This window comes from Pararhodospirillum oryzae (genome assembly GCF_007992075.1).
In the GTDB taxonomy this organism is placed as follows: Bacteria; Pseudomonadota; Alphaproteobacteria; order Rhodospirillales; family Rhodospirillaceae; genus Pararhodospirillum; species Pararhodospirillum oryzae.
Genome location: NZ_BJZO01000023.1, coordinates 1 through 51,293 on the forward strand (window position 1 = coordinate 1; position 51,293 = coordinate 51,293).

The following is a 51,293-nucleotide window of genomic DNA, read 5'->3' on the forward strand; positions in this document are numbered from 1 at the left end:
CGCCCGGCGCTTGAGGGCATCGAAAAAACGCCCGGCCAACAAGCGGCCGCCCCCGGAGCCCGGGCCTACGGGTTTCGTGGGTCGGCGGGGGGCGGATCCCAGCGGCCTTGCTCGGGCTCGGCCCGCAGCGCGCCGGAGAGGAAAGCGGGTGCCCGTCGCCCGGCCCCCGAGGGCACCGCCGGGCCGGGTTCGCGCACCCACGCCGCCACGTCGTCCAGAACCACCGCCGCCTGCCGGTCGCGCAGCAGCATGTGCCAGCCCTCGGGATACACCGCGAGACAAAAGCCAGGGTGGTCCGCCAGCCGCCCGGCCACGGCGCGCACCGGAGGCGCGGGGATGATCTGGTCGTGCAGGCCGTACAGCATCAAAACCGGGCCCTTCAACCGGTCGGCGCGGGCATGGGCGCTGTCCATCAGGTCGGTAATCCCCGCCATGGCATCCACGCGGGTGGCGCGGATCCAAAGGGGATCCTGGGCCAGGCGCGCCATCATCGCCCAGTTGTCGCTGGGATAGCGCTTGAGGCCGCGCCCGGTCAGCGTCAGCCCCGGGGCCACGCGCACCGCCACCCACAAGGCCGCTTGCTGATACCAGGGCATGGTCGGGCGCGCCCACACCGCCGGCGCCGACAAAATCACGCCGTCGGCCAGGGAGGACGCGCTTTCGCCCGTCTCCCACCCGGCCAGGGCCACCACGGCCACGGCGCCGCCCATGCTTTCGCCCAGCAGGTACACCGGCACCCCGGGATAGGCGTGACGCGCCGCCTTCAGGGCCTCGCGGGCGTCGGCGGCCAGGGTTTCCCCCCCCGGCCAGCGCCCGCGCCCCGGTGCCCCCCCAAAGCCGCGCTGGTCATAGGCCACCACCGCGATGCGACGCGCGGCCAGGGCCGGCCCCACGGTTTCGAATGCCCCGGCGTGATCGTTGAAGCCGTGCAGGGCCACCACCACCGCCACGGGCCCGTCCTCGCCGGCCGGCACCCATCGGCGCAAGGGCAGGCGCGTGCCATCGCCACTGACAAAAACGCCCCCATCCAGGACGGCCCCGGGCCCCATGACCGGTGGCGGAAGAACCGGGGGCGCGCACGCCGCCGCGAGCATGCCCCAGACCAGGGCCAGGCCACGCGCGCGTCGCCCCGTCACGCCGCCGGGCTTTCGCTGGTCGCGGTCAGGCGCAGGAAAATATCCTCAAGGTCGGCTTCGTGGGTGGCCATGTCGGCGACCGCCAGGCCCGCGTCTTGCACCGCCGCCAGGATCCGCCCCATGGGCGTGGTGCTGGGCTGGTAGGTGACAACCAGGGTCGTGGGCCCGCGCAGCTCGGCCCCCAGCGCGGCCAGCGGTCCCGGAACCGCCGCCACGGGCGCCGCCAGGGTCAGCGTCACCGCCTTGCTGTCCACCCGGCGCAGCAAGGTGGCGGTGGGTTCGCAGGTGACCAGACGCCCCTGGTTGATGATGGCGATCCGGTCGCACAGATCCTCGGCTTCCTCCAGGTAGTGGGTGGTCAGGAGGATGGTCGTGCCCCGGGCGTTCAACGCGCGGATCATCGTCCACAGTTGTTGACGCAAGGCCACGTCCACGCCGGCGGTGGGTTCGTCCAAGATCAGGACCGGCGGCTGGTGCACCATCGCCTTGGCCACCAGCAACCGCCGGCGCATGCCCCCCGACAGCGAGCGCGCGTAGCTGTCGGCCTTGTCGGCCAATCCCACCGCTTCCAGGATTTCCTCGGTCTTCCGCTCGGCGCGGGGCACGCCATACAGGCCCGCCTGCACCGACAGCAGTTCGCGCGGCGTGAAGAACGGATCCAGGTTCAGTTCCTGGGGCACCACGCCAATGGCGCAGCGGGCATTGCGTTCGTCCTTGTCCAGGTCGTTGCCCCAGATCACCACCCGGCCCCTGGTCTTGCGCACCAGGCCCGCCATGATATTGATCAGCGTGGACTTGCCGGCGCCGTTGGGCCCCAGAAGCCCCACCATCGCCCCTTGGGGGATGGTCAGCGACACGTCGGACAAGGCGACCTTGCCGCCTTTGTACACCTTGGTCAGGCCCTCGATGACAAGGGCGTTTTCGGGCACGGGACGGGGAGAAGCTGCGGTCATGGGACGCTCGACGCTGGCGGAAAAACGCGAAACGAGGCCCCGGCTCCCGGAGCCCCACGCAATGAAACAGGGGGCCGACGGCCTTCGCCGTTGAACCCCCCTTCGGGATTGGTATCATCGGCCCGGCAAACGGGTCAATGCGGGCCACGAAGGAGAACCCAGATGACGCAGTCGCAAACCGCCCCGGTCACGGAAACCGTGACCACGGCCACCCTTCACGTGACGTGCGAAGGCTCGGGCGGGGCGCTGGGACATCCGCGCGTGGCCCTGACCATCCGCCCCGAGGTGGGCGAGGTTGTGTGCCCCTACTGCAGCCGCCGCTTCGTTGCCTCCCCGGCCGCCCTGGCCCAGCACGGCGCCCACTAGATGGTTGAGTTTGCCAGGGAAAAGCGGTTCCCCCTTTTCCCTGGCAAACGCCAAGCCCCCCAAAAGGACGCATCCGGCGCCCGCCACGACCGGGCGGCGCCCGATCCCCCGGTTCAGCGCACGTGAACCGGGCGGGGCAGCGCGGCACCGTGGTGGGCGTCGGTTTCGCTTTCGGCATCGCAAAACATCTCGACTTGCCAGAGCATTTCCTCTTCCGACAGGGGGAAACGTCCGTCGTCCGTGGGCGCCAGGATTTCGTCGGGGGGAACATGAGCCAGCTGGCGCTGCAAGATCATGGCGAACTCGGGGCTCAGGCCGGCTTTCCAGGCCACCGACACCACGCCCTTGGCACTGGCCGCGTTCACCGCCGCCGCGACGGCGAACGGTGACACGTTGGCCAGGGTCGCCAGCACCGCGACGGCATCGGCGCGGCCCCGATCCTCGTCGGACAAGGCGATGGCCACGTCGGCCTGGCCCAGGGCATGGGCGGTGCGCCGGCTGAGGCACGAGGCATGGGCATCGCGCAAGGTCCGGCGCCAGTCGGGACCGAAATCGGCCAGGCGGCCGGTTTCACGGGTGGAACCGGACCCGCGCAGGCGACGGTGGACCACCTCGCTGACCGCCGCCGCCGACGACGGATCCAGGTCCTTGCGCAGCATCAGGGCTTCCACCAGGGTATCGGCCACGAACATGGCCAGGCGCTGCGCCGCGCCCGCGTGCAAACGGGGCCGGTGGACCAGGGGCTCGTGCCACAAGGTCACGGTAGGCGCGCGCTCGATCAGGGCATCCAGGGTTTCCTCGCGGATCTGGGCGCCGTGATTGGAAAGCATGGCGGCGATCGCTTCCACGTCGTCGCACGCGGCCAGGGCGTCGGCCACCGGGAACGCAAGGCCCGCGCGCCCGGCGATGGCCGACAGGCGCGCGGTTCCCGGCTGGGTCCGGATGACTTCCAGCAGGTCCTCGTCGGTCAGGACGGGGCTGAAGGCCAGCACCGGCGCGGCCACGGCGATTTCCGCATCGCGGGCGAGGCGGCCGATCACCGAAGGCGGCGCGTCGGCCACGTCCTTCAGGGTTTCGGCCACCACCTGGCGGACCACCGGAATCTGGTCACGCGCGAGGCGGGCCAGGGCCTCGTAGGTCTGGCAGCGCACCCGGTCGCGTTCGTTCTCGCTCAGGCAGGGGGCCAGGGTGGCGATTTTCTGGGCCAGGAGCAACCGGACCTCGGGATCCTCGTCATCGCTCAAAAGAAGGTTGGCCTGGCAGGGGGTGGCCCGGTTATCGGCGATGGCGCGGCGCACCGCCGGATCGGGATCCTCGGCCAGGAAATACAGGACCTCGGGCATGGTGTCGGCCCGCCGCGCCAGGGCGGCGCGCACGTCGGCGTCGTCGTGACGGGCCAGGGACCGGGCTTCCTCGTAGGTCAGGGGTGTTTCCCCCGTGTCCGCCATCAAACGCTGCAACAACGGCGTCATCATGTCCGATCCTGCCCCGGAGGCGGTGCCACGCGATAGTGGTCCTTGCCGCCATGCTTGGCCGCATACATGGCGGCGTCGGCCCGGGCCGTAAAGGCCTCCAGGTCCTCGGGCCGGGCGGGATCGTAGACCGCGACGCCGATGGACATGGTGAGCGGATGGGCCTCGTCGCCGTTGAACCCCCGCAGGGCCTCGGCCGCGCCCAGGAATTCCCGCGCCTTGCCGCAGGCGGCATCCTCGTCCGCCCCTTCCAGCCACACGGCGAATTCGTCGCCCCCCAGGCGGGCGATCATGTCGACCGAGCGGGTATGACGCACCAGGATGTCCTTGGTCGTGAGCAGGGCCTCGTCGCCGCGCAGATGACCATGGGCATCGTTGACCCGCTTGAAGTTATCGAGATCGACATACAGCAGCGAAGCGGGCTGCGGACTTCGTTCCAGCCGGCGGTGCCGGCGTTCGATATCCTCGAAAAAGGCGCGGCGGTTCAAAAGGCCGGTCAGACTGTCGGTCCGCGACATGGTCATGATGCGTTCGTGCTGGCCGATCTGCTCGTTCGCGATCCCGATCTGGCTTGCGATGTCCATGATCAGCAGGCGGTCGTCGTCGGTCCACGGCCCCTTGCGCCGCCATAGGACAACCGCGCCATTGACCTGGCGGCGGTAGCGCGCCGCCGCGACCAGAATGGTCCAGTCGGTGCCGTCGATTTCCTGGGGCAGGCCGCTCGCGTCGGCGTTTTCCACCACCGAGCGCGCCAAGTCGGCCCCTCCGCCGGTTCCGAAACTGCCTCGCAGCACGAAAGGCGTGGAGGGCGTGCCGTTGTCGCTGCCCGCCCGGAAGATGTGGCAGGCCTCGGTGCCCAGGCCCCGCACCAGGGCCTCGGCCGCGACGTTCAGCATGTTGGCCGGATCCATCTCGTCGCGGAAGGTCCGCACGACGTAGGTCAGGATCCTTTCCCGGTTGCGCGCCCGGCTCAGGGCTTTTTCACGCTCGCGTTGCTCGGTCACATCCTGGCAGACGCCCCGGGCGCCGGCCCAGTCGCCCTCGGGCCCCAGCACCGGCGTGGCCGAAACCATCAAGCAGGCCTGGGCGCCATCCTTGCGCCGGGCCCAGACCTCGACGCCGCGCACCCGCGCCGTGGTGCGGAAAACCCGCACCATGCCCTCGGGCTCGCGCAGGTCCAGAAGGGCCGCCGGATCCGATCCCACCAGCTCGCGCGCCTCGTAGCCCAGCGCCCCCACCGGCGACACGAACACGAACTGGTGGTCGCGGCCGGTTTCCCAGGCAAAATCGCTGGAAAGATCCACGAACTCCTTGTAGCGCTGCCGGCTGTCGGCCAGGGCGGTGCGCAGGTTCAGTTCCAAGGTGGTGTCGCGGCCCAGCACCGCCACGCGGGACCCGTCGGCGGTGGGCAGCAAGGTCAGGTCGATGCAGCGCGTCGGCCCGCGCCCACGCACCTCCGCCGACTTCACCGCCGGCGCGCCGTTGTGCAACACCGCCCGGACGACGGCTTGCAAACCCGATTCCGCCTCGGGAGAAAACAGCAGCCGCAACACCTCGCCGCGCCGGTTGCAGGCCACGATCTTGCCGTGCTCGTCAAGAAGCGCCGCCGGCCCGGGATAGGCCAGCACGGTGGCCTGCTGGATGGTGGATCCCTCGCCTCGGGCCGCGTCGATCGCACTGGCGTCGTTGGGACCGATCCCCGCATTCGTTGACATCTCACCACCGGGAGTTTTCATGCCTCGCCCTCACCAGATCCTGGGGCGTTCCGGCCAGAGGCAGGCCACGACGTTGACCGCGTTCCACTCATCGGGTGGCGCATGCCTCAAACACTCAAGAAAGAGTAAAGCCGCGCCCCCCCCTCGTCAACGAGGCAGGCCCGCCCGCCGCCTCCGACCTTTGAGTGAAGCCGTTCATCGCGCCCCGTGGCAAGGCCTTGCACCTTGACCCGGGGCCGGCCGCGCGCCACCTTGACCCCATTCCCGTCCCCGCTTTTCAGGCATGCCGGCCATGTCCTTACTGTCGCTCCTGCTTGGCCCGCCCAAGCGCCCCGCCCCCATTGATCCCTTCTGGCGGCGCAACGGGTCGCTCAAGTACCCCACGCTCGTCTCGCTCGCCACCCGCCCGCAGGAGCTGCGGGGATACGGGGGGGTGTTCGTCGTTTGGCACATCGGCGTGCAGGGGCGCTGGGTTTATTGCGGTCACAGCCCGGCCCTCGACGAAGCCGCGCTCGCCTTGTTCGAGGCCCCCACCATCCGGGAGTGGGAACAGCGCGGCGCCCTGGTTTTCACCTGGGCGCCGGTTCGCGAGGACCGGCGCGACGGGGTGGTGGCCTACCTGCGCGACACCTTGCCCTTCGAGATCAAGAACGAGGGCCTGGACGAACGCCTGGGCATGGCGGCAGGCCGCCTTGCCACCGCCCAGCGCGTGCCCGTTCTGCCGCCCGGCTGATCGGGCCGGCGCAAGGGGGGAGGAGAACCCCTTTCCCCCTACCGCAGGGCGCCCCGGGGGCCCCAGTGGCGATGCCACGCCTCGACCATCAGCACCGGCCACAGCCGGGACGCGAGGCCCGGCGCCCCCGCCTGGTGGGCCCGCCACCAGCCGGCGACAAGATCCGGATCGACCAGCCCCGAGGCCTTGAGCGCCTGGGGATCGAGCAACTCCCCGGCCCACGCCCGCAAGGGACCGCGCAGCCAGGCGTCCAGCGGCACGCCAAAGCCGGTCTTGGGGCGATCGGTCAGGGCCGGGGGAACGTAGCGCGCCAGCACCCGGCGCAGCACCGCCTTGCCCCGCCCGCCGTGCACCAGCCGCGCCGGGTCCAGGCTCCAGGCAAAAGCCACCACGCGCGGATCAAGCAACGGCACCCGGGCTTCCAGCCCCACCGCCATCGAGGCCCGATCGACCTTGGTCAGGATATCGTCGGGCAGGTAGCCTTGCGCGTCCCACGCCCGCACGCGATCAACAGCAAGCGCAAGCCCGCGCCCGCGCCCGTCGATCCAGCGCCCGAGCCCTCCGGGATCGGGCCCGCCCGCCACGGCCCCGCCCGCGACCGGAAGAGCCCGGGCCGGATCGGCGCCCACCAGGGCCAGATAAAAGTCTTCCACGCTGGCCGCGCGCAAAAGCCGCGTCATCTTGTCCACCTTGTCGCCGGCCTGCGGCACCCGCCAGCGGGCCGGCAGGGCGCGGGCCAGGGCGTCCCACCCGCGCGCGGGCACGGCGCCCAGCCCCGCCGCCGCCGCCCGGCGCATCCAGGCCGGCCAGGGTTCCAGGCGGGGCCACACGCTGGCGGCCACCACATGGCGGTTATACCCCGCGAACAGTTCGTCGCCCCCATCCCCCGACAGGGACACCGTCACCTGGGCGCGGGCCAGGCGCGACACCAGCACGGTGGGAATTTGCGAGGAATCGGCAAAGGGTTCGTCGAAAAACGCGGGCAGGGTTTCCACCACCCGGGCCGCTTCGTGCCCATCCACGGCCAGGGTTTCGTGCCGGGTGCCCAGGTGGGCGGCCACGGCGGCGGCGTGGGCCGACTCATCATAGCCCCCGGCCCGGCCGGCGGCCTCGGGAAAGCCGATGGTGAAGGTGCGCACCGGGCTCGACGCGTGGCGGGTCATCAGGGCGACCACGGTGGAACTGTCGATGCCTCCCGACAGGAAGGCGCCCAGGGGCACGTCGGACACCAGGCGCCGGCGCACCGCGTCGCCCAGCAGGGCATCCAGGGCTTCCTCGGCCTCGGCGTCGCTTCGGGGCGTCGCGCGGGCACGCACCCCCGCCTCGGCCACCCGATCCAACGACCAGTACACGGTTTCCCGGCGCCGGCCCGAGGCGTCGATTTCAACAAACGTGCCGGGCGCGACCTGGGTTGTTCCCTCGAACACCGATCCGGGGCCGGGCACGCAGCCCAGGGCCAGCATGGCGGCCAGCGCCCGCCGGTCCACCGTGCCCCGCCACGCCGGATGGGGAAAGAAGCTGCTGGGCTGCGAACCAAACAACAGCGTCTGGCCGCGCTCGGCCACGTAGAGCGGCTTTTCGCCCAGGGGATCGCGGGCCAGGGTCAGGCGTCGGTCGCCCCCGTCCCACAGGGCAAAGGCAAACATGCCGTTGAGCCGGGCCAGGGTGGGCCCCACCCCCCACCGCACGCAGGCTTCCAGCAGGACCTCGGTATCGGCATGACCGCGAAAACGCACGCCGGCGGCTTCCAGGTCGGCGCGGATCTCGGCGGCATTGTACAGCTCGCCATTATAAACGATCACATGGCGCCCGCTGGCCGACACCATCGGCTGATGGCCGGCCGGCGACAGGTCGATAATGGAAAGGCGCCGGTGTCCCAGGGCCAGCCCGGCCCCGGGATCCACCCAGGTGCCGGCGTCGTCGGGGCCGCGATGGGTCAGCTGGTCGGCCATGCGCCGCGCCATGTCGGCTAAGCGCGCCGGGTCATCCGCTTGATTGCGTTGCCAGAAGCCGGTCAGGCCGCACATGCCTCCCCCTTCGCCTTGTATGAAGGACAAAAAGAAAAAGCGGGGCGCTGCCCCGCTCCCCGCCGGGGCCGGGGGCCCCGGTCCCCCTTTGCTTGCGTTCGGGGGAAGAGCCGGAGGGGGCCGCCGGGGGCCCCTCCGGCCGGAACGGCTTACGGCTTCAGGACCTTGGGCACGTAGTTGTTGCGCAGGCGGTAGGCATCGGGCATGCCCCGGCCCAGCAGCGGACGCAGGTACATCAAGAAGGCGTCGGTCACGTCGTTGCCGCCTTCGGTGATGAAGTTATCGGGCATGACCCGGGTCTTGCCGGCCACTTCCTTGAGTTCGGTGAAGTGGTAATCCACCGAATAGAAGCCGGTGCGGTGAATGGTGACGGAGCCATCGCGCTCGCCCCACATGGCGAACTGCACCGCCTTTTCACCGACCTCGCGGGCCTCGCGCTGATCAACGTCGGACACGCAGCCCACGAAGCTGCGCTGGAGATAGCCCAGGGTATCGCCGCGCACGCGCTTGATGCCCGTCTTCTGCTTGACCAGATCCACCAGCAGGTCGGCCAGCGCGCCGGTGCCCGAAAGCTGGATGTTGCCGTGGGCGTCGCGCTCCACATGCTCGGTCAGGCGGGTGATGATCGGCGCGCCCGAGGCATCGTGAATGCCCTCGCTGACCGCGACCACGCAGCGGCCGTAGGTGTCGTAGACCCGGCGCACGTCGGACACGAACTGCTCGGGATCAAAAGTCCGTTCGGGCAGATAGATCAGGTGCGGGCCGTCGTCGGGGAATTTCTTGCCCAGCGCGGACGCGGCGGTCAGGAACCCGGCATGGCGGCCCATGACCACCCCGATATACACCCCGGGCAGCGCCCAGTTATCGAGGTTGATCCCCATGAACGCCTGGGCCACGAAACGCGCCGCCGACGGGAAGCCGGGGGTGTGGTCGTTGACCATCAGGTCGTTATCAATCGTCTTGGGGATATGCACGCAACGCAGGTCATAGCCGGCCTGCGAGGCCTCCTCCGACACGATGCGCACGGTATCCGACGAATCGTTGCCGCCGATATAGAAGAAATAGCCGATCTCGTGCGCCTTCAGGACTTTGAAGATTTCCTGGCAGTACTTCAGATCGGGCTTGTCGCGCGTCGAGCCCAGGGCCGACGACGGGGTTTCGGCCACCATTTCCAGGTTGTGGGTGGTTTCCTGGGTCAGGTCGAGGAAGTTTTCATCGACAATGCCGCGCACGCCATGGGTGGCCCCATAGACCAACTCGACGTTGCGGAACTTGCGCGATTCCAGAACCGCGCCAACCATCGACTGGTTGATGACGGCGGTCGGTCCGCCGCCCTGCGCGACGAGCACCTTGCCCTTGAACATGCTGAACGCCCTCGTGAATGTCTGGGAAATGGAGAACCAGAAGGCCCGCACCCTACCCCAATTCCCTGGCGGAAGGGAGGGGGGAAAGCCTTGGATTCGCGCCTTCGGAAAGGGCGCGAACGGGGGCGGGCGCGAAAGGGGGCCGATTTTTCCGCGCGCCTCGGGTAGGATGCCCGCCTTCGTGTCTTGTCCAGCGCGGGAGCACCCCCACCATGACCGTTCTTGTCACCGGCGCCAGTGGCTTTGTCGGCGCCGCCGTCACCCGTGCCCTGCTGGCCCGGGGGGAGCGCGTGCGGGTTCTGGTCCGCCCGACCTCGCCCCGGCGCAACCTGGAAGGGCTGGCGGTCGAGGTGGTGGAAGGCGACCTGACCGACCCGGACTCGCTCGCGCGCGCGGTGAACGGAGTGGCGGGGCTCTATCACGTGGCCGCCGACTATCGCCTCTGGACCCTCGACCCGGCGGCAATGATCCGCACCAACGTGGAAGGCTCGGTGGGCATCTTGCGCGCCGCGCACAAGGCCGGGGTCGGGCGCATGGTCTACACCAGCTCGGTCGCCGTCTTGAAGCCGCGCCGCGATGGCCAGCCCGCCGACGAAACCACGCCCAGCCGGGTCGAGGACATGATCGGGCCCTACAAGCGCTCGAAGTTCCTGGCCGAGGAAGCGGTCAAGGCCCTGGTCCGCGACGAAGGGGCGCCGGTGGTGATCGTCAATCCCTCCACCCCGATCGGCCCCCACGACATCCGCCCCACCCCCACCGGCCGCCTGATCGTGGAAGCGGCATCGGGACGGGTGCCGGCCACGGTCGACACCGGCCTGAACGTCGTTCACGTGGACGATGTCGCCGCCGGCCATCTGCTGGCCTTCGACAAGGGGGAGGTGGGCGAGCGCTATATTCTGGGGGGCGAGGACTGGACCTTGCGCGCCCTGCTCACCGAGGTCGCGCGTCTGAGCAACCAGCGCCCGCCCCTGCTCTCGCTGCCCCACGGCCTGATCATGCCCCTGGCCTGGGCCGTGGAAACCTGGGCCCGCCTGACCAAACAGGAACGCGAACCCTTCGTGACCCTGGACGGGGTGCGCATGGCGCGCGCGCACATGTTCTTTTCCAGCGCCAAGGCCCGCGCCGCCCTGGGCTACGCCCCCCGCCCCGCCGCCCAGGCCCTGGCCGACGCCGTGGCCTGGTTCCGGGACAACGGCTATCTGGAAAAAGGCCGGGGGTAACCCTCTTCGTCAAGGGAGGGGCTCGGGGGGGCCCGCCTCCCCGGCCTTGTCTTCTTCCTTCCCGTTGCCTGCCTACTCGGCCGGCACCGCCGCCGTCTCCATCCCCGCCAGCAAGCGGGGATGGTTGGCCCAGCGAAGGGTGAGCAGCACGGCCACCAGGATCAGGCCAAGGGCCAGGCCCCACCACACGCCTTGCGGCCCCAGGCCGGCGGCGAAGGCCAGGGTGGCGCCCAGGGGAACGGCAAGGGCCCAGTAGCCGAAACCGACCACCAGCATGGGCACGCGGGTATCCTTGAGCCCGCGCAAGGCGCCGCCGGCCACCACCTGGGCGCCGTCGGCGATCTGGAAAACCCCGGCGATCATCAACAGCGAGGCGGCCAGGGGAAGAACGGCCACGCTGGCGGGGTCGGCACGGTCCAGGAACACGGTGGCGACCAGGGGGGCCTGGGTCAGCAAGACCACGGCCATGGCGCTCATGAAGCCCACGCCAAGGACAAAGGCCACCCATCCGGCCCGGCGCACCCCGTCAAGGTTGCCGGCCCCCGCCGCCAGGCCCACGCGCACGGTCGCGGCCTGGGCAAAGCCCATGGGCACCATGAAGGTGAGCGCGGAAACCTGCAAGGCGATGGCATGGGCGGCCAGCGCGGGGGCGCCCAGCAGGCCGCACAGAAAGGCGGCGGCGTTGAGCCCCACCATTTCGAAGCCCATGGACAGCGACAGGGGAATCCCGACACGCAGCAGTTCGCGCAGGTTCCCCGAATCCAGGCGCCAGAAACGGCCCATCAGGTGATAGCGACGCAAGCGACGCTCGACCAGAACAAAAACCAGGAGCGCCAGGGCCATGGCGGTGTTGGACAAGGTCGAGGCCAGCCCGGCCCCGACCAGGCCCAGGGCCGGCATGCCGGCATGGCCGAAGATCAGCGACCAGCCCAGAAAGGCGTTGAGCCCGATGGCGGCGGCGGTAACGACCAGGGCCGCGCGCGGGCGTTCCAGCGCGGCAATGAACCCGCGCAGGGTCTGGAAGACCAGCGCCGGCAGCAGGCCGGGCATCAGGGCGTAAATGTATAGTTGCGCCTGATCGCTCAGCTCCGGGTCCTGGCCGAGGGCACGCAAAAGGGAATCGGCATGCCACAAAACCAGCCATGCCAGCCCGGTATAGCCGAGCGCCAGCCATAACCCCTGCCGGGTGATGCGGCGCACGACGCGCACCGACGACCGGCGCCGGCCCAGGGTCTGGGCCAGCAGGGGCTGAATGGCGGTGACAAGGCCCACGCCGATCACGAACAGGCCCCAGTACAGGTTGATGCCCAGGGCCCCGGCGGCCAGCGCCTGGGGGCCCAGCCAGCCCAGCAGCAAGGTATCGGTGGTTCCAATGGCGACTTGCGCCAGATTGGTGAGAACAAGGGGTCCGCCCAGCGCCAGCGTGGCGCGGGTTTCGGCCGCCCAGGGGGAGCGGAACATGGGAATAATCCTTGGATGAAATTACACCCGATCCTACCCCCGAGGTAAACCACACTCCACACGGCGGAAAGGCATAGAACGCCGGTACAGTCCGCGCGCGGTATCCCCTTCCCCCTGCCCTACAGGCTGCCCCCGCTCCAGCGCCGCCCCATGGGGATCAGGCGGCGGGCCTCGGCGATTTCGCCTCGCAGACGGTCGCGGTCGCGCGGCAGGGTGCCGGCCAGGGCAAGCGCGTTCGACACGTGGTTGGAACGGAAAATCACCGGGCTGGGCGGGTTCATGTACTCCAGCATCACGTCCAGCTCGGCCAGCAGGCCCTCGTCGTCCTGGGGTTCGAACTGGTTGTCGAAGCGGGCGCGAAAGCCGGCCTCGCGGCCTGGGTCCAGCATCAGGCACAGGGAAGACAGATAGGTGGGCGGATCCTTGTTGATCATCACCGCCGTGGCCCAGGCGTGTTCGCGCCAGCGCGCCCGGCCCGCCAGGCCCAGAATGATGGTGGCCGACACCTTGAACCCGGCCTGGCGGGCGCGGGTGACGGCCCGCCCCGCCGCCTCGGGCGAGGCGCCCTTGGCCGCGCGGCGCACGGTGTCGGGATCGCCGCTTTCCAGGCCCACGTAGAGCATGACAAGGCGCGCCGCGCGCAAGGCGGCCAGCTCGGCGTCGGTCTTGCGCAGGATGTCGCCGGGCGTGGCATAGGCGGAAACCCGGGTCAGATCGGGGAAATGCCGGTTGAGGGCCTCAAGCACCGCGAGCAGGTGGGGGGCCGGCAGGCGCAGCGCGTCGCCATCGGCCAGGAACACCCGCGTGACCCCCGGAGCCCGGGCCGCGACCGCCTCGATCTCGGCCAGAACCGCGTCCAGGGGGCGCACGGTGTAAACCTTGCTCTGATACATCGAGCAAAAGGCACACTGATTATGGCCGCACCCCAAGGTAACCTGAAGAATCAGGCTGTTGGCTTCCGAGGGCGGGCGGTAGACCGGGGGATCGTACAAAAGCATGGCAGGCATCCAAGGCGCGAACGGAAAGAAAAAAGGGGGAAGAAGCCCCTGATCCGGCCTCTTCCCCCCCCCGTTGTCGTGATGCCGGGCCGATCCGAAGGGATCAGCGCGTGGGCATCGGCTTCGGACCACTGTAGTCGTAGAAGCCCTTGTTGGTCTTGCGCCCCAGCCAGCCCGCTTCCACGTACTTCACCAGCAGGGGGCACGGCCGGTACTTGGTGTCGGCCAGGCCTTCGTGCAGCACCTGCATGACCGACAAGCACACATCCAGCCCGATGAAATCGGCCAGTTCCAGCGGCCCCATGGGATGGTTGGCCCCCAGGCGCATGGCGGTGTCGATGGCATCGACCGAGCCCACGCCTTCGTACAAGGTGTAAACGGCCTCGTTGATCATCGGCAGCAAGATGCGGTTGACGATGAAGGCCGGGAAGTCCTCGGCCGACACCGGCACCTTGCCCAGCGCGAGCGCCAGTTCCCGCACCACCCCATAGGTTTCCTCGGCGGTGGCGATGCCCCGGATCAATTCCACCAGGGACATCACCGGCACCGGGTTCATGAAGTGCATGCCGATGAACTTTTCCGGCCGGTCGGTCGCGGCTCCCAGACGGGTGATCGAAATCGACGACGTGTTCGACGCCAGCAGGCACGAGGGCTTCAGCAGCGGGCACAGCTCGGTCAGGATGCGCCGCTTGACGCCCTCGTTTTCCGAGGCGGCCTCGATCACCAGATCGCACTCGGCAAAAACCTTCATGGTCGTTGCCGTGTGGATGCGCGCCACCGTGGCCTCGGCGTCGGCCTGCGAGATCTTGCCCTTGGTGACCTGACGGTTGAGGTTCTTGGCAACCGTGGCCAGGGCCTTTTCCAACGCCGGCTCGTTGACGTCCATCAAATAGACTTGATGACCCGCCAGCGCGCAGACGTGCGCGATCCCGTTGCCCATTTGTCCGGCGCCAATGACGCCAATGTGTTCGACCATGCTGCGACCTTTCAAGGTTGGGGGCAGGCCGGCCGCGGGGTCAGCCCTTCAGGGCTTGTGATAGTTCGGGGACCACCTGGAACAGGTCGGCCACCAACCCGTAGTCGGCCACTTGGAAGATGGGCGCTTCCTCGTCTTTGTTGATTGCCACGATCACCTTGCTGTCCTTCATGCCGGCAAGGTGCTGGATCGCGCCGGAAATCCCGACCGCGACATACAGGTCGGGGGCGACGATCTTGCCCGTCTGGCCAACCTGATAATCGTTGGGAACATAGCCCGCGTCGACCGCCGCGCGCGAGGCGCCAACGGCGGCGCCCAAGGTGTCGGCCAGGGTTTCCAGAAGGGCGAAGTTTTCCTTCGACCCCAAGCCGCGCCCGCCCGACACGATGACCCGGGCACTGGTCAGCTCGGGGCGCTCGGAGACCGAAAGCTCCTGGCCCACGTAGGTGACAAGGCCGGCGGGCAGCTCGGGCACGCTCACGGCCTCGATCACGGCGGCACCGCCAGAGGCGGCGGCGGGATCGAAGGCGGTGGCACGCACCGTCATCACCTTCAAGGCGTCGGCGCTTTGCACGGTGGCCAGCGCGTTGCCGGCGTAGATCGGGCGCACGAAGGTGTCGGGCCCGACCACGGCGACGACCTCGGAAATCTGGGCGACGTCGAGCAGGGCGGCGACGCGGGGCATCACGTTCTTGCCAAACGTGGTGGCCGGGGCCAGCACGTGGGTATAGCCGGGGGCCTGGGCCACGATCAGCGGCGCCACGACCTCGGCCACGGGATGGGCGAGCGCGGGCGCGTCGGCCAGAAGGACCTTGGTCACGCCGGCGATGGCGGCGGCGGCCTGGGCCACGGCGGTTGCCTCGGAGCCGGCGACCAGCACATGCACCTCGCCCCCGAGGGCGGCGGCGGCGGTCACGGTGTTCAAGGTGGCCGGGCGCAGGTGCCCGTCGTGGTGGTCCGCGATAACCAGTTGAGCCATGGTCAGATCACCTTCGCCTCGTTGCGGAGCTTCTCGATCAGGGTTGCCACGTCGGGCACGCGCACGCCGGCCTTGCGCACCGGCGGCTCCTCGACCTTCAACACGGTCAGGCGCGGCGTGGGATCAACCCCCAGATCGGCCGGGGTCAGGGTTTCGATCGGCTTCTTCTTGGCCTTCATGATGTTGGGAAGGCTGGCGTAGCGCGGCGTGTTCAAGCGCAGGTCGGCGGTGACCACGGCCGGCAGGGCGATGTCCAGGGTTTCCAGGCCGCCGTCGATTTCGCGCGTCACCTGGGCGCGGCCGTCGGCAAGGGTCAGCTTGGACAGGAAGGTGCCCTGGGCCCAGCCCAGCAGCCCGGCCAGCATCTGGCCGGTCTGGTTGGCGTCGTCGTCGATCGCCTGCTTGCCCAGGAACACCAGATCGGGGGCCTCGCGCTCGACCAGCACCTTGAGCATCTTGGCCACGGCCAGCGGCTGCAAGTCGGCGTCACTGGTCACCAGGATGCCGCGATCGGCCCCCATGGCCAAGGCGGTGCGCAAGGTTTCCTGGCACTGGGCAACGCCCAGCGAAACGGCGACCACCTCGGTGACGGTGCCGGCCTCCTTGAGACGCACGGCTTCCTCGACGGCGATTTCGTCGAAGGGATTCATGGACATCTTCACGTTGGCCAGTTCGACCCCCGTGTTGTCCGTCTTGACCCGGATCTTGACGTTGTAGTCAACGACCCGCTTCACCGCGACCAGTACTTTCATGGAGTTCCTGTCTTTTGAGTGTGGGCGTTGACCGCGACGGCCAGCCCCTTCACGGAAGGGAACGGACCGCCCCGGCGTGCTTTTTTGGATCCCCTGCCGACCGTCCCGGGCGGGATCATCGCCCTTGGGCAGGACGGCGCCGACCAAACGGTCGAGTGCAGCGCAAAATACGGAAGCAGCGCCATGAAGTCAACGACACGCCCCCCGACCGTCGGTCGGTTCACGGCTTGGGATCCTTGTCGTCGGGCGGCTTGTCCTCGTGCAGCAGGGCCCGCATCGCGGTGAGCATCAGCTTGCGGCGCTGATCGTCGGAAAGATCGGCCAGAATCTGTTGCTTGGCCTTGTGCACGGCCATGGCCTGGCGGATGAGTTCCTCGCGCTCGGGGGTCATGACGTGCTGACGGGCCCCCTTGATCTGGGCCATGGCCTGGGCGCGGGGGTCGGTGGCATCCGCCACCGGCCCGTCGGGCGCGGCGGGCGCCGCCGGGGTCCGGGGGGCCCGGGCGGAGGGTGTCGTCCGGCCGCTCTTCTTGCGAAACAGATCGAACAGTCCCACGGGCTCAATCCTTGCGACGGGAGGGACGAGCGGCCGGACGCGACGAACGCCCCGGCTCGGGCGCCGGGGGTGGCTCCTCGTCGTCGGCCTCAAGGGCGGCGAAGGGGTCGGGCTCCTCGGGCGGCGGCGTGGACACCGAAAGACGCGAGTCCGCGTAGCCGCCGCGCCGGCGCAGCGAGGGGGGGCCGCTCACGCCCCCGGCGGCGCCCCGAACAGCCGCCGGGTCGTCGGGTTCCTCGATGGCGGCGGGACGTGCCGCGCGGCCACGCCCAACGGTGGACGCCACCCGCTCTTGAATGCTGCGCATTTCGTCGCGCGAGATCGGCGGGTAGGGCAGCGTGCGCGGCCCCTCGGCCGGCGGCGGGGCTCCGTCGTCCGCTCCCTTCGCGCCGGGCGGGACGACGCGGCCGCCGCCCTGGTCCAGACGCTCGGCCAGGCTTCCCCGGGGCGCGACCGGCTCGCGCGCGCGGCCCTCGGGCCCGGACGCCATCGCCCCGGCACCGCCTGCCGGCCCGTCATCGGACGCCCCGAACACGGACGCCTCGGAAGCCCCCCCCGCGTTTCCCCGCGACAGGAACGCCGGGGGCGGCTCGGGGTCCTCGTCCTCCGGTTCCAGGGCCGCCGCGCCGTCGTCGCCGTCCTCCGGCTCGGCGGGGAACGGGTACGACGGGTTGAAAGCGACCGGCTCGTCGGACAATTCGAGAGAATCGTCGGGAGACTCGAAGGAGTCTTCCCCCGGCGCGGCGTCGGAAGCGGGCGCCTCCCCGGGCTCCGCGCGCGCGGGAAACGAAACCGCCGGAGCAACAGCCAAGGGCGCCGGGGTCACGGCCGGAGAAGGGTCTTCCCTGAGAAAGGCGGGGGCCTGGACAGCGTCGGGGGCGGGTTCCCCGGCAGCGACGCCGGCCGCCGGGGACGGCGCCGGCCGGGGGCCGGAAGCCTCCCCGCCCGAGGGGGGATCGCCGCCGATCAGGGTGTTGAGATGCCCGTTGACGCTCGTCAGCAGGGCCGCCACGCGATCAAGCGGCCCATCGGCGATCATTTCGCCCAGCAGGCGGCTTTCCTCGTCCTCGCGGATCAGGCGCGACACATGGGCATAGCGGCGCAGGAAACGCTGGACGGCTCCGCCGCCGCTTGAGGTGTGCATCAGGCGCTCGGCCATGAGCGCGGGGAAGTCCGGCCCGGTCAGATCGGCGCAGGCCAGGAAGGTGTTGGCCACGGCCCAGGGATGGCCGGCCGCGCTCAGGGCCCACAGGGTTTCGATTTCCTCGGGACGGGCCAGGCCCACCTGTTCCAGGATTTCGGCCAGGTGGCTGGCCATGTCGCGAAACGCGATGTCCACCGACTCCAGCCGGACGCGCCGGCGGGCCTGCTCTTGCATCATGATGACCGTGCGCCCCAGGGCGTCGATGTCCTCGGTGGCGCGACGCCCGGCCGCCGCCAGGGGACGCAGGCCGCGCGGCAGATCGCGCAGCAAAAGCGCCAGCACGGCCACGCCGGCCACCAGGGCCAGCAAGACCACGGGCACCGCGCCCCCGGCCAGGACCAGGGCCACGTCTCCCGCCGCCAGATCGGCGAGACCGGGCCACGTGCTGCCACCGGTGAGGACAAGACCATACGTGGCAAGCCAGGCCACCGACACGGCGAGGGCGACGGCGATGGGAACAAGGGGTCCGGTCACGCGGGCATTCTCTTGGCTGTGGCGGGACGAGAGCGACGCCCGAGACGCAAAAACCGTTGTTCGGGATCGCCGCACGGAGAAACAAAACGCAAGAACGCCGCCCTGGCACGGGGGCGGATTTCCGGCCGGATCACGCCCAAGCGCCCTTGTCCAGGCGCCCACCCCCGGCCGGCGGGAGTATGACACGTCCCGGCCCCTCGTGCCACACGCCGCAACGCGCCGTTTCGTCCCCCCCTTCCAGGCGCGCGCGCACCTCGGCGGGGGAAACGCCGGCCTCGCGCAGGGCCCGCAAGGTCACGGAGCGGTCGCGCTTGGCATAGCGCCGGCCATCGGGACCACACACCAGCGGGTGATGGTGGTAGGCGGGGGTCGGCAGATCAAGAAGGGCCTGCAGCAGACGGTGAATGTGGGTGGCCTGGAACAGATCCTGGCCCCGGGTCACCAGGGAAACCTCCTGAAGGGCGTCGTCCACGCTCACCGCCAGGTGGTAGCTGGCCGGCACGTCCTTGCGCGCCAGCACCACGTCGCCAAAGCAGGACGGATCGGCGCTCACCGTTCCGGCCAGGGCATCGTGCCACGTCAGCGGCCCCACCCGGGCCACGGCGGCCGTCATGTCCAGGCGCAGGGCAAAAGGCTCGCCGGCCGCCCGACGCCGGGCGCGCTCGGCCGGGGACAAGACGCGGCAGGTGCCGGGATAGAGCGGCCCGTCGGGCCCATGGGGCGCCTGGGCAATCGCCGCGCCCTCGGCCGCGATCGCGGCACGGGTGCAAAAGCACGGATACAGCAACCCAAGACCGTCAAGGCGGTTCAAGGCGGCCCGGTAGGTATCCAGGTGGGCGGACTGCACCCGCACCGGCCCGTCCCAGTCCAGGCCCAGCCAGGCCAGATCCTCCAAGATGGCCGGGCCAAACGCGGGCTTGCAGCGCACCGGGTCGATGTCTTCCAGCCGGAGCAGGAACCGCCCGCCCGCGCGCCGCGCCAGACGATGGGCCAGGACGGCCGAATAGGCATGCCCCAGGTGCAAAAAGCCCGTCGGACTGGGGGCGAAACGCGACACGACAAGAGTGGACAAGGCAGCGAATCCAAAGGCGCGAACCGGGAGGCGTGCAAAAATCGCAACACGTTCTTGACAAAACTGTCATCTCCGCTTTGCGACGGAGCGAGTACAAGCTACCATAAGTCTAGGGTAGTCGGCCATGCCTGGTGAAGGGTGGTGATCGTGCGGATGACAGCGGACGCATGCCCGGCCTTGGTGCTGAACGCGGATTTCCAGCCGCTCAGCTACCTTCCCCTGTCGCTGTGGCCTTGGCAGGAAGCCGTCAAGGCCGTGTTCATGGACAGGGTCAACGTGGTGAGCGAATACGATCAGGTGATCCGCTCGCCTCGCGTCGAGATCCGCTTGCCCAGCGTGGTCTCGCTCAAGGAATACGTGCCCACCGCGCCCCGCGCGGCGTTCACGCGCTTTAACGTGTTCCTGCGCGACGGGTTTACCTGCCAGTATTGCGGCGCCCGCTTGCCAGCCCACGACCTGACCTTCGATCACGTCGTGCCGCGCTCCAAGGGCGGACGCACGACGTGGCTCAACGTGGTGGCCGCGTGCGGGCCTTGCAACATGCGCAAGGCCAACCGAACGCCGCGCGAGGCCGGCATGCCCTTGCGAAAACCCGCCGTCGAGCCGACGGCTCACTGGCTGCGCAACATCGGCCGTTCGTTCCCGCCAGGCTATCTTCATGAAAGCTGGCGGGATTTTCTTTATTGGGATGTCGAGCTGGAATCGTCTTGAGCCTCGTCGCCCGGCGCGCCGCCCTCGACCTCGGCGGCATCGCGCACCGGCACGCCGGGGAGCAGCTTGGCCGTTCGAATGGCCAGCGCCGATTTCACATGGGCCACGTTGGGGGCGGGGGTCAGGCGCGAGGTCAGGAAGCGCTGGTACTCGTCCCAGTCCTGGGCCACGATCTTCAGCAGAAAATCGGTTTCCCCCGCCAGCATGTGGCACTCGCGCACCTCGGGCCAGGCGCCGACCAGCGCCTCGAAGGCGCGCAGATCCGATTCCGCCTGGCTGTTGAGACCGACGTGGGCAAACACCGTGACGTGAAAGCCCATGGCCGCGCCATCCAGCTCGGCATGATAGCCGCGAATGAACCCGGCTTCCTCCAGGGCGCGCACCCGGCGCAGGCACGGCGGCGCGGAAATCCCGGCCCGGCGCGCCAGCTCGACGTTGGTCATGCGCCCGTCGTCTTGAAGGTCGGCCAGGATCCTGCGGTCAATGCGATCAAGCTTTACCCGCTGCGTGGCCATCACCCCTCCCGATGGTATCCCCGGCCCGCCGAATGGGACCCGGGGCCTTTGACGAAAGGAAATTACACGGAGTTGCCGCCCTTGCGCAACAAAGCCGTGGCCCCGGCCGGGTAACGCGCCTCAAGATCATCCAATCTCCGAAACACAACGAAAGGGGGCCGCTCCTCAGCCGGAGCGGCCCCCCCTTTGGTTCTAGAAAGAACCGGGCACGCCATCCCTCAAAGGATGGCCGACGGGCTTAGAAGCCCATGTCGCCCATGCCCCCCATGCCGGGCGCAGCCGCGGCGGCGTCCTTCTTCTCGGGGATGTCGGCGATCATGGCCTCGGTGGTGATCAGGAGGCCGGCCACCGAAGCGGCGTCTTGCAGGGCAGCGCGGACAACCTTGGTCGGGTCGATGACGCCGGCCTTCACCAGATCCTCGTAGACACCGGTCTGGGCGTTGAAGCCGAAGTTGCTGTCGGAGCTCTCCAGCAGCTTGCCAGCGACCACGGCACCATCGACGCCGGCGTTCTCGGCGATCTGACGCACCGGAGCCTGCAGGGCGCGGCGCACGATCTCGATGCCCACGTTCTGGTCGGCGTCGGCGCCCTTGAGGTTGGCCAGCGCGCGGGTGGCGTACAGCAGGGCCACGCCACCACCGGCGACCACGCCCTCTTCCACCGCGGCGCGGGTGGCGTGCATGGCGTCGTCCACGCGGTCCTTCTTCTCCTTCACCTCGACCTCGGTGGCGCCGCCAACCTTGATCACCGCCACGCCGCCGGCCAGCTTGGCCAGACGCTCTTGCAGCTTCTCGCGGTCGTAGTCGCTGGAGGTCTCGTCGATCTGGGCGCGGATCTGGGTGCAGCGCGCCTCGATCCCGGCCTTGTCGCCAGCCCCGTCAACGATGGTGGTGTCGTCCTTGGTCAGGGTCACGCGCTTGGCGGTGCCCAGCATGGCGATGGACACGTTCTCAAGCTTGATGCCCAGGTCTTCGCTGATCACCTGGCCACCGGTCAGGATGGCGATGTCTTCCAGCATGGCCTTGCGACGGTCGCCGAAGCCGGGGGCCTTGACGGCCGCGACCTTCAGGCCGCCGCGCAGCTTGTTGACCACCAGGGTGGCCAGGGCTTCGCCCTCGATGTCCTCGGCGATGATCAGCAGGGGACGGCCCGACTGAACGACGCTTTCCAGAACCGGCAGCAGCGGCTGCAGGCCCGAGAGCTTCTTCTCGTGGAGCAGGATGTAGGGGTTATCCAGCTCGGCGATCATCTTCTCGGCGTTGGTGATGAAGTAGGGCGACAGGTAGCCGCGGTCGAACTGCATGCCTTCGACCACTTCCAGCTCGGTCTCCAGGCCCTTGGCCTCTTCAACCGTGATCACGCCCTCGTTGCCCACCTTTTCCATGGCGGTGGCGATGATCTTGCCCACCTCGGTGTCGCCGTTGGCGGAGATGGTGCCAACCTGGGCCACTTCGTCCGAGGTCTTGATCTTCTTGGAACGCGACTGGACGTCGGCGACCACGGCCGCGACGGCCATGTCGATGCCGCGCTTCAGGTCCATCGGGTTCATGCCGGCGGCCACCGACTTCACGCCTTCGCGCACGATCGCCTGGGCCAGCACGGTCGCCGTGGTGGTGCCATCGCCGGCGATGTCAGCGGTCTTGGAAGCAACTTCCTTGACCATCTGGGCGCCCATGTTCTCGAACTTGTCTTGAAGGGTGATTTCCTTCGCGACGGTCACGCCATCCTTGGTGATGCGCGGGGCGCCGAAGCTCTTCTCGATGACGACGTTGCGGCCCTTGGGGCCCAGGGTCACCTTCACGGCATGGGCCAGGATGTCCACGCCGCGCAGCAGGCGGTCACGGGCGTCGGTGGAGAACTTGACGTCTTTGGCGGACATGTATTGCTATCCCTTATCTTCGTCAGGCGTGCGGACAATGAAACTTCGATCGACGGGAAAAGCCGGATCAGCCGACAATCCCCATGATGTCCGTTTCCTTCATGATGAGGTATTCGACACCATCCAGCTTCACTTCGGTGCCCGACCACTTGCCGAACAGAATGCGGTCGCCGGGCTTCACGTCCAGGGCGACGAGCTTGCCATCATCCCCACGCACGCCAGACCCCACGGCGACCACTTCGCCTTCCATGGGCTTTTCCTTGGCGGTGTCGGGAATGATGATACCACCAGCCGTCTTCTCCTCGCTTTCAAGGCGCTTGACGAGAACACGGTCGTGCAGCGGGCGGAAGTTCATGAAAGGGCCTCCAGCGATGCCCCCGACAAGGGGCGGATGAACATTCGATGCGGCCCGGAGAAGCGATTGTTAGCACTCCTGGCCGGTGAGTGCCACGGAGATATCCCGACGCGAGGCCGCTGTCAAGAGGCCGCGCAACGCGACCTATCCTTTGCCTCTCCGCCGGCCTCCAGCGCAAACCGGGGGCGGCACCCGCCCGACCAAGCAGCCACCGAGAACAAAGGCCGCCCCAGAACTTTCGCAACACTTCTTAAAAGGTTTTTCAAGCTGCCAGAATCCTGCCCCAATTCCGCCTGAACTGGGCGAATCCGTCCGTTCGAAACTAACCTGGATTTCCTCGCCCTGGCGGCGTCCGGCGCGCCCGATCGATCCGGCCGATCGAAAAAAACCATAAACTCCCGTGGACACGACTGCGACTCACTCTTATTCTTATCTTCGGAAAGGGGACGAGGAACCCCATGTCCCCCGACGCGGGAAGGAGGCGTTGACCATGACAGCCTTGATCGCAACCTCGTGGCGCACGGCGAACCAGATCGCGGGACGCGCCCGCGTGCCCTGGCCCCTGGGGGTTTTGACCGTGGGACTGGCCTTGATCCTGGCCGACACGCCGGCGGGCGAGCTGGCGCGGCGCACCGTGGCCGATGCCGCCTTGGGTCTTCTTGCGCTGATGGTGGCGGCGCTGGTGGTGCTGGCCACGCCCTCCCGCCCCCGCGCGGGGCTCCGGCGCGCCTCCCTGTGGGGCGTGGTTTTCCTGGGCGTGGCCAGCGTGCTGATCGTGGCCTGAGGCGGACAGGAAAACGACGGGGGCGCCGGATGGAACCAGGGAGGCCATTGCGGCGCGGCGCACCAGGCTATAAATGGACTCCAGGCCCCTCGCGTGGCATCCCTGGCCATCGCCCTTCCGGGAAGGGGGCGCTCGATTGACTGAAGCGAGAGAGACCATGACCCCAACCGCCCGCCTGACTGCCTGCCTTTGCGCTGGCGCCCTGATCCTCGCGGGATGCGCAAGTCACCGTCCGGTGATCGATCCGCGCACCTCCAACAAGACGATGGCCGAGTACGAGCGCGATCTCGCCGAGTGCCAGTCCTACGCCGAGGAACGCGGCGTGGCCCAGGACGCCCTGCTCGGAACCCTGGGCGGCGCGGCCGTGGGCGCCGCGCTGGGCGCCGCGACCGGAGCCGTCCTCGGCAGCCCCGGATCGGGCGCGGCCCTGGGCACCGCCATCGGTGGCATCGGGGGCGGGACGACCGCCGGCGGCTCGGCCGCCATGTCGCAAAAGAACATCATCAACAATTGCATGCGCGGGCGCGGCTATTCCGTGCTGGAATAACCCCGTCCGCCCCCCGCGAAGGGACGCCCTGCGCGCGCCTCCGGAGCCCGGTGGACAGCAACAAAGGTTGACATCAAGGGGCCTCCCTTCTATCTTCGTGACTTGAAGACACGGGACGAGCGGATCCGAATGACCCTCGACCCTGTCGGGGTAAACTGGGCCTCCGTCTCTATGACAAGAATGTCGCCCTGATCATCCTAGAAAAGGATTCGAAACGATGTCTGACAATTCCATTACCCTTACGGCGTCGACCCGCTCCAACCTGCTGTCTCTGCAACGCACGACCACCCTGATTGGCACCACCCAGTCGCACCTGTCGACCGGTAAGGCGGTCAACAGCGCGATTGACGACGCCATGTCGTTCTTCAAGGCGCGTAACCTCAACAACCGCGCCAGCGATCTTTCGACGATCAAGGACAACATCACCGAAGGCATTCAGGTCCTCAAGGCCGCCACCGACGCCCTTGAGAACGTTGAAGACGTCCTGAAGCAGATGAAGGCGGTCGCCGCCTCGGCCAAGTCCACCGCCGCCGCCGACACGGGCACCCGCGCCAAGCTGGCCAGCCAGTTCAACGAACTGCGCAGCCAGATCGACCACCTGACCAACGATGCCAGCTACAATGGTATCAACCTGATCAAGACCGGCGCCGACACCCTGACCATCAAGTTCTCGGAGTCGACCTCGGCCAGTGATCGCAAGCTGGTCATCTCCGGCCAAGCCACCAACATGATTTCCACCGCTCCGACTGCGGGCACCGGTGGCGGTCTGTATGTGACCACGGCCGGCAGCACCGGAACCAGCGACTGGGCTGCGTCCGCTGGCGGCGCGAGCGGCTACACGGCCACCATCGACACCTCGATCGCCATGATCGACTCCGCGCTGGTCCAGGTTCGTGACACGGCCCAGACCTTCGGTACCAACGCCGCCATGCTGGAAATCCGGCGTGACTTCACCGAGAACCTGGTCAACACGCTGGAAACCGGTGCGTCGAACCTGGTGAACGCCGACGTCAACAAGGAATCCGCCAACATGCTGGCCCTGCAGACCCGCCAGCAGCTGGGCACGATCTCCCTGTCGATTGCCCAGCAGTCCGAACAGGCGGTGTTGCGTCTGTTCTAATCCAGGTCCCGTCCCGGCCTTTTCGCGATAGTGTGACGGCGATCAGTCCTCGACTGATCGCCGTTTTTCTGGAAGGATACCCTCCCACCGCCCGGGGAACACAAGGTTCGGAGCTCACGAACACCGGAAGAGACGAAAAAAAGCTCCAGGGAAGCCCGTTTTTTTCTGCTTCACAGGACACGGGAATTGGCGGATAGTGCGGCTTAGGCTTCTTTTTCATTTCAGGACAATACCGGGCTTATTACCCTCTCCAACAGCCAGATATTTCGTTCATGCCCCTTAAAGTAACCCTACGACCCAATGAAAAAATTCTTGTCGGCACGGCGGTTATCGCCAATGGTCCGACGAAGGCCGAGCTTGTTATTCTAAACAGGGTTCCCGTTCTTCGACAAAAAGATATTATCACTGAAAAACAAGCGGATACCGCAACGAAAAAATTGTACCATGCCATCTTGAACATGTACATTTCCCCCGACCAGGAGCGGAATTTTCATGGCCTTTATTTTTTATTGCTTCAAAAGATTATTGAGCTGCCATTGGATGTCGAGGGACTCGACCTTATGCACGAAGTCTCTCAGTGCGTGATCGCCGGAGATCACTACAGGGCACTCAAGATCTGTCGTAAACTCATTGAGTACGAGGAGGAGGTGATCCGCCATGGCCAAGGATCCGATCAAGGCCTATCAACAGACCCAGAAGGCCAACCTGACTCCGCGTGAGGTCGAGGCCATGGCCTTCACGAAGGCCGCGGTCATGATGGACGAGGCGCGCACCGACCCGACCAACAAAACCGCCTTCAGCCAGGCCCTGCGGTTCAACCATCTTCTGTGGACCATCATCCAGGCGGACATTACCGAGCCGGCCAACACCCTGCCGCCCGAGTTGAAGGCCAATATCATGAGCCTGTCCTTGTTCGTGGACCGGCAGACCACCCTGGCCTTGCGCACCGGGGATGTGACCGAGCTGGAAATTCTCATTTCCGTCAATCGCAACCTGGCCGCGGGATTGCGCAACTCTCCTGGCACGGAGCCGGACTCGGTCGCCGACGCGACCGGAGGGTGAGTTTCCGCGTCCGCTCACAAATCCGGGAGAGACGAATCGGCGCCCCTTCTCCCAGATCCTTTTCTCTTCTTGTCCCTGGGGTTCCATGACTGACGCTGTCCCGCCCCTTTCGTTTTCTTCCCTTGTGCGCCGGGCGGCCGACTGCATTGACGCGGGAGATGATGTCGGGGCGGACATCCTGCTGGACCTGCATTTATCCCGCGTCCCCAACGATGCCCTGGCCCTGGCACTCCAGGCACAGGTCCTTGCCCGACGGGGCGACGGATCCGCCGCCATGAGCCTGGCCCGGCGGAGCGTCGCCCTGGCCCCTGGCCATCCCCTGACCCTGGTGGCGGGGGCGCGCTCGGCCCTGGCCTCGGGGCAAGGCGCGCTGGCCGAAAAGCTGGCCCGCGCCGCGATGAACGCCCACCCCGGGTTTGGCGGCGCTGTTGAGGTTCTGGCGGATCTCTTCCGCCGTGACCGGCGCGACCACGACCTGGAACGGCTGCTTGACCAAGCGCTCGCCGCCGCCCCGGGGCATCCGCTATATTTGTACTGGCGTGCCACCTTCTACCGAATGACCGATCGCCTTGAGGCGGCGGCGCTCGATGTGATCGAGGGCCTTGCCCGCGCCCCCGATCACCCTGCCCTGTGGCAAGCCTGGGCCCATTTGCTGATGACGGTCTCGGAGACGCGGGCGCTCGACGCCGTGCGCCGGGCGCGGCGCCTGGGCCTTGACGACGTCGGGGTGTGGAATCTCGAAGGGGTGATCCTCAACCGCCTCAGGCAGCCCGTGGCGGCCGAGGCGGCGCTCCGCACCGCCATGGCCCGCGACCCCCTGGCTCCCATGCCCTGGACGAACCTTGGCAATCTGTTGTCGCGCGGCCGGACCACGACCGATGATCTGGAGGCGGCGACCGACGCCTATCGCCAGTCGCTGATCCGCGAGCCCGATGGCTTCGAAGCCCTCAACAACCTGGCTCAGGTTCAGCGGGATCGGGGGGAAACCGCCGATGCCGAAACCCTGTCCCGCCGGGCGAGCGCCTTGCGTCCCTCCAGCACCGCCGCGCTCAACACCCTGGCCAACATCTTGCGCGTGCGCGGCAAGATCGGCGAAGGCCTGGCCTTGCTGCGGCGGGCTTTGATCCAGGCGCCCGCCTGCCCCGATACCTTGAGCAACCTCGGATTGTTCCACCTTTCCGAGGAAGACCGTTTTCTCGCCGAGCGCCGGTTTCGCCATGCGGCCCGAGCCGCCCCGACCCGCAGCGAGATTGTCTGCAATCTGGCTTCGTTCCTGGTGAAGGAGCGCGAATCCGCCGAAGCCGTCCTTCTCGCCAGAGGATTGATCGTTCCCGATCCCGTTGACCGGGGTCCATGGCTCATTCTCGCCCATGAAGCGTTTCAGCGAGGAGACTTCGAGACCTCCGCCCGGTATTATGAACGGATTATTCGCCTCCTTCCAACCGACCGTTCCGCAACCTTGTCCCTTGCCGTCACCCGCTGGTACCAGTTCCGCATGACCGAGGCTCTGTCATCGGCCGAGCGGTTGTTGGAACTCGTCCCCGACGATCACGCGGCCCTCAATCTTATTGCCAACATTGTCACCCACGTTCTTGGTCACGAGGCATCCACCGACTGTTACCGACGGATGTTTGACGAGGCCTCGAACCGGTATCCCAATTCAGGCTTTCTCAGCAACTACGCCTTCGGAAGCCATTACGACATTCGCTTGGACAAGGCCGAGATTTTTCGGATCCATCGCAAATGGGACTCCCTTTATGGCGAGGGGGCGTCGCGCCTGGGCACGGTGCACCTCAACAGCCGCGACCCCGACCGTCCGTTGCGCATAGGATACGTCTCGCCGGATTTCCGCCGCCATTCGGTGGCCTTTTTCATCATGCCCATTCTGGCGGGCCACGACCGTTCACGGTTTCACGTGACGTGTTATGGAATGGTGTCCAATCCTGATTTCATCACCCGGGAAGTTGAAACACTGGCCGATACGTGGCGTGACCTGACCCCTCACAGCCCCAAGAGTGCCGCGGCCCTGATCTTGGAAGACAAGATCGATATCCTTGTGGACCTCGCGGGGCACACGGGGGACAACGCCCTGCTTCTTTTTGCCCGCAAGCCGGCCCCGGTCCAGGTTTCCTATCTGGGATACCCGAACACCACCGGCCTGGAAGCCATGGACTACCGGCTGACCGATGCCTACGCCGACCCGCCCGGCCTCGACGAGGATCCGGTAACCGAAACCCTGTGGCGGCTTCCGGACTCGTTTCTCCTGTTTGCCCGGCCCCCCGAAGTCCCCCCCGTAACCCCGCCGCCGTTCCTGAAGAACGGCTACATCACGTTTGGAACATTCAACAACACATCGAAAATCAATCGGGAGTGCGTGCAGGTCTGGCAACGAATTCTTGACGCCACGCCAGGAAGCAGGCTCTTTCTTAAATCAAAATCCTTTTCCGATCCGGGCACCGCCGCCGTTGCCCTGTCTCGTCTCAAGGAATTTGGTCTGGATATCGACCGTGTGGATACCCACCAGTTCGTCAACTCCTTGTATGGTCATGTCGAGTGTTACGCCAACGTCGACATCGCGCTTGATACGTTTCCCTATAACGGCACCACCACCACCTTTGAAGCCCTGACCATGTCCGTGCCCGTGGTCAGCGTGCGGGGAACCCGGCACAGCGGCCGGGTCGGAGCGAGCATCCTCATCAACCTGGGCCTGGCCGACCGCCTGCTTGGAGACTCCCCCGACGACATGGTGGCCAAGGCCGTGGCTCTTGCCAACGATCTGGAGGCTTTGACCGTTTTAAGGGCCACCTTGCGCGACACCTTGAGAACGTCCCCCCTGCAGGACGCCAGGCGGTTCATCGGCAACCTGGAAGAGGCCTACCGCGCCATGTGGCGCCGCTGGTGCGCGGGCCCCCCGACCCACACCCGGGAGCCCCTGCGTGAACACGCCGTGATGGACGATCTTGAGATGTCCATCACCCCTCATGTGTGATGACCATTCACCTGGGATTGGGCTGGCGCTTACTGGAGCGGGGCGAGAGCATCCTGGCCTGGGAGCGGGGCCGGGCCGCCCTGGTCCGGGATCCGGCCAACGACGAGGCCCTGCGGCTTCTGGCTGCCGTGGCGGGGATCGGGGGTGATTCACGCTCGGCCCAGCGCGCCCATGAACGAGCCATCGCCGCCCGCCCGCGCCATCCTCTTCCCCGCGTTGCCTGCGCCCTCGCCCTGCTGGAGCAGGGTCGAACGCATCAGGCCCTGGTCCGGCTGCGCGAAGCCCTGACCCTGGATCCGGCGCTGGGGGCCGCCCTGGTGGCCCTGGCCCGGGCGCTGCAAGCCGAAGGTCAGGGGGAACGGGCGCGCTCCTTCGCGGATCGGGCCCGACGCCTGGATCCCGACCATCCCGGTGCCTTGCATGCCCTGGGCCGGGTCACGCTTGACGCGGGCGCCCCGGCCGATGCCCTGCCCTGGCTGACCCGGGCCCGGGACCTTCAACCCGATTCGCCCGATATCCTGGCCGACCTGTCGCGGGCATTGCGCGCCGTGGGCCAGGACGCGCAAGCGCTGGATGTCGCCCGCTCCGCCCTCGCCTTGCGTCCCGACCGGGCCGATCTTCACGACGTGCTGGCGTGTGCCTTGCTCGGTGCCGGCCAGCCTGACGACGCCGACCGGGAGTTGCGAAAGGCGCTGGCGCGGTGGCCGGCCCACGGAACCGGCTGGACCAACCGGGCGGCGGTGCTGATCGAAACCCGGGCCCCCCGCGATGCCCTGCTCAGCGCCAGCCGGGCCCTGGCCGTGGACCCAGACGACGCCGACGCCCGGGTCAACCGCGCCTTCGCGCTGGGGCTGACCGGCGACTACCCCGCCTCGTTCCATGATTACCGCCATCGCTGGCGCACCGCCGCGTTCCGACGCCTGTACCGACCCGCTGGCACCGAGCCCTGGGAAGGCCAGCCCCTGCCCGGGGGAACCTTGCTCGTTCGGGGCGAACAGGGCCTGGGCGATCAGATCATGGCGGCGCGGTTCCTGCCCGCCCTGGCCGGGATCGCCGGTCGGGTTGTCCTGGAATGCGATCCGGCCCTGCACCGCCTGTTCGCCGGCCTGCCCGGGGTCGATGCCCTGATCACGCGCGGCGATCCCCTGCCGCCGGCCGACGCCTGGGTGGGGGCCATGGATCTGGCCGGATGGGCTGGCACCCGGGCCGATCGCATGCCGGTTCCCGTTCCCTACCTGAAGCCGCCCGTGCCCTCGCCCGACTTGCGGGCGGCCTTGCCGCCCCGGCGGCGGGGCTGGGTGGGCCTGGTGTGGGCGGGCAAGACCTCGCCGCGCGATCGCTCGTGTCCGCTGGCTCCCCTCGCGGCCCTGGTCACCCGGCTGGGCTTCGCGCCGGTGGCCCTGGTGCCGGGGCCGCGCCGGGCCGATCTCGCCCGGCTTCCCGCCGACAGCCCCGTGCGCGACCTGACGCCGGTCCTCGGCGACATGGCCGACACCGCCGCCGCCGTTTCGCTGCTTGACACCGTGATCAGCGTCGACACCGCCGTGGCCCACCTGACCGGCGCCCTGGGCGTGCCGGGCGCCTTGCTTTTGCTGGCCACCCCCGACTGGCGTTGGGGGGAACGCGGGGCGCGCACGGTGTGGTATCCCTCGCTGCGCCTGGTGCGCCAGCCCGAGCCGGGCGACTGGACATCGGCTTTTCGGGCCCTGGAAACCCTGCTGGAGGGGCCCGACGGTCCGCTGCCCCGCCGGGCGTGACCCCCGGCCAGGGCGGGCTCAGGTTTCGATCCCGGCCATGTTGGCCTCGGGGTAGCGCGCGCCGCTGACGGCCTCGGGCGCGAACAGGGCATCCAGGGCGGCCACGTCGCCGGGGGTCAGGATCAGCGACAAAGCCGCGACGTTCTCGGGCAGGCGTTCGGGCCGCTTGGCCCCGAATAGCGCGATGGCATGGGGATGCCTGGCGAGAATCCACGCCAGCGCGACCTGGGCCGGGGTGGCCTCCTTGGCCTGGGCGAAGGCCCGCAGGTGTTCCACCAGTTCCCGGTTCCGGGCCAGGGCGTCGTCGCGAAAACGCGGGTGGCGGCTGCGGAAGTCATCGGGAGTCAGATGGGCGGGATCGAGCGCCCCGGTCAGGAACCCCCGCCCCAGCGGCGAATAGGCGACAAACGCCACCCCCAGCGCGCGACAGGCTTCCAGGATCCCGCGTTCCGGATCACGGGTCCAAAGCGAGTATTCGCTTTGAACGGCGGCGATGGGATGAACGGCATGGGCCGCGCGCAAGGTATCGGGCGACACCTCGGACAGTCCCAGATAGCGCACCTTGCCCGCTTCGACCAGGCGGGCCATGGCGCCCACCATGTCTTCCACGGGGGTCTCGTGGTTGCGCCGGTGGCAGTAGTACAAGTCGATCGTCTCCACGCCCAGGCGTCGCAAGGACGCCTCGCACGCGGCCGCGACGTAGGCCGGCGAATTATCGATGCGCCGTTCGGTCGCCCCAGGGTCGCGCACGATCCCGAACTTGGTGGCCAGCACCACCTGGTCGCGGTGCCCCTTGAGGAACTGCCCCAGAAGCGTTTCGTTGTGACCCGCGCCATACATGTCGGCGGTATCGAGGAAGGTCACGCCCAGGTCCAGGGCGAGGCGCAAGGTATGCAAGGATTGTTCGGTATCACTGGGACCATAGAATTCCGACATGCCCATGCATCCCAGGGCAAGGGCGGAAACCAGGGGACCAGAGGATCCAAGGGGACGCTGTTCCATGACGGGCCTCCCTACACAAAGAGAAATGAAAAAAGCCAGGCACGCGAACCAGGGCATCATGGGGACGACCGAACGGGGCCGGTCGCGCGGCCAGGGCCGACCTCAGCCGGTCGAGGCCGGCCGCGATTCGGACGCGGCCACCACGCGGTTTCGCCCCAGGGCCTTGGCCGTGTACAAGGCCGCATCGGCGGCTTGCATCACGGCATCGATGATCGTGCCATGCGTCCCCAGTTCGGCCACGCCCAGGCTGGCGGTAAAGACCAAGGGGCCGTGCGGCGTTTCGATGTCCTGGTTGGCCAGGGCCATGCGCAGATCCTCGGCCACCTTCATGGCTTCGGGAAGCGCGGCGTGGGGCAGCACGATCGCGAATTCCTCGCCCCCGATGCGCCCCAGGACATCGCTTTCGCGCAGACGATTGCGCAAGGTGACGACAAAAAGCCGCAAGGCCAGATCGCCCACGGCATGGCCATGGGTATCGTTGATGCGCTTGAAGTGGTCGATGTCGGACAAAATCACGCTGAGCGGCTCGTGGTAGCGCTGGGCGTGGCCGATCAGACGGTGCGCTTCGTCCAGGAAGGCCCGCCGGTTCAAGGCCCCGGTCAGGGAATCGGTGGTCGCCAGCCGGCGCAATTCGTTTTCCAGACGTTTCTGCTCGGAAATATCGGTGATCACCCCCACCACGCCCGCCGGCACCCCGTTGGCGTCGGTGAACACCGCCTTGTTGAAGATCAAGGTGCGGGCCGTGCCATCCGGGCCCGGAAAGGTGCGGTCGTAGCGTTCGGCGCCGCCGCGATCGAACAAGGCGGCATCCAGCACGTCGGTCCGCTTCGCGTAGTCGGGCACGGCCAGATCGTGAACGGTCAGGCCCACCACCTCGGATTCATCGCTGCGGCCATACAGACGCGCGAAGGCGGCGTTGCATCCCAAAATGCGACCATCGCGGTCCTTGTAGTAAAGCGGGCTGGGAATGGTCGCGACCAGGGTTTGCAAAAAGCGGCGCTGCCGTTCGGCATCCTCGCGCGCGGCCTCGGCGCGGGCATGCTCCAGATGGGTGGCCTCGGCGAGCGCGATCATCTCGGCGGCCTGGGATTCCAGGCTGCCCCGGCTGAATTCCAGATCACGCTCCCGCTCGACGAACTCCGTGATGTCGCGGAAGGAAAAAGCCAGGGCGTCTTGCCCGTCCCACTGGCAGACCGTCACGGTCATGTCGAGCCAGACGGTACTTTGATCCGGGCGCACGACTTCCAGGTGACGGCGGGCCCGCTCCAGCCGGCCGTTCAGCAAGGAGGAGCAGACCTCGCGGACTTCCTCGGCTTCCGGGGCCATCAGAAACGTGAGAAGCGAGGCACGGGAGGTCAACTCGGCCGGGTGGGCCAGACGCAGCAAGGTGGCCATCGCCCGGTTGGCGTACAGCGGCCGGACCTCGACGCCCTGCGCGACCAGGACCCCCTGCGACGCCCCCTCGACCAGCTTGCGAAAGGGGGTGTCGGGCACGGCGGACGGCGCGCGCACCCGCAAGGACTCCCAAAGGGCCGCCACGCGCTGACGCACGCACTGCCATGAAGGGAACACGTCCTCCCCCCCTGCTTGCATCCAGGTGCCTCGCGGACTGGCTCGCCGATCGACGCCGGAAGGCATCCCCGCGCGCCGTGGTTCTCCCCCGGCCGGCAAGACTCTGGCACCCGAGGAGGGCCAGGCGGGGAGAGACGAGCGTTTCAAGAAGCCTCCTGAAAGCGTGCGCCACGGCCACCAGCGGCGTGCGCGAGGCGCGTTCACAAGCCTTACTGTATCACACCTTTTGCCCCCTGCCAGGGGGAACCCCCGAAACCCTGAGGCGAAAACTCCTCTCCTAGGAGAGGAGATCTCCTTCGACGGTTTCCCAGAGATCCGCCACGCCCAGAAGGGTCAGATCAGGGCGCCGGACGATGGTGACGGATGGTCCCCGGGGCGCGCACAGATCCGGATTGGAGGCATCGGAAAAAAGCACCAGGGCCGGACAGCCGGTGGCGGCCAGAAGGTGCATGGGCCCGGTGTCGTTGCCGATGGCCAGACGGGCCCGGCGCCCGAGGCGGGCCAGATCGACCAGGGTGGTCGCCCCCGTCAGATCGCGCGCGGCCGGGCACGCGGCCCTGATCGCGCGGGCGGCCCCGGCCTCGGCCCGGGTACCCAGAACCACGGGCACCAGGCCGGCGTCGGCCAGCCGCGTGGCCAGCTCGGCGTAGCGCTCGGGCGGCCAGCGCTTGCCCGCCCGGTGCAAGGCGGCCCCTGGAACCAGCAGGGCCAGCGGCGTTTCCTCGGGCACGTCGGCCAGGGCCGGAACCATGGGGCCATCGGGGATCCATCCCAGATCGGGCAGCGCCAGCGGGTCGGCGGGCGGGATTCCCGCCATCGCCAGCTGCTCGGCCTGGCGTTCCAGCGTGTGCTGGTGGTCGCGATCGGGATTGGCGTGGGGGAAGGCGCACCCCGGCGCGATCCCCGACCACAGGGGACCGCCGTCCCGCCGGCGCATCAAGCGGAAGTACCAGCCGGTGCGATCGGCGGTTTGCAGGTCGTAGACCCGGTCATAGCGCGGGGCCCGCAGGTGGCGGGCCAGGCGCAGCCACTCAAGCGGACGCCCCAACCCCGGGCGCGGATCGATCTCGACCGCGTCGAAATAGGGACACGAAGCGGCCAGGGCGGCGAAGGGCCGGGTGGTCAGCAAGGTGACGTGGGCGCCCGGATGATGGCGGCGCACGGCGGCGCACGCCGGCAGGGCCTGGATGAAATCCCCCAGGGCCGACAGCTTGATGACAAGGATACGCAAAGGCCGGTCACCCGAAACGCACGAACAGGACATGGGGGTTCCGCGAAAACGAAGAACGAGGGGACGGAAAAAGGCCACGCCCCTCGTCAGGGATCGGGCAGGAGGACCGTTTCCAGCGGAGGAGCCCCGAACAGCAGTTCCTTGTACACATACAAGGTCCGCTCGGTCATCGTTTCCTTGGAAAACAGGGTGCGCATGTGATCAATGGCTTCCTCGGCCACGGCCCGGCGGGTTTCGGCATCCATGCGCAGGGCCTGGCGCAGGGCCGCCGCCAGGGCCTCGGGATCACCGGGGGGCACCAGCCAGCCGGTCGCGCCGGATTTCAGGATCTCGGGCGCGGCGCCGTGGTTGGGCGCGATCACGGCCCGCCCCATGGCCTGGGCCTCGGCCACCACGCGGCCAAAGGCCTCGGGATCGGTGGACGCGGACACCACCACGTCGGTGAGCATGTAGGCGGCCGGCATGTCGTCGCAGTCGTCAATGATGTGGACCTGCCCGCCCACGCCCCGGGACAAGGCCAGGGATTCCAGCTCGGCGCGATAGGCGACGCGCCCCTGGTCCGAGCCCACCAGCAAGCACCGCACCTGTGGATTGCCCAGCCGGGCCAGCGCCTCGATCAGGACCGCTTGTCCCTTCCACCGGGTGAGGCGGCCCGGCAGCATGATCACCGGCGCGCCGTCGGGCAGGCGCCAGCGCTCCGCCAGGCGGATCAGGCGTTCGGGCCGGACGGCGTCGGGATCGAACGACCGGGTATCGATCCCGCGATGGATCACCCGCACCACGCGTTCATCGATGCCGTAGGTTTCGCGCATGTGGCGCACGATGAAGCGCGAAATGGCGATGACCCGGTCGCCCCGGGTCATGATGCGGTTGTACTCGCGCTTCACGGCCAGCGGCCCCAGGGTATAGGTGCCGTGGAAGGTGGTGACGAACGGAATCCCCGCCTTGCGGGCCGCGGCGTGGGCGCTCCAGGCCGGCGCGCGGGAACGGGCATGGACCAGGGAAACCCCATGCTCGCGAATCACCCGGGCCAGGCGCCAGACATTGAGCGCCATGACCGCCGGATTCTTGGAGTTGACCGGCAAGCAGACATGGGGGACGCCGAGGCGTTCCAGGTCACGGGTCATGGGCCCGCCTGCCGAAACGACCACGGCGCGCCATCCGGCTTCGACAATGGCCTGGGCGACATCAATGGTGCCGCGTTCCACCCCGCCCGTCACCAGTTCCGGCAGCACCTGAAGGATGACCGGCACGCCCCGCTCTCCGGTCTGGAGATGATTCGAAGACGCGACCTTGTTAGACTGTTGTGTCACTGTTCACGGCTCGACCCGAGAGGACTCTTCATGCCCATGGACGAGGCACATTCCGCCCCCAGCATACTAACGCTAGCGGATGGCGCAACCATCGCCTATCACCGCACGCCGGGCAAGGCGCCAGGCGTGGTTTTCCTGCACGGGTTCCGCTCGGACATGACCGGCGACAAGGCCTTGACGGTTGAAAACTGGTGCAAGACGAAGGGTCATGCGTGCGTGCGCTTTGACCAGCGTGGACACGGACGCTCGTCGGGGCGCTTCGAGGAAGGGACGATCGGTCAGTGGGCGGCCGACACGGTCGCGGTGCTCGCGGCGCTGACCGAGGGGCCGCAGATTCTGGTGGGCTCGTCGATGGGCGGGTGGCTGATGCTGCTGGCCGCCCTGGCGGGGCCGGCGCGGATCGCGGGTCTTCTGGGCATCGCGGCGGCGCCCGACTTCACCGAAGACCTGATTGCCGCCCAGCTCGGCGAAACCGAGCGCGCCCGCCTTGAAGCCGAGGGCGTCTTGCCCATGCCCGGGCCGGTGGGGGAACCGCCCATCCCGCTGACCCGCGCCCTGATCGCCGACGGGCGGCGCCATCTTCTGCTGCGCGGGCCCATCGCCTTGTCATGCCCGGTCCGTCTGCTGCACGGGCGCGAGGACGACTCGGTGCCCTGGGAAACCGCGCTTCGCCTGCAAGAACGGCTGTCCGGCCCGGATGTCCGCGTGACCTTGATCAAGGATGGCGGCCATCGCTTGTCCCGGCCGGAGGATCTTGCCCTCATCGCCCGCGAACTGGAGGCCCTGGCGCAAGATCAAACCACTCCTTAAGTATTGCCTGGAAAAATAAGCCGACGCCTTCGCATGCGGGATCCTGGCTTGAAGGGGCACCCCAGGTTTCCTTGATTTCCCTGGGGTTCCTCGTCCCTTGTGGAAAAAGGCCTTGTGAAAAAAGGTGCCCTTTCACACCACGGTCCGGCCGCGAGGCAAGCGAGGTGGGCCGGTCGAACAAGCCGCATCCGGGAGGCGGCGCCTGCCATGAGCGCTCACCACGCCTGTTCGGACCCCCATCGGTTGGGATGCCTTCTCAGCGCGGGCGCGCGCAAGGACGGCTGCCCGCTTGAACCCGTGATCGACGCCGGTGGCTCCGCCCTGGCGGTCAAGGATCGCGCCTTTGTCTACCGGTATGTCTCGCCGGCGCTCGCGGGGTTGCTCGGCCGCCCCGCGAGCCGCGTGGTGGGGACGACCGACTTCTCCCTGTACGACCGGCGCCGCGCCCTGATCTCCCGCCGGGAGGATCTGTGCGTGCTCACGGAACGGCGCCCCTTGCAGTGCGATGGCCTGGTGATGACCCCGGACGGGCCACGCTGGCTAAGCCAGCGCAAGGATCCTGTTTTCTTCCTGGATCACTGCGTGGGGGTACGCGTCTGCCTGCACGACACCGGCAACGTCGAGGTGGTGCGGCTGCCCCCCTTCGTGCCGCCCCCGGATGGCCGTCCCGCCGCGCCCCGTCCCCAGGACCTGCCCCCTCCGCTTGAAGACCGCTTCGAAAAGATCTTCCGCAGCAACGATACCTTGATGGTGATCACCGATCCGGAAAACGGGCGTGTGATCGACGCCAACGCGGCCTTTGTGAAAGCGCTGGGCGCGACCCGCGCCGACCTGCTTGGCCGGACCACGATCGAGCTGGGCTTTTTCCACTCCGAACCCCACCGCCGCCAGTTCGTCCAGAAACTCCTTGATGGCGAGGGACGCTCCAGGCATCAGGTCCGCTTCCCCAACCGGCACGGAACCATCGTGGTTGGCGAAGTCACCGCCGAACTGATCCCCAACGGGACCAGCCGCCTTTTGCTGACCATGGTCAACGACATCTCGCGCCGGCACGCCCTGATGGCCGCCCTTGAAAGCCAGGCCCGCCGGCTCGAAAGCATCATAGAAGGAACCGAGGTGGGCACCTGGGAATGGCACCTCCCCACCGGCGACATCACTCTCAACCGCTACTGGACCGCCGGCCTGGGCTATCTCCTTGAGGAGCTGACGCCGTTTTCCTATGACACCTGGCGCGCGATGGTCCATCCCGACGACCTTCCCGTCGCCCTGGCCGCCCTGGAACGGCACTTCCGCGATCCCAAGGTTCGCTACGAAGCCGAATTTCGCATGCGCCACAAATCGGGAGGCTGGGTCTGGATCCTCGACCGAGGCAAGGTGGTGGAATGGGATCATGAAAACCGGGCCGTGCGCATGGCCGGAACCCATCTCGACCTCACCGAACGCAAACGAACCGAAGAACGTTTGCGCCTGAGCGAAGCCGACCTGATGCGTTCCAACGCCGATCTGGAACAGTTCGCGACGGTCATTTCCCACGACCTGCGCCAGCCCTTGCGCATGATCGCCAGCTACGCCCAGCTCCTGGAACGACGGCTGGGCCCGCGCCTGGACTCCGAGGGCCGCGAGTTCCTCGACATCATCCACGAGGGCGCCGCGCGCATGGATCAGATGCTGCTGTCGCTTCTGGAGTACTCACGCGCCGGTCGCGCCACCGCCCCCCCCGCTTCCTTGGATTCCCGCGCCCTGGTCGAGGAGGCCTTGCACTTCCTGGGCCCCGTGATAACCGAGGCCGAAGCCCACATCCGGATTGCCGGCGTGTGGCCCTTGATCACCGGGCGCCGCGACGATCTGGTCCGCCTGTTCCAAAATCTGGTCGGCAACGCCATCAAGTACCGCCTGCCGGACCGCCCCCCCGACATTCTGATCCAAGGCCGCCTGACGCCCCCTTGGTGGGAAATCACGATCGACGATAACGGCCGGGGTTTCGCCCCCACCGAAATCAACTCGCTCTTCACCTTGTTCCAGCGTCTGCATCCTGAAAGCGGATGCGACGGGTTTGGCATCGGTCTTGCCACCTGCCGACGCATCGTCGAACGCCACTGCGGCACCATCGAGGTCACCTCGGCCGGCCCCGGCCAGGGAAGCCGCTTTACGGTGCGGCTTCCGATCGGTGGTTGCGCCAAGCATCGAAATTAGGCTATAATTAGACCGTTAGTATATATCCCATGCCGTGTATTCCCCAAGGGAACATCTCCTCTTCAGGACGTGGCAGGACGCGGAAAAACGATTCCACCGCGCCGCGCCTCCTCCGGGAAATCACAAGCGGCCCGGCCCCCCCGGCGGCTTCTATCGGAGAGCTTTTGCATGGCCTCAGATGACAGCGTTTCCCTGCGCGTCACGCCGCTTTTTTCCCTGTGCCAGGAGTTGGGCGCCCGATTCACCCCCTTTGCCGGGTATCGGATGGCGTTGTCCTTTCCCGCCGGGACCTTGCGCGAACACCAGCACACGCGCGAGGCCGCCAGTTTGTTCGACGTCTCGCACATGGGACAGATCGTGGTGAGCGGACCGGACCGGGTCGCCTTGCTGGAAAGCCTGACGCCCGCTTCGATACGGGCCCTGCCGCCGGGCCGCCTGCGCTACAGCATGTTCACCACGCCCACGGGCGGGGTTCTTGATGATCTGATGATCGCCTGCCGGGGCGACGACCTGATGGTGGTGGTCAACGCCGCCCGGCGCGAGGCCGATCTCGCCCATCTGCGCGAGGCCGCCCGGGGGCACGCGGCCGACGTGGCCCTCCTGGAGGATCAGGCGCTCCTGGCGTTGCAAGGGCCGGCGGCGGCGGCGGTGCTGTCCGCGCTGGCGGCCGGGGTTGGTGACCTGCCCTTCCTGGGCATGGGCCCCTTCGCCCTGGATGGGGTGCTGTGCTGGGTCTCGCGCTCGGGCTACACCGGCGAGGACGGGTTTGAAATCAGCGTCAAGGCGACCCATGTCGAGCCCCTGGCCCGGCGCCTGCTGGCCGACCCCCGGGTGGCGCCCGCCGGCCTGGCCGCGCGCGACACGCTGCGCCTGGAGGCCGGCCTGTGCCTCAACGGCGCCGACCTCACGCCGTCGATCACCCCGGTCGAGGCCGGGCTGGGCTGGGTCGTGGGCAGGGAACGCCGCCTGGACGGACAGTTTCCCGGCTCCGACGTCCTTTTCCAGCAACTGGCCGAGGGGCCGGCGTGGTGCCGGGTGGGCCTGCGCCTGGCCGGGCGCGCCGTGGCCCGGCCAGGCGCCCCCGTGCTGGATCCCCAGGGCGCCGAGGTCGGCGTGGTCACCTCGGGCGGCTTCTCGCCAACCTTGAACCAGCCCATCGCCATGGCGCGTGTTCCGGCGGCGCTGGCCTCGCCGGGGCAGCCGCTCGCCGTGCGCGTGCGCGACCACCAGTTGGATGCCCTGGTCACTGCCCTGCCCTTCGTGCCCGCGCGCACCGTCGGCAGGGCTTGTTCCGGCCCGTCCGAGCCCCGGAACAAGCCATGAAAGCCTGCCCCCTTCACCCGGAACCGGACGCGTTTGGAGTGGGACCCGAAAAATGGGAACCGTTTTTCGGATGAGTCGAGCATAAGAAAAGGTGGAGCACCGTGCCCGGATCCGGTTCAACGCACGGTGCGCCAAACTCTCTTTGAGTGAGAGGACCGGGGAAGACGTGATCTTGTTTCCCGGCACCCTCCAGGACAGGGGAACCATCCGGCCATGAGCAAGGTCTACTACACCGAGGACCATGAATGGATTCGGGTCGAGGACGGCAAGGAAGGAACCGTCGGCATCACCGACTTCGCGCAAGCCCAGATGGGCGACGTGGTGTTCGTTGAACTCCCTCCCGTGGGCACGGTGCTGACCCAGGGCGAGCAGGCCGCCGTCGTTGAATCGGTCAAGGCCGCGAGCGAACTGTACGCGCCGGTCAGCGGCACGGTCGTGGCGGTCAATCCCGATCTGCCCGACGCGCCGGGCACGGTCAACGAGGATCCCCAGGGCGAGGGGTGGTTCTTCCGCCTGGCCTTGACCCAGCCCAACGAACTGGCCGACCTCATGGACCAGGACGCCTACGAGGTCTTCGTGGCCGAGGCCGGCGAAAGCGCGGGCTGACCGGGCGCCCGATCGTCGTGGCCCGTCCCCTTCCGGTTCCCGGCACGGGATGAAGGAGGCGGGCGTGTTTCGTTGTGCCCCATCCAGGGCGGAGGCGTTTCATGCGTTACCTTCCCCACGGCCCCGCCGATCGCGCCCACATGCTGGAAACCCTGGGCGAACCGTCGATCGAGGCCCTGTACCGCGACGTTCCGGCGGCGGTCTTGCAAGCGGCGGCGTTCCCGGACCTGCCCGACCACCAGGGCGAGCGGGCCGTGGAGGCTCACCTGGCGGCCCTCGCCGCGCGCAACCGTCCGGCCGGGGCGGGGCCTTGCTTCCTGGGGGCCGGGGCCATGCGCCACCACATTCCGGCCGTGGTCGACGCCCTGGTCCAGCGCGGCGAGTTCATGACCGCCTACACCCCCTATCAGCCCGAAATCAGCCAGGGCACCTTGCAGGCCCTGTTCGAGTTCCAAACCCAGGTCGCCCTGATCACCGGCATGGAGGTGGCCAACGCGTCGATGTACGACGGGGCCAGCGCCTGCGCCGAGGCCGGCCTGATGGCGCAACGGGTCACGCGCCGCGCCCGGGTCCTGGTGAGTGGTGGCGTGCATCCCCGCTACGCCGCCACCACCGTGACCCTGGCCGACGGCGCCCACGAGGCGGTCGAGGTCCTGGCCCCCGACCCCCTGGGCATCGAGGACCTGATCGGGCGGGTCAATCATGAAACCGCCTGCGTCATCGTCCAGACCCCGGACGTGTTCGGCCGGCTGCGCGACCTCACGGCCCTGGCCGCCGCCTGTCACGACGAGGGCGCCTTGCTGGTCGCGGTGGTGACCGAACCCCTGGCGCTGGGGCTGGTGCGTCCGCCCGGGGCCATGGGCGCCGACATCGTGGTGGCCGAGGGTCAGGGGCTGGCCGGGCCGCCCTCGTTCGGCGGGCCGGGCGTGGGCCTGTTCGCCACCCGCGCCGCCCTCATGCGCCAGATGCCGGGCCGGCTGGTGGGCCAGACCGTGGACGAGGACGGCCGGCGCGGCTTCGTGCTCACCTTGTCCACCCGCGAACAGCACATCCGCCGCGAAAAGGCCACCTCGAACATCTGCACCAACGCGGGGCTTGTGGCCCTGGCGTTGAGCATCCACCTGGCCTTGCTGGGCGAGGAGGGCTTCACGCGTCTTGCCCGGACCAACCACGCCCTGGCGGTGGACCTGGCCACGCGCCTGGCCCGCCTGCCGGGGGTGCGGGTTCTGCCCCAGGCGTTTTTCAACGAATTCGCCCTGCTGCTGCCGGTGCCCGCCGGCCCGGTGGTCGAGACCCTGGCCGATCGGGGCGTGCTGGCGGGAGTCCCGGGCGAACGCCTGTGGCCCGATTACCCCGAGCTGGCCGAGGTTCTGCTGGTCGCCGTCACCGAAACCACCCCCCCCGCCGATATCGAGGCCCTGGTGGACGGGCTGAAGGAGGCCCTGTCATGACCGCCACCGTTTCCGGACATCGCGGCCTGGATCTGGAAGAACCGCTTTTGTTCGAGCTGGACACGCCGGGGGTGTCGGGCATCGACGAGCCGGAGCCGGAGCCGGGCCCCACCCGGCTGGGCGGGCTGGAGCGCGAGGGGCCCATCGGCCTGCCGGGGCTCTCGGAACCCGCCGTCGTCCGCCACTACACCCGCCTGTCGCGACGCAATTACAGCATCGATGCCGGGATGTACCCGCTCGGCTCGTGCACCATGAAATACAATCCCCGCCTCAACGAACGGATGGCGCGGCTGCCGGGGTTCGCCGATCTGCATCCCCTGCAACCCGAAAAAACCGTGCAAGGCGCCCTGGCGGTGATGGCCGAGCTGGGACGCTGGCTGTGCGCGCTCACCGGCCTGCCGGCGGTGGCCCTGAGCCCGGCGGCCGGCGCGCAAGGCGAGCTGTGCGGCCTGCGCGCCATCCGCGCGGCCCTCAGGGAACGGGGCGAGCTGGACACCCGGCGCGTGGTGCTGGTCGCGGAAAGCGCCCACGGCACCAACCCGGCCACGGCGGCCGCCTGCGGGTTCAAGGTCGAGGCGGTGCCGGCCGATGCCCGGGGCCGGATGGACCGCGCCGCCTTCCGGGCCCGGGTGGGGGCGGACGTGGCGGCGGTGATGCTGACCAACCCCAACACCTGCGGCCTGTTTGAATCCGACGCGCCCGAGCTGGCCCGGGCCCTCCACGACGCCGGCGGCTTTGTGTACATGGACGGGGCCAACCTCAACGCCCTGGTCGGACGGGTGCGCGCCGTCGACCTGGGGGCCGACGCCATGCACATCAATCTGCACAAAACCTTTTCCACCCCCCACGGTGGGGGGGGACCGGGGGCCGGGCCCACCGTGCTCTCGGCGGCCCTGGCGCCGTTCGCCCCCTTGCCGGTGCTGTGGCAAGAGGAAGCCGGCTGGCGCCTGATCGAAACCATGGACGGCGCGCGGGCCCGGGGGCTTTCCCCCTTCGGGCGCCTGAGTGGCTTCCACGGCCAGTTCGGGGTGTTCGTGCGGGCGCTCGCCTACCTGCTGGCCATGGGCCGGGACGGCCTGCGCCAGGCCAGTGGCGACGCGGTGCTGAACGCCAATTACATCCTTGCAGGCCTGTCGGACGTATTGAGCGCCTCCTACCCCGGGCCGTGCATGCACGAAGCCCTGTTCGACGACCGTTTCTTGAAGGACACCGGAATCACCACCTTGGACTTCGCCAAGGCGATGATCGACGAAGGCTTTCACCCCATGACCATGTACTTCCCGCTGGTGGTGCATGGGGCGCTGCTGATCGAGCCGACCGAAACCGAATCGCGCGCCACCCTTGACCAGTTCATCGCGGTGATGCGTGATCTCGCCCTTCGCGCGCGTGCCGGCGATCAGGCGGCCTTCAAGGCGGCGCCCCGGCTCGCGCCACGCCGGCGCCTGGATGAAACCCAGGCGGCACGCCATCCCGTGCTGCGCTGGGCACCCCCGCCTTCCTCCGGCGCCTCGTCCGACGAGTCTTCCTTCCGGACGGCTCCCCTCTCCTCGAACCCATGAGGGTTTCGCGTGTCGTCTTTCCTGTCCGTGTTGCGCTTCGTGGGCCTGACGGGCCGCGAGGGACTTCGCACCTACTGGACCCTGGTCCGGCTGATGATTCCGGTCATGATCGGGGTCAAGATCCTGGTCGAGCTGGGGCTTTTGCCCGTGCTCGCCCGCTTGTTCGCCCCGGTCATGCACCTGGTCGGCCTGCCGCCCGAAACCGGCCTGGTCTGGGCGTCGGCCCTGCTGGTGAACCTGTACGGGGGCGCGGTGGTGCTGCTGGCGCTGCTGCCCACCATGCCCCTGACGGCGGCCCAGGCCACGATCATCGGCCTGATGATGCTCATGGCCCACGCCATTCCCCTTGAGCAGAGCATTGCCCGGCGCGCCGGCACCAGCTTCGTGTTTTCGTCGGTGCTGCGCATTGGCGGAGCCTTTGCCGCCGGTGCCCTGTTCAATCTGTTCTGCCAGGCCACCGGCTGGCTGCAACAGCCGGCCCTGGTGGTTCTGGGCGCCCTTCATGGCGGGGGCGTGCAGGCGGGCGCGTGGGGCGCGTGGCTGCTCGATTCGGCGCGTTCCCTGCTCATGATCCTCGGCATTGTCGTGACCTTGGTGTTCTTGCTGCGCGTGCTCGACCGCCTGGGCATCACCGGGCGCCTGACCCGTGCCCTGGCCCCGGTCCTGGGGCGGGTGGGCATTGGCGGGCGCGCCATGCCGCTGACCATGGTCGGGGTTTTGCTGGGATTGTCCTATGGCGGGGCCCTGATCATCCGCGAGGCCCAGGCCGGCACGATCCCGCGCCGTCAGATTTTCCTGGCCCTGTGCCTGCTCAGCCTCTGCCACAGCCTGATCGAGGATACCCTTCTGGTCATGGCCCTGGGCGCCGACTGGACGGGGGTTCTGGTCTGGCGGGTTGCGTTCACCCTGGCCGTGATCTGGGGGCTCGACCGGATGCTGGACGCCCTGCCCGAGCGCATGGCGCAGCGGTTCTTGTACACCGGAAAGGAGGGGGTGACATGCCCGTAACGGGTGGTTTTGGATTTACAGGACGCCCGGCTTTTGTCACGGTGTCGAAACTTGCTTTCCCAGGCGCGAAAGCGCTCTTCTTGCTGTTGTGGCCGGGACGAGGACATCCATGACCGCCGACAAGGCCATCGCCGTTCTGCTGATTGAGGACAATCTAGGCGATAGCCGATTGATAGAGATCCACCTTGCCGAACAGACAGGCTATCTGTTCCGGGTGACCGTCCGCCCAACCCTCGACGAAGGCCTGCGGACCCTGGGCGAAGGCGGCATCGACGTGGTGCTTCTGGATCTCTCGTTGCCCGATTCGCAGGGTCTGGAGACCCTGCGCGTGGTCCTTGAACAGGCGGGCGAAACCCCGGTCGTTGTGTTGTCCGGGCTTGACGACGTGGCGTTGACGGTGCGGGCGGTCCAGAATGGCGCCCAGGACTACCTGGTCAAGGGCCGGGGCGATGGCGAGGTGATCCGCCGGGCCATCTTGCACGCGATCGAACGCCAGCGGTTTCGCAGCCAGCTTCTGATGGCGGAAGCGGTGTTCAATCATACCGGCACCGGGATGATGGTCACCGACGCGAACGGCATGGTGACGCGGGTCAATCCGGCTTTTCTGGACGTGACCGGGTTCACCGAAAGCGAGGTGGTCGGCCGCACGGCCTGGGTCTTGAGCTCGGACCTGCACGACCCCTCGTTTCACCAGGACATGCGCCGGCACCTGGACCAGACCGGCACCTGGGAAGGCGAGGTGTGGAGCCGGCGCCGGGATGGCAGCATTCATCCGGAATGGTTGCGGGTCAACGCCGTGCAAGGCCCGACCGGAACCATCCTGGGCTATGTCACCATTTTTTCCGACCTCACCTTCCGCGCCCGGGCCGAGGAGGACCTGGTCCGCCAGGCCACCACCGACGCCCTGACCGGCCTGCCCAACCGCGCCTTGTTCGGCCGCCTGCTGGCATCGGGCGTGCAGCGGGCCTTGCGCTACGACAGACTGCTGGGACTGCTGTTCATCGACCTGGACGGGTTCAAGGCCGTCAACGATCGTTTCGGACACGAAGCAGGCGACGACGTGTTGCGCGAGGTGGCCCGACGCCTGCGCCGGGCCGTGCGCCTGTCCGACGAGGTGGCCCGTCTGGGAGGCGACGAATTCACGGTGCTGCTCAGCGAAGTGCGCGGCCTGGAAGACGCCGAGATGGTGGCGGCCAAGGTGGTGCAGGCCCTGGGCGCCCCCTTCATGGTGCTGGGGGAGCGGGTGCCCCTGTCCGCCAGCGTTGGCATTGCCACGGTCCCGACCCATGGCGCCGACGCCGAGCAGCTGTTGCGCGCCGCCGACGAGGCGATGTACGCCGCCAAGAAGGCCGGCAAGAACCGCTATACCTTTGCCCGCCGCGCCGGACTTTAAGGCAGGGGAAAAACCGTCCCTCCGGACGCGCCTGCCCGGCGTCCCTCCGGACGCGCCCGCCCGGCGTCCTTCCGGACGCACCCGCCAGGGGGTGGCGAAGGAAGGGGGAATTCGGCTATGATCGGGAAAGATTGAAGTAAAAATCCGCAACGGGTGACGGGGGCGGGGCGGCCACCTGCCTGGGGGGAAAACCCGATGGCGCCGCAAGGACGAGGACGTCGAGCAATGGATATCCTACTGGTCGAGGACAACCCGGGGGATGCGCGCCTCGCATCGGAAGCGTTCAAGGAAGGGGGACTCCCCACGACCTTGCACATGGTCCAAGATGGCATCGAGGCCATGGCTTTCCTGCGCCGCGAACCCCATTACGGCACGGTGCCCCGTCCCGATCTGATTTTGCTGGACCTTAACTTGCCCCGCAAGGATGGCCGCGAGGTTCTGGCGGAGCTCAAGCAAGATCCAGACCTGAAGCGCATTCCTGTTATCGTCCTCACCACCTCGCAGGCCGAGGCCGATATTCTGCGCAGCTATGATCTGCACGCCAACTGCTACATCGTGAAGCCGGTGGACTTTGACCACTTCATCGACGTGGTGCGGGGGATCGAACAGTTCTGGTGCACCCTGGTGAAACTCCCTCCCCGGTAGGGGCGATCCCCTCCTGGCGGAAGACGAACGCGCGCACGGCGGCCCGGCCCCATGATCCTTTCGTGACAGGACCGGTCGAACATTGCGCCGACCGAAACCTTGGTGTGTCCTCCCTCGCGCATACAGCCCCCAAGCCGCGAGGGAACCCGCACCATGCCGACCCCTTACGCCTACAAGGCGGTCATGTTCGATGCCCAGACCGGGGCGCAGAACACCTATGTCTTTTCCAGCGAAACCGACCTGATGACGGCCTCGCGCATGCAGCTGATCGACGCGTTCATGCACTACGTCGACCACGTCGAGCTGCCCAGGGAATCCGTGGGCTATGAAATCCAGACCGCGCTCAAGAATCGCGACATGGAGGTGGTCACGGCCGTGGGCCTGCTCAAGCTCCAGCGCGGCGAGATCCCGTTCATGGTCATGATCAGCCGGGCCGACAACGGCGCCTGAGGCCTCCCGGCCGGACGGGGGGCGGGCCGGGAGTCCGGGCCGTCCCTGGTCCGGGGCCAGCGCCCGGCGCGCTCCCCTGTCCCCTCCCTCCCCTGCCCCCTCCCCTGTCCCCTCCCCCTTCGCTAACCCCCCCTTAAGACTCCGCGTGGCAGGCTTGGGCCTCCTGATGGCTTCGGACGGCCTGACATGCCTGCCAAAAAGAAACGGACACAAACCAAGCGTTCCTCGCCCGATACGTTCAATCGCCGGGCGCTTCTTGCCTGCGCCGGGGCGTTGCTGCTGGGCGTGGCCGGGGGCGCGGCCGGAACCCGGCTCGTGGGGCGCCTGGCCGCCGCGACGGGACCGCTTGGCGCCCTCCCCGACGATCCGCCGTCCTTTCGCCCCCTGACCCCCGGGGAACTGGCCCGGGCCCAGGCGGAATCCCACCGCCTGATCAGCCGCCAGGTGGCCGCGCTGGAGGCCAGCGAGGGCGCGATGCCCTCGATCATCGATCCTCCCTTGGATCAGGCCCCCCGGGTGTTCGCGCCGCCGGCCCCGGCCGAGCCCGCGGCCCTGCCGCCGGCGCCCGTCGCGAGCGCGGCGCCGCCGGGTGGCGCGCCCTCCCCTCTCCCTGCCCGCCCCCTTTCCCAGGCTTCCCTTCCCGCCCAGCCCCGGACCCGCACGCCCTGGCGCGACAACGCCCTGGCGCTGCCCGACCCCGGCCAGGGTCCGAAAATCGCCGTGGTCATCGACGACCTGGGCCTGGACCGTCCGGGCAGCCAGGCCATGATCGCGCTGAACGGTCCCCTGACCTTGTCGTGCATGGCCTATGCCCCCGATCCCCGGGGCCTGGCGCGGGCCGTGCACGCGGGCGGGCATGAAACCATGCTGCACCTGCCCATGGAGCCGCGCGACGCGTCGGTGGATCCCGGTCCGGGGGCGCTGAAGGTGGGAGACAGCCCGGCCGTGATCCGCGCCCGCCTGGCCGAGGCCCTGGATCGCTTCCCCACCGTGGTCGGCCTGAACAACCACATGGGCAGCCGCTTCACGGCCGATCGCCCGGGCATGAGCACGTTGCTGCAAGACGTGGGACAGCGCGGCCTCATGTTCCTGGACAGCCGCACCACCGGCCAGTCGGTGGCCGGCGACCTGGCCCACGCCTATCACGTGCCCTTCGCCGAACGCGCCGTGTTCATCGATCACGAGAACGACCCGGCGGTGATCCGCCAGCAACTGGCCCTTACCGAAAAAATCGCGCGCATGCATGGCCACGCGGTGGCCATCGGCCACCCCCGGCCGGCCACCCATGCCCAACTGGCGGCCTGGCTGCCAACCCTGCGCGGGCGCGGGTTTGCCCTGATCCCGGCCAGCGCCGTGATCCGCCTGCACGCCTGACGGACGGCTCTTGCTTTTGGAAGGCGCCCCCCCAGGTTAGAGGCGTCTTCCCACCGGGCGCGGCCCTTTTGTTGGCATCGGCGTCCCCCGCAAGGACAGCAAGGAAGTGAACCACACGGGTGGGCCTTCGAAGGCCTTTCGCCGGCTGATGGCGTGTCTTGGACTGGGGCTTGGGCTCGGGCTGGGGGCGTGTTCAAGCATGAACGTCACCACCCCGGCACGGTCGGCCAGTGAACAGCTTCTCATCTCGCAAGCCGCCGACCGCGCCGCCCAGCGCCTGGCCGATGCCCTGGCCTTGAAGGAAGGCCCGGTCTTCGTCGACGCCAGCCTGGCCGAGGGCTACGACAGCAAATACGCGATAGGAGCGGTGCGCGCGGCCCTGGCACGCCACGGCGCGACCCTGGCCCCCACGCGCGAAGCCGCCCGCACGGTGGTGGAAATCCGCTTCGGGGCCCTGTCCCTGGACACGGAAAAATCCCTGCTGGGCCTGCCCGAGCTGAACTTGCCCATTCCGCTGGCCACGGGGGTGCGCACCCCGGAAATCGCCCTGTTCAAGAAGGACTCCACCCAGGGCGTGGCCAAGATGGCGGCCCTGGCCTACGACCGCGACGACGGAACCCTGGTGGCCGCGCCCACGCCGCAATACGGCTTCGCCGACAAAACCGAGTGGACCATGGCACTGTTTATTTCCTGGGAATCGGGCGATTTCCTGCCTGCCGATGCCCGGCCGGGCTCGGTGCCCGTGCCCGACGCCGTGCCCCTGCCCTGGCCCACCACGTCGCCAGACGAGGACGCGCCCCCGGCCACGCCGTGAGCCCCGCCCGAAGCCTGGTGCCCCCGGAACACGACTCCCACGGAGCCGCGCCCCTACGGGGCCGCGCTCCCACGGGGCCGCGCTCCCACGGGGCCGGGCCCCTACGGCGCCAGAATGCTCTCCAAACCATGGGCGCGGGCGGCCTCGCGCAGGCGCCCGTCGGCCTTGACCTGGCGCACGAAGGCATTGACCCGGTCCAGCCAGCGCGCCTCGCCCAGCGGCACCGCGTAGGCGTAGGGCGTGGGCGCCACGGGCTGGGGAGGCGCGATCAGAACCGCCCAGTCGGTCAGGTCCGCCATGCGCCGGCCATAGGGATAATCGGTCATGAACACGTCGGCACGACCGCTTTGCACCTCCTGCTCGCGCTCACGAAAGCCGTCAACCACGTCCAGCGTGGCGATTTTCAGGCGCTCGCGCATCACCGGCTCCATGTAGGTCCCGCGCTGCACCACCACCACGATCCCGACGTGATCGATATCCTCCCATGCCCGCACGCCCGGATGATGGCGCGAGGCCACGGCATAGATGCCACTCACCAGGGTTGGCTCGCTAAAGTCCATGAAGGCGGCGCGGCTGGGCAAGACGCCAACCGCGTGCATGGCGATATCGCAACGGCGCTGGGCCAGGGACTCCGCCAGGGTGGAAAACGAGCCATCGACAAACCGCACCCTGACCCCCAGATCCTGGCCGAGGGCCCGCGCCATGTCGATATCCATCCCGGCCAGCACCCCGGTGCGGGGATCGCGATAGGTGATGGAATAATAATCGGGCCAGATGCACACCCGCACGGCCCCCCGGGCCTGGATGTCGTCCAGCAGGTCGGCCCGCGCCTCCCGGGCGCCGCTCATGGCGCCCAGGGCGACCATCATCCCCAGGCCGATCGCGAATCCGGCGTGCCGCATCCGTGCCCCTCCCCAATAACGCGAAGCCCCACAAAGAACACCTGTGCGTTGAACCCGATCCCGGCACGGTGATTTAACTTTTTGTTCTTGCGTTCGACTTATCCGAAAAGCGCTTCCCTTTTTCGGGGTTTAATTTAGCCAGACGTAGGACGCTTCCGAAAGGGGATCAACGACGAGCCCCCTTTTCTTTTCGCTCCCCTGGGGGAAATGGCCCCGAAGAGCGCGGCAGGCGCCCGGGCCGCGATCGCCCGGGGGGCCTCTCCGGCCGGCGGGCATGAAAAAACCCCTGGAAGCGCCGGAGGCTTCAAGGGGTGGGAGGGGCTGGCCTCCCCGACAGGATTCGAACCTGTGGCCTTTGGATTAGGAATCCAACGCTCTATCCTGCTGAGCTACGGGGAGACGCCGTGTTGCTTATACCCCCCCCGGCGGCCCGAGGCAATCGGGGTGGACCAAGGCAATCGGGTGAACCG

General features: G+C 68.2%; 45 protein-coding genes and 1 tRNA gene. 23 read left to right on the forward strand and 23 right to left on the reverse strand.

Annotation, left to right across the window (positions count from 1 at the left end; genetic code table 11):
* Positions 1–65: 65 nt before the first annotated feature.
* Entirely contained in the window at positions 66–1,136 is a 1,071-nt protein-coding gene (locus tag ROR02_RS05555) for an alpha/beta hydrolase (RefSeq protein ID WP_246135419.1), read from the reverse strand.
* Positions 1,133–2,089 (reverse strand): ABC transporter ATP-binding protein, encoded by a 957-nt coding sequence (locus tag ROR02_RS05560; protein WP_147163022.1) that lies wholly within the window; start codon positions 2,087–2,089, stop codon positions 1,133–1,135. The genes ROR02_RS05555 and ROR02_RS05560 overlap by 4 nt, the downstream gene beginning before the upstream one ends.
* A gap of 162 nt (positions 2,090–2,251) precedes the next feature.
* On the opposite strand from ROR02_RS05560, the gene ROR02_RS05565 reads away from it, so the two are divergent.
* Positions 2,252–2,455 carry a zinc-finger domain-containing protein gene (locus tag ROR02_RS05565; protein WP_147163023.1) on the forward strand — a complete coding sequence of 68 codons (204 nt, stop codon included), beginning with the start codon at positions 2,252–2,254 and terminating at the stop codon, positions 2,453–2,455.
* 113 nt (positions 2,456–2,568) lie between these two features.
* Here the strand turns inward: ROR02_RS05565 and ROR02_RS05570 are convergent, their stop codons facing one another.
* Positions 2,569–3,930 (reverse strand): DUF2336 domain-containing protein, encoded by a 1,362-nt coding sequence (locus ROR02_RS05570; RefSeq protein ID WP_246135420.1) that lies wholly within the window; start codon positions 3,928–3,930, stop codon positions 2,569–2,571.
* Positions 3,927–5,642, reverse strand: coding sequence for a sensor domain-containing diguanylate cyclase (locus ROR02_RS05575; protein WP_170244983.1), 1,716 nt, complete (start codon positions 5,640–5,642; stop codon positions 3,927–3,929). Before ROR02_RS05575 ends, ROR02_RS05570 begins: the two co-directional genes overlap by 4 nt.
* Before the next feature lie 292 nt (positions 5,643–5,934).
* Here ROR02_RS05575 and ROR02_RS05580 point away from each other — a divergent pair, with 292 nt between their 5' ends.
* Positions 5,935–6,375 (forward strand): hypothetical protein, encoded by a 441-nt coding sequence (locus ROR02_RS05580; protein WP_147163025.1) that lies wholly within the window; start codon positions 5,935–5,937, stop codon positions 6,373–6,375.
* 38 nt (positions 6,376–6,413) lie between these two features.
* Here ROR02_RS05580 and asnB read toward each other — a convergent pair whose 3' ends face one another.
* Both asnB and ROR02_RS05590 read right to left on the reverse strand, forming a co-directional pair.
* The gene (gene asnB / locus ROR02_RS05585) at positions 6,414–8,402 is read right to left on the reverse strand and encodes an asparagine synthase (glutamine-hydrolyzing) (protein WP_147163026.1); all 1,989 of its coding nucleotides are present in this window, start codon (positions 8,400–8,402) and stop codon (positions 6,414–6,416) included.
* A gap of 149 nt (positions 8,403–8,551) precedes the next feature.
* Positions 8,552–9,766: a 6-phosphofructokinase gene (locus ROR02_RS05590; RefSeq protein WP_147163027.1), complete on the reverse strand. Its 1,215-nt coding sequence runs from the start codon at positions 9,764–9,766 to the stop codon at positions 8,552–8,554.
* A 212-nt stretch (positions 9,767–9,978) separates the two neighbouring features.
* On the opposite strand from ROR02_RS05590, the gene hpnA reads away from it, so the two are divergent.
* The gene (hpnA, locus tag ROR02_RS05595; RefSeq protein WP_147163028.1) at positions 9,979–10,986 is read left to right on the forward strand and encodes a hopanoid-associated sugar epimerase; all 1,008 of its coding nucleotides are present in this window, start codon (positions 9,979–9,981) and stop codon (positions 10,984–10,986) included.
* 72 nt (positions 10,987–11,058) lie between these two features.
* On the opposite strand, the gene ROR02_RS05600 is transcribed toward hpnA, so the two are convergent.
* The 8 genes from ROR02_RS05600 to gluQRS all read right to left on the reverse strand — a co-directional run bounded on the left by ROR02_RS05600 (position 11,059) and on the right by gluQRS (position 19,458).
* Positions 11,059–12,447 (reverse strand): MATE family efflux transporter, encoded by a 1,389-nt coding sequence (locus ROR02_RS05600; RefSeq protein WP_147163029.1) that lies wholly within the window; start codon positions 12,445–12,447, stop codon positions 11,059–11,061.
* A gap of 119 nt (positions 12,448–12,566) precedes the next feature.
* Complete coding sequence (locus ROR02_RS05605; protein WP_147163030.1) at positions 12,567–13,445, reverse strand: radical SAM protein; 879 nt, start codon at positions 13,443–13,445, stop codon at positions 12,567–12,569.
* 103 nt (positions 13,446–13,548) lie between these two features.
* The gene (locus tag ROR02_RS05610; protein ID WP_147163031.1) at positions 13,549–14,421 is read right to left on the reverse strand and encodes a 3-hydroxybutyryl-CoA dehydrogenase; all 873 of its coding nucleotides are present in this window, start codon (positions 14,419–14,421) and stop codon (positions 13,549–13,551) included.
* Between the two features lie 40 nt (positions 14,422–14,461).
* Positions 14,462–15,400: an electron transfer flavoprotein subunit alpha/FixB family protein gene (locus ROR02_RS05615; protein ID WP_147163032.1), complete on the reverse strand. Its 939-nt coding sequence runs from the start codon at positions 15,398–15,400 to the stop codon at positions 14,462–14,464.
* Positions 15,401–15,402: 2 nt separating this feature from the next.
* Positions 15,403–16,152 (reverse strand): electron transfer flavoprotein subunit beta/FixA family protein, encoded by a 750-nt coding sequence (locus ROR02_RS05620; protein WP_147163033.1) that lies wholly within the window; start codon positions 16,150–16,152, stop codon positions 15,403–15,405.
* A gap of 220 nt (positions 16,153–16,372) precedes the next feature.
* Entirely contained in the window at positions 16,373–16,708 is a 336-nt protein-coding gene (locus ROR02_RS16565; protein WP_170244984.1) for a hypothetical protein, read from the reverse strand.
* Between the two features lie 4 nt (positions 16,709–16,712).
* Complete coding sequence (locus tag ROR02_RS05625) at positions 16,713–18,386, reverse strand: hypothetical protein (RefSeq protein ID WP_147163034.1); 1,674 nt, start codon at positions 18,384–18,386, stop codon at positions 16,713–16,715.
* Positions 18,387–18,516: 130 nt separating this feature from the next.
* A complete protein-coding gene (gluQRS, locus tag ROR02_RS05630; RefSeq protein ID WP_147163035.1) occupies positions 18,517–19,458 on the reverse strand; it encodes a tRNA glutamyl-Q(34) synthetase GluQRS in 942 nt (313 codons plus the stop codon).
* A gap of 153 nt (positions 19,459–19,611) precedes the next feature.
* Between gluQRS and ROR02_RS05635 the strand changes: the two genes are divergently transcribed.
* Positions 19,612–20,169 (forward strand): HNH endonuclease, encoded by a 558-nt coding sequence (locus tag ROR02_RS05635; RefSeq protein ID WP_170244985.1) that lies wholly within the window; start codon positions 19,612–19,614, stop codon positions 20,167–20,169.
* Here the strand turns inward: ROR02_RS05635 and ROR02_RS05640 are convergent.
* The 3 genes from ROR02_RS05640 to groES all read right to left on the reverse strand — a co-directional run bounded on the left by ROR02_RS05640 (position 20,139) and on the right by groES (position 22,918).
* Positions 20,139–20,684 carry an Lrp/AsnC family transcriptional regulator gene (locus ROR02_RS05640; protein ID WP_147163037.1) on the reverse strand — a complete coding sequence of 182 codons (546 nt, stop codon included), beginning with the start codon at positions 20,682–20,684 and terminating at the stop codon, positions 20,139–20,141. The two genes, ROR02_RS05635 and ROR02_RS05640, sit on opposite strands and share 31 nt — an antisense overlap.
* Positions 20,685–20,922: 238 nt before the next feature.
* Positions 20,923–22,563, reverse strand: coding sequence for a chaperonin GroEL (gene groL, locus ROR02_RS05645; protein ID WP_147163038.1), 1,641 nt, complete (start codon positions 22,561–22,563; stop codon positions 20,923–20,925).
* 67 nt (positions 22,564–22,630) lie between these two features.
* On the reverse strand, positions 22,631–22,918 hold the full coding sequence (gene groES / locus ROR02_RS05650) for a co-chaperone GroES (RefSeq protein ID WP_147163039.1): 288 nt from the start codon (positions 22,916–22,918) through the stop codon (positions 22,631–22,633).
* Between the two features lie 490 nt (positions 22,919–23,408).
* On the opposite strand from groES, the gene ROR02_RS05655 reads away from it, so the two are divergent.
* The 7 genes from ROR02_RS05655 to ROR02_RS05685 all read left to right on the forward strand — a co-directional run bounded on the left by ROR02_RS05655 (position 23,409) and on the right by ROR02_RS05685 (position 31,177).
* A complete protein-coding gene (locus ROR02_RS05655; protein WP_147163040.1) occupies positions 23,409–23,702 on the forward strand; it encodes a hypothetical protein in 294 nt (97 codons plus the stop codon).
* Between the two features lie 157 nt (positions 23,703–23,859).
* A complete protein-coding gene (locus ROR02_RS05660; protein WP_147163041.1) occupies positions 23,860–24,249 on the forward strand; it encodes a hypothetical protein in 390 nt (129 codons plus the stop codon).
* 217 nt (positions 24,250–24,466) lie between these two features.
* Complete coding sequence (locus ROR02_RS05665) at positions 24,467–25,369, forward strand: flagellin (protein ID WP_147163042.1); 903 nt, start codon at positions 24,467–24,469, stop codon at positions 25,367–25,369.
* A gap of 272 nt (positions 25,370–25,641) precedes the next feature.
* Positions 25,642–26,088 carry a flagellar biosynthesis repressor FlbT gene (locus ROR02_RS05670; RefSeq protein WP_147163043.1) on the forward strand — a complete coding sequence of 149 codons (447 nt, stop codon included), beginning with the start codon at positions 25,642–25,644 and terminating at the stop codon, positions 26,086–26,088.
* Positions 26,027–26,431 carry a flagellar biosynthesis regulator FlaF gene (gene flaF / locus ROR02_RS05675; RefSeq protein ID WP_147163044.1) on the forward strand — a complete coding sequence of 135 codons (405 nt, stop codon included), beginning with the start codon at positions 26,027–26,029 and terminating at the stop codon, positions 26,429–26,431. The genes ROR02_RS05670 and flaF overlap by 62 nt, the downstream gene beginning before the upstream one ends.
* Positions 26,432–26,516: 85 nt before the next feature.
* On the forward strand, positions 26,517–29,420 hold the full coding sequence (locus ROR02_RS05680; RefSeq protein ID WP_147163045.1) for a tetratricopeptide repeat protein: 2,904 nt from the start codon (positions 26,517–26,519) through the stop codon (positions 29,418–29,420).
* Entirely contained in the window at positions 29,420–31,177 is a 1,758-nt protein-coding gene (locus ROR02_RS05685; RefSeq protein WP_147163046.1) for a tetratricopeptide repeat protein, read from the forward strand. Before ROR02_RS05680 ends, ROR02_RS05685 begins: the two co-directional genes overlap by 1 nt.
* A gap of 18 nt (positions 31,178–31,195) precedes the next feature.
* On the opposite strand, the gene ROR02_RS05690 is transcribed toward ROR02_RS05685, so the two are convergent.
* The 4 genes from ROR02_RS05690 to ROR02_RS05705 form a co-directional block, all read right to left on the reverse strand.
* The gene (locus ROR02_RS05690; RefSeq protein WP_147163047.1) at positions 31,196–32,179 is read right to left on the reverse strand and encodes an aldo/keto reductase; all 984 of its coding nucleotides are present in this window, start codon (positions 32,177–32,179) and stop codon (positions 31,196–31,198) included.
* 102 nt (positions 32,180–32,281) lie between these two features.
* Positions 32,282–33,751, reverse strand: a complete 1,470-nt coding sequence (locus ROR02_RS05695) for a sensor domain-containing diguanylate cyclase (protein WP_170244986.1) — start codon at positions 33,749–33,751, stop codon at positions 32,282–32,284.
* 277 nt (positions 33,752–34,028) lie between these two features.
* Positions 34,029–35,015 carry a glycosyltransferase family 9 protein gene (locus tag ROR02_RS05700; protein ID WP_147163049.1) on the reverse strand — a complete coding sequence of 329 codons (987 nt, stop codon included), beginning with the start codon at positions 35,013–35,015 and terminating at the stop codon, positions 34,029–34,031.
* A gap of 53 nt (positions 35,016–35,068) precedes the next feature.
* The gene (locus ROR02_RS05705) at positions 35,069–36,235 is read right to left on the reverse strand and encodes a glycosyltransferase family 4 protein (RefSeq protein WP_246135421.1); all 1,167 of its coding nucleotides are present in this window, start codon (positions 36,233–36,235) and stop codon (positions 35,069–35,071) included.
* 90 nt (positions 36,236–36,325) lie between these two features.
* Between ROR02_RS05705 and ROR02_RS05710 the strand changes: the two genes are divergently transcribed.
* From ROR02_RS05710 to ROR02_RS05765, 12 genes are all read left to right on the forward strand, one after another.
* On the forward strand, positions 36,326–37,105 hold the full coding sequence (locus ROR02_RS05710; RefSeq protein WP_147163050.1) for an alpha/beta fold hydrolase: 780 nt from the start codon (positions 36,326–36,328) through the stop codon (positions 37,103–37,105).
* 207 nt (positions 37,106–37,312) lie between these two features.
* Positions 37,313–39,298, forward strand: coding sequence for a PAS domain-containing sensor histidine kinase (locus ROR02_RS05715; protein WP_147163051.1), 1,986 nt, complete (start codon positions 37,313–37,315; stop codon positions 39,296–39,298).
* Positions 39,299–39,466: 168 nt separating this feature from the next.
* Complete coding sequence (gene gcvT / locus ROR02_RS05720; protein ID WP_147163052.1) at positions 39,467–40,621, forward strand: glycine cleavage system aminomethyltransferase GcvT; 1,155 nt, start codon at positions 39,467–39,469, stop codon at positions 40,619–40,621.
* Positions 40,622–40,834: 213 nt separating this feature from the next.
* Positions 40,835–41,227: a glycine cleavage system protein GcvH gene (gcvH, locus tag ROR02_RS05725; RefSeq protein ID WP_147163053.1), complete on the forward strand. Its 393-nt coding sequence runs from the start codon at positions 40,835–40,837 to the stop codon at positions 41,225–41,227.
* A gap of 101 nt (positions 41,228–41,328) precedes the next feature.
* Positions 41,329–42,678 carry an aminomethyl-transferring glycine dehydrogenase subunit GcvPA gene (gcvPA, locus tag ROR02_RS05730; RefSeq protein ID WP_147163054.1) on the forward strand — a complete coding sequence of 450 codons (1,350 nt, stop codon included), beginning with the start codon at positions 41,329–41,331 and terminating at the stop codon, positions 42,676–42,678.
* Entirely contained in the window at positions 42,675–44,237 is a 1,563-nt protein-coding gene (gcvPB, locus tag ROR02_RS05735) for an aminomethyl-transferring glycine dehydrogenase subunit GcvPB (protein ID WP_147163055.1), read from the forward strand. Before gcvPA ends, gcvPB begins: the two co-directional genes overlap by 4 nt.
* 9 nt (positions 44,238–44,246) lie before the next feature.
* Positions 44,247–45,245 (forward strand): nucleoside recognition protein, encoded by a 999-nt coding sequence (locus ROR02_RS05740; RefSeq protein ID WP_246135422.1) that lies wholly within the window; start codon positions 44,247–44,249, stop codon positions 45,243–45,245.
* A gap of 109 nt (positions 45,246–45,354) precedes the next feature.
* Positions 45,355–46,638 carry a diguanylate cyclase domain-containing protein gene (locus ROR02_RS05745; RefSeq protein WP_147163056.1) on the forward strand — a complete coding sequence of 428 codons (1,284 nt, stop codon included), beginning with the start codon at positions 45,355–45,357 and terminating at the stop codon, positions 46,636–46,638.
* A 225-nt stretch (positions 46,639–46,863) separates the two neighbouring features.
* Positions 46,864–47,283: a response regulator gene (locus ROR02_RS05750; RefSeq protein ID WP_147163057.1), complete on the forward strand. Its 420-nt coding sequence runs from the start codon at positions 46,864–46,866 to the stop codon at positions 47,281–47,283.
* A gap of 153 nt (positions 47,284–47,436) precedes the next feature.
* Positions 47,437–47,733 carry a hypothetical protein gene (locus tag ROR02_RS05755; RefSeq protein ID WP_147163058.1) on the forward strand — a complete coding sequence of 99 codons (297 nt, stop codon included), beginning with the start codon at positions 47,437–47,439 and terminating at the stop codon, positions 47,731–47,733.
* A gap of 186 nt (positions 47,734–47,919) precedes the next feature.
* Positions 47,920–49,107 (forward strand): divergent polysaccharide deacetylase family protein, encoded by a 1,188-nt coding sequence (locus ROR02_RS05760; RefSeq protein ID WP_147163059.1) that lies wholly within the window; start codon positions 47,920–47,922, stop codon positions 49,105–49,107.
* 199 nt (positions 49,108–49,306) lie between these two features.
* A complete protein-coding gene (locus ROR02_RS05765) occupies positions 49,307–49,921 on the forward strand; it encodes a DUF6655 family protein (protein WP_147163060.1) in 615 nt (204 codons plus the stop codon).
* A 101-nt stretch (positions 49,922–50,022) separates the two neighbouring features.
* Here ROR02_RS05765 and ROR02_RS05770 read toward each other — a convergent pair whose 3' ends face one another.
* Both ROR02_RS05770 and ROR02_RS05775 read right to left on the reverse strand, forming a co-directional pair.
* Complete coding sequence (locus tag ROR02_RS05770) at positions 50,023–50,823, reverse strand: substrate-binding periplasmic protein (protein WP_246135423.1); 801 nt, start codon at positions 50,821–50,823, stop codon at positions 50,023–50,025.
* A 322-nt stretch (positions 50,824–51,145) separates the two neighbouring features.
* Positions 51,146–51,222: transfer RNA gene (locus ROR02_RS05775), tRNA-Arg, on the reverse strand.
* Positions 51,223–51,293 lie beyond the last annotated feature (71 nt).

Coding starts and splice junctions, on each gene's coding strand:
- ROR02_RS05655 (WP_147163040.1), top strand. CDS start 23,409: ATGACAGCCTTGATCGCAACCTCGTGGCGCACGGCGAACCAGATCGCG.
- ROR02_RS05640 (WP_147163037.1), bottom strand. CDS start 20,684: ATGGCCACGCAGCGGGTAAAGCTTGATCGCATTGACCGCAGGATCCTG.
- asnB (WP_147163026.1), bottom strand. CDS start 8,402: ATGTGCGGCCTGACCGGCTTCTGGCAACGCAATCAAGCGGATGACCCG.
- ROR02_RS05685 (WP_147163046.1), top strand. CDS start 29,420: ATGACCATTCACCTGGGATTGGGCTGGCGCTTACTGGAGCGGGGCGAG.
- ROR02_RS05745 (WP_147163056.1), top strand. CDS start 45,355: ATGACCGCCGACAAGGCCATCGCCGTTCTGCTGATTGAGGACAATCTA.
- ROR02_RS05600 (WP_147163029.1), bottom strand. CDS start 12,447: ATGTTCCGCTCCCCCTGGGCGGCCGAAACCCGCGCCACGCTGGCGCTG.
- ROR02_RS05710 (WP_147163050.1), top strand. CDS start 36,326: ATGCCCATGGACGAGGCACATTCCGCCCCCAGCATACTAACGCTAGCG.
- gcvPB (WP_147163055.1), top strand. CDS start 42,675: ATGACCGCCACCGTTTCCGGACATCGCGGCCTGGATCTGGAAGAACCG.
- ROR02_RS05760 (WP_147163059.1), top strand. CDS start 47,920: ATGCCTGCCAAAAAGAAACGGACACAAACCAAGCGTTCCTCGCCCGAT.
- ROR02_RS05765 (WP_147163060.1), top strand. CDS start 49,307: ATGAACGTCACCACCCCGGCACGGTCGGCCAGTGAACAGCTTCTCATC.
- ROR02_RS05750 (WP_147163057.1), top strand. CDS start 46,864: ATGGATATCCTACTGGTCGAGGACAACCCGGGGGATGCGCGCCTCGCA.
- ROR02_RS05770 (WP_246135423.1), bottom strand. CDS start 50,823: ATGCGGCACGCCGGATTCGCGATCGGCCTGGGGATGATGGTCGCCCTG.
- ROR02_RS05670 (WP_147163043.1), top strand. CDS start 25,642: ATGCCCCTTAAAGTAACCCTACGACCCAATGAAAAAATTCTTGTCGGC.
- ROR02_RS05665 (WP_147163042.1), top strand. CDS start 24,467: ATGTCTGACAATTCCATTACCCTTACGGCGTCGACCCGCTCCAACCTG.
- ROR02_RS05690 (WP_147163047.1), bottom strand. CDS start 32,179: ATGGAACAGCGTCCCCTTGGATCCTCTGGTCCCCTGGTTTCCGCCCTT.
- ROR02_RS05570 (WP_246135420.1), bottom strand. CDS start 3,930: ATGATGACGCCGTTGTTGCAGCGTTTGATGGCGGACACGGGGGAAACA.
- groES (WP_147163039.1), bottom strand. CDS start 22,918: ATGAACTTCCGCCCGCTGCACGACCGTGTTCTCGTCAAGCGCCTTGAA.
- ROR02_RS05755 (WP_147163058.1), top strand. CDS start 47,437: ATGCCGACCCCTTACGCCTACAAGGCGGTCATGTTCGATGCCCAGACC.
- ROR02_RS05565 (WP_147163023.1), top strand. CDS start 2,252: ATGACGCAGTCGCAAACCGCCCCGGTCACGGAAACCGTGACCACGGCC.
- gcvT (WP_147163052.1), top strand. CDS start 39,467: ATGGCCTCAGATGACAGCGTTTCCCTGCGCGTCACGCCGCTTTTTTCC.
- gcvPA (WP_147163054.1), top strand. CDS start 41,329: ATGCGTTACCTTCCCCACGGCCCCGCCGATCGCGCCCACATGCTGGAA.
- groL (WP_147163038.1), bottom strand. CDS start 22,563: ATGTCCGCCAAAGACGTCAAGTTCTCCACCGACGCCCGTGACCGCCTG.
- ROR02_RS05605 (WP_147163030.1), bottom strand. CDS start 13,445: ATGCTTTTGTACGATCCCCCGGTCTACCGCCCGCCCTCGGAAGCCAAC.
- ROR02_RS05615 (WP_147163032.1), bottom strand. CDS start 15,400: ATGGCTCAACTGGTTATCGCGGACCACCACGACGGGCACCTGCGCCCG.
- ROR02_RS05635 (WP_170244985.1), top strand. CDS start 19,612: ATGACAGCGGACGCATGCCCGGCCTTGGTGCTGAACGCGGATTTCCAG.
- gcvH (WP_147163053.1), top strand. CDS start 40,835: ATGAGCAAGGTCTACTACACCGAGGACCATGAATGGATTCGGGTCGAG.
- ROR02_RS05620 (WP_147163033.1), bottom strand. CDS start 16,152: ATGAAAGTACTGGTCGCGGTGAAGCGGGTCGTTGACTACAACGTCAAG.
- hpnA (WP_147163028.1), top strand. CDS start 9,979: ATGACCGTTCTTGTCACCGGCGCCAGTGGCTTTGTCGGCGCCGCCGTC.
- ROR02_RS05660 (WP_147163041.1), top strand. CDS start 23,860: ATGACCCCAACCGCCCGCCTGACTGCCTGCCTTTGCGCTGGCGCCCTG.
- ROR02_RS05580 (WP_147163025.1), top strand. CDS start 5,935: ATGTCCTTACTGTCGCTCCTGCTTGGCCCGCCCAAGCGCCCCGCCCCC.
- ROR02_RS05680 (WP_147163045.1), top strand. CDS start 26,517: ATGACTGACGCTGTCCCGCCCCTTTCGTTTTCTTCCCTTGTGCGCCGG.
- flaF (WP_147163044.1), top strand. CDS start 26,027: ATGGCCAAGGATCCGATCAAGGCCTATCAACAGACCCAGAAGGCCAAC.
- ROR02_RS05590 (WP_147163027.1), bottom strand. CDS start 9,766: ATGTTCAAGGGCAAGGTGCTCGTCGCGCAGGGCGGCGGACCGACCGCC.
- ROR02_RS05575 (WP_170244983.1), bottom strand. CDS start 5,642: ATGTCAACGAATGCGGGGATCGGTCCCAACGACGCCAGTGCGATCGAC.
- ROR02_RS05560 (WP_147163022.1), bottom strand. CDS start 2,089: ATGACCGCAGCTTCTCCCCGTCCCGTGCCCGAAAACGCCCTTGTCATC.
- ROR02_RS05610 (WP_147163031.1), bottom strand. CDS start 14,421: ATGGTCGAACACATTGGCGTCATTGGCGCCGGACAAATGGGCAACGGG.
- ROR02_RS05715 (WP_147163051.1), top strand. CDS start 37,313: ATGAGCGCTCACCACGCCTGTTCGGACCCCCATCGGTTGGGATGCCTT.
- ROR02_RS05700 (WP_147163049.1), bottom strand. CDS start 35,015: ATGTCCTGTTCGTGCGTTTCGGGTGACCGGCCTTTGCGTATCCTTGTC.